49 protein-coding genes (2 of these 49 cut by a window edge) are annotated in these 57671 nt (G+C 66.8%); 19 read left to right on the top strand and 30 right to left on the bottom strand.

All coding sequences use genetic code 11. The features are described 5' to 3' along the window. Both WC815_16710 and WC815_16705 read left to right on the top strand, forming a co-directional pair. Positions 1 to 411: the 3' portion of a M20/M25/M40 family metallo-hydrolase gene (locus WC815_16710; GenBank protein MFA5910426.1), read on the top strand. The gene continues 966 nt to the left of window position 1, outside the view; the window shows 411 of its 1377 coding nt (coding positions 967-1377); its start codon lies beyond the left edge, outside the window; the stop codon is at positions 409 to 411. Positions 412 to 438: 27 nt separating this feature from the next. Beyond that, positions 439 to 825: a copper chaperone PCu(A)C gene (locus WC815_16705; GenBank protein ID MFA5910425.1), complete on the top strand. Its 387-nt coding sequence runs from the start codon at positions 439 to 441 to the stop codon at positions 823 to 825. 28 nt (positions 826 to 853) lie between these two features. On the opposite strand, the gene WC815_16700 is transcribed toward WC815_16705, so the two are convergent. Next, positions 854 to 1243: a hypothetical protein gene (locus WC815_16700; protein ID MFA5910424.1), complete on the bottom strand. Its 390-nt coding sequence runs from the start codon at positions 1241 to 1243 to the stop codon at positions 854 to 856. Between the two features lie 165 nt (positions 1244 to 1408). Here WC815_16700 and WC815_16695 point away from each other — a divergent pair, with 165 nt between their 5' ends. Continuing rightward, positions 1409 to 3478, top strand: a complete 2070-nt coding sequence (locus tag WC815_16695) for a S9 family peptidase (GenBank protein MFA5910423.1) — start codon at positions 1409 to 1411, stop codon at positions 3476 to 3478. Here WC815_16695 and WC815_16690 read toward each other — a convergent pair. Continuing rightward, entirely contained in the window at positions 3464 to 5788 is a 2325-nt protein-coding gene (locus WC815_16690; GenBank protein MFA5910422.1) for an HD domain-containing phosphohydrolase, read from the bottom strand. The genes WC815_16695 and WC815_16690 overlap by 15 nt on opposite strands. Before the next feature lie 347 nt (positions 5789 to 6135). Here WC815_16690 and WC815_16685 point away from each other — a divergent pair, with 347 nt between their 5' ends. Then, positions 6136 to 7782: a M14 family metallopeptidase gene (locus WC815_16685; GenBank protein ID MFA5910421.1), complete on the top strand. Its 1647-nt coding sequence runs from the start codon at positions 6136 to 6138 to the stop codon at positions 7780 to 7782. 7 nt (positions 7783 to 7789) lie between these two features. Here WC815_16685 and WC815_16680 read toward each other — a convergent pair whose 3' ends face one another. From WC815_16680 to WC815_16650, 7 genes are all read right to left on the bottom strand, one after another. Further along, a complete protein-coding gene (locus WC815_16680; GenBank protein MFA5910420.1) occupies positions 7790 to 9043 on the bottom strand; it encodes an epoxide hydrolase family protein in 1254 nt (417 codons plus the stop codon). A 47-nt stretch (positions 9044 to 9090) separates the two neighbouring features. Beyond that, on the bottom strand, positions 9091 to 9450 hold the full coding sequence (locus WC815_16675) for a DUF2934 domain-containing protein (GenBank protein MFA5910419.1): 360 nt from the start codon (positions 9448 to 9450) through the stop codon (positions 9091 to 9093). Positions 9451 to 9603: 153 nt separating this feature from the next. Beyond that, complete coding sequence (locus tag WC815_16670) at positions 9604 to 11373, bottom strand: putative ABC exporter domain-containing protein (GenBank protein ID MFA5910418.1); 1770 nt, start codon at positions 11371 to 11373, stop codon at positions 9604 to 9606. After that, positions 11370 to 12101 carry an ABC transporter ATP-binding protein gene (locus WC815_16665; protein MFA5910417.1) on the bottom strand — a complete coding sequence of 244 codons (732 nt, stop codon included), beginning with the start codon at positions 12099 to 12101 and terminating at the stop codon, positions 11370 to 11372. Before WC815_16665 ends, WC815_16670 begins: the two co-directional genes overlap by 4 nt. A 24-nt stretch (positions 12102 to 12125) precedes the next feature. Then, positions 12126 to 13160, bottom strand: a complete 1035-nt coding sequence (locus WC815_16660; protein MFA5910416.1) for an alpha/beta hydrolase — start codon at positions 13158 to 13160, stop codon at positions 12126 to 12128. 11 nt (positions 13161 to 13171) lie between these two features. Beyond that, entirely contained in the window at positions 13172 to 13939 is a 768-nt protein-coding gene (locus WC815_16655; GenBank protein ID MFA5910415.1) for a glutaminyl-peptide cyclotransferase, read from the bottom strand. A gap of 28 nt (positions 13940 to 13967) precedes the next feature. Continuing rightward, complete coding sequence (locus tag WC815_16650) at positions 13968 to 15272, bottom strand: metallophosphoesterase (GenBank protein MFA5910414.1); 1305 nt, start codon at positions 15270 to 15272, stop codon at positions 13968 to 13970. A gap of 127 nt (positions 15273 to 15399) precedes the next feature. On the opposite strand from WC815_16650, the gene WC815_16645 reads away from it, so the two are divergent. Next, the gene (locus WC815_16645) at positions 15400 to 18732 is read left to right on the top strand and encodes a TonB-dependent receptor (protein MFA5910413.1); all 3333 of its coding nucleotides are present in this window, start codon (positions 15400 to 15402) and stop codon (positions 18730 to 18732) included. Positions 18733 to 18742: 10 nt separating this feature from the next. After that, a complete protein-coding gene (locus tag WC815_16640) occupies positions 18743 to 19825 on the top strand; it encodes a hypothetical protein (protein ID MFA5910412.1) in 1083 nt (360 codons plus the stop codon). A gap of 66 nt (positions 19826 to 19891) precedes the next feature. On the opposite strand, the gene WC815_16635 is transcribed toward WC815_16640, so the two are convergent. Both WC815_16635 and WC815_16630 read right to left on the bottom strand, forming a co-directional pair. Next, the gene (locus WC815_16635; protein ID MFA5910411.1) at positions 19892 to 21217 is read right to left on the bottom strand and encodes a M24 family metallopeptidase; all 1326 of its coding nucleotides are present in this window, start codon (positions 21215 to 21217) and stop codon (positions 19892 to 19894) included. 35 nt (positions 21218 to 21252) lie between these two features. Further along, positions 21253 to 24294 carry a hypothetical protein gene (locus tag WC815_16630; protein ID MFA5910410.1) on the bottom strand — a complete coding sequence of 1014 codons (3042 nt, stop codon included), beginning with the start codon at positions 24292 to 24294 and terminating at the stop codon, positions 21253 to 21255. A gap of 173 nt (positions 24295 to 24467) precedes the next feature. On the opposite strand from WC815_16630, the gene WC815_16625 reads away from it, so the two are divergent. Both WC815_16625 and WC815_16620 read left to right on the top strand, forming a co-directional pair. After that, positions 24468 to 26531, top strand: a complete 2064-nt coding sequence (locus WC815_16625; protein ID MFA5910409.1) for a M13 family metallopeptidase — start codon at positions 24468 to 24470, stop codon at positions 26529 to 26531. 95 nt (positions 26532 to 26626) lie between these two features. Beyond that, positions 26627 to 27415 (top strand): trypsin-like serine protease, encoded by a 789-nt coding sequence (locus tag WC815_16620; GenBank protein ID MFA5910408.1) that lies wholly within the window; start codon positions 26627 to 26629, stop codon positions 27413 to 27415. Between the two features lie 57 nt (positions 27416 to 27472). On the opposite strand, the gene WC815_16615 is transcribed toward WC815_16620, so the two are convergent. Further along, positions 27473 to 28408: a cysteine synthase family protein gene (locus tag WC815_16615; GenBank protein ID MFA5910407.1), complete on the bottom strand. Its 936-nt coding sequence runs from the start codon at positions 28406 to 28408 to the stop codon at positions 27473 to 27475. Positions 28409 to 28449: 41 nt separating this feature from the next. Here WC815_16615 and WC815_16610 point away from each other — a divergent pair, with 41 nt between their 5' ends. Genes WC815_16610 through WC815_16585 form a run of 6 tightly spaced genes read left to right on the top strand, consistent with a single transcriptional unit; the run spans position 28450 to position 35954 of the window. Then, entirely contained in the window at positions 28450 to 29748 is a 1299-nt protein-coding gene (locus WC815_16610; GenBank protein ID MFA5910406.1) for a serine hydrolase domain-containing protein, read from the top strand. Position 29749: 1 nt separating this feature from the next. After that, complete coding sequence (locus tag WC815_16605) at positions 29750 to 31819, top strand: PQQ-binding-like beta-propeller repeat protein (protein ID MFA5910405.1); 2070 nt, start codon at positions 29750 to 29752, stop codon at positions 31817 to 31819. Further along, positions 31816 to 32940 (top strand): beta-propeller fold lactonase family protein, encoded by a 1125-nt coding sequence (locus WC815_16600; GenBank protein ID MFA5910404.1) that lies wholly within the window; start codon positions 31816 to 31818, stop codon positions 32938 to 32940. The genes WC815_16605 and WC815_16600 overlap by 4 nt, the downstream gene beginning before the upstream one ends. A 45-nt stretch (positions 32941 to 32985) precedes the next feature. Continuing rightward, positions 32986 to 33636, top strand: a complete 651-nt coding sequence (locus WC815_16595; GenBank protein MFA5910403.1) for a DUF2911 domain-containing protein — start codon at positions 32986 to 32988, stop codon at positions 33634 to 33636. 3 nt (positions 33637 to 33639) lie between these two features. Further along, entirely contained in the window at positions 33640 to 35400 is a 1761-nt protein-coding gene (locus WC815_16590) for a sodium:solute symporter family protein (GenBank protein MFA5910402.1), read from the top strand. Next, entirely contained in the window at positions 35388 to 35954 is a 567-nt protein-coding gene (locus WC815_16585) for a carboxymuconolactone decarboxylase family protein (protein ID MFA5910401.1), read from the top strand. The genes WC815_16590 and WC815_16585 overlap by 13 nt, the downstream gene beginning before the upstream one ends. Here WC815_16585 and WC815_16580 read toward each other — a convergent pair whose 3' ends face one another. Further along, the gene (locus WC815_16580; GenBank protein MFA5910400.1) at positions 35955 to 36341 is read right to left on the bottom strand and encodes a type II toxin-antitoxin system VapC family toxin; all 387 of its coding nucleotides are present in this window, start codon (positions 36339 to 36341) and stop codon (positions 35955 to 35957) included. It abuts the gene before it with no gap. Next, positions 36325 to 36567 carry a hypothetical protein gene (locus WC815_16575; GenBank protein ID MFA5910399.1) on the bottom strand — a complete coding sequence of 81 codons (243 nt, stop codon included), beginning with the start codon at positions 36565 to 36567 and terminating at the stop codon, positions 36325 to 36327. The genes WC815_16580 and WC815_16575 overlap by 17 nt, the downstream gene beginning before the upstream one ends. Positions 36568 to 36658: 91 nt before the next feature. Here WC815_16575 and WC815_16570 point away from each other — a divergent pair, with 91 nt between their 5' ends. Together WC815_16570 and WC815_16565 are read left to right on the top strand one after the other, a co-directional pair. After that, a complete protein-coding gene (locus tag WC815_16570) occupies positions 36659 to 37219 on the top strand; it encodes a hypothetical protein (protein MFA5910398.1) in 561 nt (186 codons plus the stop codon). Continuing rightward, entirely contained in the window at positions 37216 to 37860 is a 645-nt protein-coding gene (locus WC815_16565; protein MFA5910397.1) for a hypothetical protein, read from the top strand. Before WC815_16570 ends, WC815_16565 begins: the two co-directional genes overlap by 4 nt. An 8-nt stretch (positions 37861 to 37868) precedes the next feature. On the opposite strand, the gene WC815_16560 is transcribed toward WC815_16565, so the two are convergent. The 9 genes from WC815_16560 to WC815_16520 form a co-directional block, all read right to left on the bottom strand. Next, positions 37869 to 38507, bottom strand: coding sequence for a hypothetical protein (locus WC815_16560; protein ID MFA5910396.1), 639 nt, complete (start codon positions 38505 to 38507; stop codon positions 37869 to 37871). A gap of 9 nt (positions 38508 to 38516) precedes the next feature. Next, entirely contained in the window at positions 38517 to 39839 is a 1323-nt protein-coding gene (locus WC815_16555; GenBank protein ID MFA5910395.1) for a hypothetical protein, read from the bottom strand. A 15-nt stretch (positions 39840 to 39854) separates the two neighbouring features. Then, a complete protein-coding gene (locus WC815_16550; protein ID MFA5910394.1) occupies positions 39855 to 41474 on the bottom strand; it encodes a multiheme c-type cytochrome in 1620 nt (539 codons plus the stop codon). A gap of 13 nt (positions 41475 to 41487) precedes the next feature. After that, a complete protein-coding gene (locus tag WC815_16545) occupies positions 41488 to 43326 on the bottom strand; it encodes a cytochrome c3 family protein (GenBank protein ID MFA5910393.1) in 1839 nt (612 codons plus the stop codon). Then, positions 43326 to 44216, bottom strand: coding sequence for a hypothetical protein (locus WC815_16540; protein MFA5910392.1), 891 nt, complete (start codon positions 44214 to 44216; stop codon positions 43326 to 43328). Before WC815_16540 ends, WC815_16545 begins: the two co-directional genes overlap by 1 nt. Before the next feature lie 2 nt (positions 44217 to 44218). Next, complete coding sequence (locus WC815_16535; protein MFA5910391.1) at positions 44219 to 45523, bottom strand: 2Fe-2S iron-sulfur cluster-binding protein; 1305 nt, start codon at positions 45521 to 45523, stop codon at positions 44219 to 44221. 219 nt (positions 45524 to 45742) lie between these two features. Next, positions 45743 to 49111: a S8 family serine peptidase gene (locus tag WC815_16530; GenBank protein ID MFA5910390.1), complete on the bottom strand. Its 3369-nt coding sequence runs from the start codon at positions 49109 to 49111 to the stop codon at positions 45743 to 45745. Between the two features lie 33 nt (positions 49112 to 49144). Further along, entirely contained in the window at positions 49145 to 50269 is a 1125-nt protein-coding gene (locus tag WC815_16525) for an aminotransferase class V-fold PLP-dependent enzyme (GenBank protein MFA5910389.1), read from the bottom strand. Between the two features lie 212 nt (positions 50270 to 50481). Then, entirely contained in the window at positions 50482 to 51384 is a 903-nt protein-coding gene (locus WC815_16520; protein ID MFA5910388.1) for a hypothetical protein, read from the bottom strand. A 116-nt stretch (positions 51385 to 51500) separates the two neighbouring features. On the opposite strand from WC815_16520, the gene WC815_16515 reads away from it, so the two are divergent. Beyond that, positions 51501 to 51758: a hypothetical protein gene (locus WC815_16515; GenBank protein MFA5910387.1), complete on the top strand. Its 258-nt coding sequence runs from the start codon at positions 51501 to 51503 to the stop codon at positions 51756 to 51758. A 2-nt stretch (positions 51759 to 51760) separates the two neighbouring features. Then, complete coding sequence (locus tag WC815_16510; protein MFA5910386.1) at positions 51761 to 52204, top strand: hypothetical protein; 444 nt, start codon at positions 51761 to 51763, stop codon at positions 52202 to 52204. A 129-nt stretch (positions 52205 to 52333) separates the two neighbouring features. On the opposite strand, the gene WC815_16505 is transcribed toward WC815_16510, so the two are convergent. From WC815_16505 to WC815_16490, 4 genes are all read right to left on the bottom strand, one after another. After that, positions 52334 to 54646, bottom strand: coding sequence for a DUF5916 domain-containing protein (locus WC815_16505; protein ID MFA5910385.1), 2313 nt, complete (start codon positions 54644 to 54646; stop codon positions 52334 to 52336). A 106-nt stretch (positions 54647 to 54752) separates the two neighbouring features. Further along, entirely contained in the window at positions 54753 to 55088 is a 336-nt protein-coding gene (locus tag WC815_16500) for a hypothetical protein (GenBank protein ID MFA5910384.1), read from the bottom strand. 163 nt (positions 55089 to 55251) lie between these two features. Next, positions 55252 to 55560: a DUF2442 domain-containing protein gene (locus WC815_16495; GenBank protein MFA5910383.1), complete on the bottom strand. Its 309-nt coding sequence runs from the start codon at positions 55558 to 55560 to the stop codon at positions 55252 to 55254. An 8-nt stretch (positions 55561 to 55568) separates the two neighbouring features. After that, a complete protein-coding gene (locus WC815_16490) occupies positions 55569 to 55838 on the bottom strand; it encodes a DUF4160 domain-containing protein (GenBank protein MFA5910382.1) in 270 nt (89 codons plus the stop codon). A gap of 198 nt (positions 55839 to 56036) precedes the next feature. Here WC815_16490 and WC815_16485 point away from each other — a divergent pair, with 198 nt between their 5' ends. Continuing rightward, a complete protein-coding gene (locus tag WC815_16485) occupies positions 56037 to 56966 on the top strand; it encodes an HNH endonuclease (GenBank protein ID MFA5910381.1) in 930 nt (309 codons plus the stop codon). A gap of 10 nt (positions 56967 to 56976) precedes the next feature. Here the strand turns inward: WC815_16485 and WC815_16480 are convergent, their stop codons facing one another. The 3 genes in view from WC815_16480 to WC815_16470 are tightly spaced (at most 41 nt apart) and all read right to left on the bottom strand, a layout consistent with a single transcriptional unit that may run on beyond the window. Beyond that, positions 56977 to 57333 (bottom strand): DUF5615 family PIN-like protein, encoded by a 357-nt coding sequence (locus tag WC815_16480; protein MFA5910380.1) that lies wholly within the window; start codon positions 57331 to 57333, stop codon positions 56977 to 56979. Continuing rightward, positions 57330 to 57527: a DUF433 domain-containing protein gene (locus WC815_16475; protein MFA5910379.1), complete on the bottom strand. Its 198-nt coding sequence runs from the start codon at positions 57525 to 57527 to the stop codon at positions 57330 to 57332. The genes WC815_16480 and WC815_16475 overlap by 4 nt, the downstream gene beginning before the upstream one ends. A 41-nt stretch (positions 57528 to 57568) precedes the next feature. Then, on the bottom strand, positions 57569 to 57671 hold the 3' portion of the coding sequence (locus tag WC815_16470; protein ID MFA5910378.1) for a DEAD/DEAH box helicase family protein. 395 nt of this gene lie beyond the right edge of the window; 103 of the gene's 498 nt are visible here — the last part of the coding sequence; the start codon falls outside the window, past its right edge; it ends in the stop codon at positions 57569 to 57571.

The following is a 57671-nucleotide window of genomic DNA, read 5'->3' as shown; positions in this document are numbered from 1 at the left end:
GAAAACGGCACTCGCGGCGGCAACGGCTACCGCGATCAGCACGCGAAAGACGCGGCGAACCACGTCATGGCGTTCGAGTCCGACTCCGGCGTGTTCTCGCCGGCGCGTCTCGGCTTCACGGGATCCGACGCCGCGCGCAAGCTGGTCACCGACATTGCCACGCTGCTCGCGCCGCTCGGGCTCCAGGATGTGACGGAAGGCGGCGGCGGCGCCGACATCGGCCCGATCGCCACGCTCGGCAAGGTGCCGATGATGGCCTACTCCGGCGATTCGACGAAGTACTTCACCATCCACCACACGCCGGCCGACACCATCGATCGCATCGATCCGCAGGAAGTGTCGAAGGCGGCGGCCGCCGTCTCGGCGATGATCTACGTGGTCGCCGACATGCCGCAGCCGCTGCCGAAGTAGTGCCTGGCACCGTTACAGAGGTTTTTGATGACATTCCTGCCTACCGCTCTCGTCGTCGCGTTGCTGATTGCGACACCTCATGCACAGCCCGCCATTACCGCGTCTGACGCGTGGGCGCCGGCGGCGTCCGCCGCGCCGGCGTCGGTCTACATGGTGATCAACAACCCGACGATGTACGACATCTACGTGGTGTCGGCGAAGAGCGAGGCGGCTGGGAAGGTCGAGCTGATCGACGGCGGCAAGCCCGTGAAGGAGCTGACGGTCGCGTCCTATGGTTCGCTGGAACTCAAGGCCGGCGGGGCGTTCGTGCGGCTGTCGGATCTGAAGCAGGAGCTGACGGCGGGGGCGAGCGTGACCGTGACGATGATGACCGACGGCGGTGTCACGATTGTGGCCACCGCCGTGGTGAAGTAGGGCACCCCTTCAAGGGGTGCCCCACGCACTAGCCCTTCTTGATGATGAAGCCGTTCGCGTCTTTGTCGCGATACTTCGCGTGGCAGGCCTGGCAGGTGCCGCCCAGTTCCTTCATGTGGCCCATCGCTGCGCCCATGTCGGCCGCCTTGGCAACGGCGTCGGCGTGGCCCATCGCCGCGCCCGCCCATTCCGCGGCTTCCGCGTTGTTGCGAGCCGTCCAGAACGCCTGGGCGTCCTTGAACAGGGCCACCATCTTCGCGGCTTCCGCCGACACGCCGGCGGCGTTCTGCTCCTTGGCGGCGCCGCGCATGGCGCCGTTCGCCGCACCGACCGCCTTCATCAGCTTGTCGAAGTCTTCATCGGTCTTGGACTGGGCCAGTGGGCTCACCGACATGGTGATGGTCACTGCCAGGGCCATTCCGGCCGCCATAAGAAAACGTGAAACGCGCATGTATCCTCCCGGGACGCTGAGGTGTGACGGGATGCCCACCTCCGAAGCTGAACCTTGCCGGACCGCGGCTGCAGACCACGTTCCGGCTCAGCCGATTGCGCCGGAAGAATAGCATGAGGCTATAGTGTCGGCATGACGAAACGCGTCCTGGTCATCCTCCTCGCGCTGGCCGTGGCACCGCTGTCGCCGGCCGCCCAGTCGAAGCGTGCCCTCACCCTGGACGATCACTCGAAGATCCTCGGCGTCGGCGATCCGCAGCGGTCGCCAGACGGCCTGTGGGTGGCCTACACGGTCACGACCATCGACGCCGAGAAAGACAAGCGGAACACCGACCTCTGGATGGTCAAGTGGGACGGCAGCGACCAGCTGCAGCTGACCTCGTCGCCCGACAACGAGTCGTCGCCCCGCTGGAGCCCCGACAACAAATACCTCGCGTTCGTGGCGTCGCGCGGCAACGAAGACGAGAAGAAGAAGGGCGGCCAGATCTGGCTGCTCAACCGATCCGGCGGCGAGGCGCAACGCGTCAGCGACTTCAAGGGCGGGGTGTCCGACATCCAGTGGTCGCCCGACAGCACGCGGATTGCGTTTGTCGCCAGCGACGAGGACCCCGCGGACGAGCCGGAGAAAATGGACGGCTGGAAGCGCAAGACCGAGCCACCCATCGTGATCGATCGGTATCACTTCAAGGAAGACCGCCGCGGTTACCTCAAGCAGCTGTACAGCCACATCGCCGTGTTCGACGTCGCCACCAAGGCCGCCACGGTGATCACCAAGGGCAACACCGACGACGCCAACCCGTCGTGGTCGCCGGACGGCAAGCAGATCGCCTTCCTCAGTAAGCGCGGCGCCGCGGATCCGGATCGCACGTCCAACGAGGACCTGTGGACCGTGGACGCCACGCCCTTCGGCACGCCCAGGCAGATCACCAAGACGCCGGAAGGCGAGGGCGGGCGCCCGGCCTGGAGTCCCGACGGCAGCCGCATCGCCGTGCTCATCAGCGACACCGATTCGAACACCGCCTACGGCCTGAACAAACTGGTGGTGGTGCCGTCGAATCCGCCCGCGGCGGCCGGACCGGCCACCAAGCCGGCGATTTACATGCCGGCGCTCGATCGCGCCGTCTCCAACCTGGCCTGGTCCGCGGATGGGCAGCACATCTCGTTCCTCCTGCAGGACGATCGCACCAACCAGGTCGCGACGGTGCCGGCCGAGAATCCGAATGGCGCGATGCAGCGGAAGTCCAACGGCCGGCGCGTGATCAGCGGGCTCAGCCCGGGCAAGGACGGCAACTTCGCGGTGCTGGCGACCTCGCCGACGCAGTTCACCGAGGTCCATGCGCTCGAGGGCGCCAACCTCCGCCAGTTGACGAAGCACAACGACACGCTCGCCGCCGAGCTGCAGTTGGCGACGACCGAGGATTTCCAGTCGAAGAGCAAGGACGGCACCGAGGTGCACGGGCTGATCGTGAAGCCCGCGGGCTTCACCGCCGGCACGAAGTACCCGACGCTGCTGATCATCCACGGCGGCCCGAACGGCCAGGATCAGCACGCCTTCAGCTTCGATCGCGAGTTCCTCGCCGCCAACGGCTACGTCGTGCTGGCGATCAACTATCGCGGCAGCGCCGGGCGCGGCAGCGCGTGGCAGAAGGCGATCCACGGCGACTGGGGCAATCTCGAGGTCGTCGATCTGCTGGGCGCGGTCGATGAAGCGGTCAAGCAGGGGATTGCCGACCCGGCCCGCCTCGGCATCGGCGGCTGGAGCTACGGCGCCATCTCCACCAACTACACCATCGCCACCGACCCGCGCTTCAAGGCGGCGATCAGCGGCGCCGGCAGCTCGATGCAGTTCACGATGTACGGCCTGGACCAGTACACCATCCAGTACGACCAGGAGATGGGGCCGCCGTGGAAGGCGAAGGACAAGTGGATGAAGGTGTCCTATCCGTTCTTCAACGCCGACCGGATCAAGACGCCGACGCTCTTCATGGGCGGCGAGAAGGACTTCAACGTGCCGATTGCCGGCGGCGAGCAGATGTACCAGGCACTCAAGAGCCTGGGCGTCGACACGCAGCTCGTGATTTACCCGGGCCAGTTCCACGGCCTGACCGTTCCGAGCTACGAGCGCGATCGCCTGCAGCGTTACCTGAACTGGTTCAACAAGTACCTGCAGCCCGCGGCGGCGGCGACGTCACCGGGAAAGTAGCGGCCAGTCGCTGGCCTCTTCCGCCCGGCGTTGCCGGCCGGAGTTGCGTGAGCGGCGGCCCGCCTTGTCGCGGTACATCCGTTCGTCGGCCACCATCAGCAGCTCGTTGAACGTGCGCCCATCCTCCGGGAAGCGGGCGCAGCCGGCGCTGATCGACAGCCCGACCCTCACGCCCGGCCGCGGCTCAAAGGGATAGTCGCTGACCGCGCCCTGCACCTCGGCCACCCGTCGGGCCTCGTGCCCGGGGCTGCAGCCCCACAGCACGACCATGAACTCGTCGCCGGCGAAGCGCGCGCACAGGTCGCTCTCGCGGACCGTCGAACGCAGCACCGTGCCGATGGCGCGCAGCGCCCGGTCGCCTGCCTCGTGCCCGTAGGTGTCGTTGATCTCCTTGAGACGATCGAGGTCGAGCACGACGACGCTGGCGCTGGTCTCGGTGCCGGCCGCCCGGGCCAGCCCGATCTCGAACTGCTGATCGAACGAGCGTCGATTGGGAAGGGACGTCAGCGCGTCGGTCTGGGATTCGTGCTGGGTCTGCTCGTAGCGCGTCGAGTTGTAGATGACGGCCGCGGCCTGCTCACTGACCCGGCCGAGCACGCGCCGGTGCTCGTCGGTGAAGCAGCCGGCAGCGGTGTGATAGATCACGAGGCCGCCGATGCGCCGCCCGTCGAAATTCAACGGACAGGCCAGCAGCGCAGCGAGATCCTCACCACGTCCGGCGCGGCCGTCGGCGCAGGCGGGGAGCTGGAGCGAGAGGTCGTTCCACGATTTGGGCGTCCACGCGAACAGCGCCTCGGTGCCAGGGCCGTGCGCGTAGCGGCAGCCGTAGCCGTCGCTGTCGTTGCCCAGGAAGAGCGCGCACGTCACGAACGGCACCAGCCGGCTGACCTTGTCGTGAATCAGCACCATCGCGTCCTCGACGCCCAGGCTCGAGCCAAGGGCTTGCGCGATTTCGTAGAGCGTCTGCTCCTCGCGGTGGGTCCCGCTGATGTCCTGGAGCACGCCCCGGTCCGCCGGCGCCTCGACGGGCAGGGCCGCCGACAAGCGCAGCCGCGCGATCAACAGATCAACCAGCGCCGGGTCGAACGCCGTGCCCGCGTGTTCGAGCAGCACGGCGAGGGCCGCGACCGCGGTGCGCGCGGGACGGTACGGGCGGTCGGTCTGCAGCGTGCTGTAGCAGTCCGCAATCGAGAGGATGCGCGCGCCCAGTGGAATGGCCTCGCCGCGCAGCCCGGCCGGGTAGCCGAGGCCGTCCCACCGCTCGTGATGGCACAGCACCAGCTCGGCGACCGGCGCGCCGAACGGCACCTGGCGCAGGATCTCGGCGCCCGCGCGCGGGTGAATCTTGACGCGCTCGAACTCCTCGGGCGTCAGCGCATCGGGTTTGGCGAGGATGTGTTCGGGGACCGCCATGTTGCCGACGTCGTGCAGGAGGGCCGCCGTGCGGACCGCCTGCACCTCGTTGTCGGAGAGGCCCACGGCTTCAGCCAGTGTCGCCGCGTACAGCTGGATCGACCGGACATGCTCCGGCGTGCAGCCGGCCTTGGCCTCGATGGCGAGCGCCAACGCCTCGATGGTCGCCAGTTGCACGTCCATCGCGCGGCGGGTTTCGTCCTGCTCTTCGCGGAGTCGCGCGACCACGGTGTGATAGCTCCGAAAGACCAGATACAGGGGCGCGGCCAGCAGCGCCAGCCAGCCAAACCAGCCCCGGTGCCAGGCCATCGCCGCGCCGGCCGCCAGTGCCGCGCCGGCCAGGTAGCTCGGCGCGCTCCACAGGAAGTTGCGATGCCAGATGCGCACCACCGGCTGCCGCGTCGACAGCGCGATCGCGCCGGCGACCAGCGCGGTATTGACGAAGAAATACAGCGGCGCCACGACCGCGGCCGCGCGCACCAGCGCCGCGATGCTTGACGGGTCCGCGCCCATCACCACGCCCAACGGGAGGCCGGCCACCCACACCGTCGCCGTCAGCGAGGCAATGCTGAACACCACCTGGTGCCGCGGGTTTCGCTCGGTGGTTCGCAGGGTGCACTGGGCCCACGCGCTGATCGCCGCGATCACCACCGTCGGCAACGGCCCGAGCGAGAACAGCGCCCAGAAGTTCACCGCATGCGACAACGACAGGTTCGACCGGCTGCGGCCGAGCGGCAGCTCGATCTTCGCCGTCGATGTGGCAATGGCGAGTGCCAGCAGCATGAAGAACAGGCCGGGACTTTGCGGCGGCAGGCCCCGCGCGGAGTCAACCAGGCAGGCCGCACCCGCAACCACGACCGCGACGACGTAGGCGCGGGCCGGGACCGGTAGCGTCAAGAAGGTAGACCGGTCGGACTTCCGCCGGCCTGGCAGGCTCATGCTCATCTGGCGCTCACCCCTAGGCCAGGCAGCACGTCTGGTTGTAGCGACACCAAACGACATTAAACGACTTTAAGAACATACAAGCGACACTGCATCTTGCATGCCGTGCCGGGGACAAGGCTGGCGAATGTGTCGATTTATGCGCACAAAAATGGCAGTTATTCACGACTTCCGGCGGCGGAATCGATGTTCGATCCAGTGGCCAAGAGCTGTTTTAGTGTGCCCTTATAGGACAGTTCATTACGAGGCTGACTGCGGTGTCCGCCTGCCGGGCGCCGCGAATGGGCCATAATTCGCGCACCATGCGCCTTCCTACCGCATTCGCCATCATCATGACTGTCGTGACGGTTGCCTCTGCCCAGCAGCCTGATCTCCGCACGCGCGCGGAGATCACCAACTACGAAGAGACCAGCTCCTACGCCGACGTGCAGCGGGTGATCGACGGCCTCGTGGCGTCGAGTCCGCTGGTGCACACCGAGAGTTTCGGCAAGACCGAGGACGGGCGCGACCTGCCGCTGCTCGTGATCTCCGAACCGAGGGTCACGACGCCGGAGGCGGCCCATAAGCTCGGGCGCCCGCTGGTGTTCGTGCAGGCCAACATCCACGCCGGCGAAGTCGAAGGCAAGGAGGCGATCCTGGCGCTGGCCCGCCGGCTGGTGTCGGGCGATCTCAAGCCGCTCACCAGGCAACTCGTCATCCTGCTCGCGCCCAACTACAACGCCGACGGCAACGAGAAGGTGAACGTCCAGAATCGCACCGCGCAGAACGGCCCGGTGGCGGGCGTCGGCACGCGCGAGAACAGCAAGGGCCTCGACCTCAATCGCGACTACATGAAGCTCGACACCGCGGAGGCGCGGTCGCTGGTCGGCCTGATCAACAAGTGGGACCCGCACGTGCTGGTCGATCTCCACACCACCAACGGCTCGTACCACGCCAACCACCTGACCTATTCGCCCATCCTCAATCCCAACGCCGACGCGCGGCTGATCGATTTCACCCGCGACCGCATGCTCGCGCCGATTCGCGAGGCGATGCTGAAGAAGCACAACTGGCGCGTCTACTACTACGGCAACTTCGCGCCCGAAGACGGCGGCGGCCGCGAGAGCTCGCGCGTGGACCCCGCCAACCCGGGCAACGTCACCTGGCGCACCTTCGACCATCGCCCGCGGTTCGGCAACAACTACGCCGGCCTTCGCAACCGCATCGCCATCCTGTCCGAGGCCTACAGCTACCTGGACTTCAAGGGCCGCGTTGACGTGACCGAAGACTTCGTGGACGAGATCTGGAAGTCGGCGGCGGCCAACGCGAAGCAGATCATGACGCTGACGGCGCAGGCGGATCGCCAGTTCACCGCGCCGCCCACTGCCCGCCCCGTCGAACTCGGCGTGGACTTCGAGATCCGCGCCCTCCCTGAAAAAGTCGGCGTCTTCGTCGGCGACGTCAAGAAGGTGCTGAACCCGCGATCGGGCAAAGAGATGCTGGCGATGACCGACCTGGCGGTGCCGGTGGCGATGAAGGACTACGGCGTGTTCGCGGCGACGCGGTCGCTGGCCATGCCGAAGGGCTGGCTCATTCCCACCAACCCGCGGCTTGCCGCGGCGGTCGAGCGCCTTCGCTGGCACGGGTTGAAGGTGCAGGAGATCACCGAGCCGGCGCAGGTGTCGGTGGAACGGTTCACGATTGCCGGCTACACCCGCGCCGAGCGGGTGTTCCAGGGCCATCGCGAAGCGCGCTTGAAGGGCGCCTTCGAGCCGGCGCAGTTGACGGTGGCGCCGGGCGCGCTGTTCGTGCCCGCGGACCAGCCGCTTGCCAGGCTCGCGTTCTACCTGCTGGAGCCTGAGAGTGACGATGGCCTGGTGACGTGGAACATCATCGAGGAAGGGCTGGCGGCGGGCGAGTCCTACCCGATCTACCGCGTCACGAACACGACCGCGCTTCGTCTGAAGTAGAGGCGCGTTATCGCACGCTTCTGAAGAACGCGCGCACGTCGTCAACGAACAGTTGCGGCTGCTCGAACGCCGCGAAGTGACCGCCCTTGGGCATCTCGGTCCAACGCGTGATGTTGTAGCGCGGCTCCAGCCAGCGCCTGGGCGACCAGATGATTTCCTTGGGGAAGTCGGCACAGGCGGTCGGCACCTCGATCCGGCGGCCGGCGGTGGCCGCCGGTGGGGCGTGGCGGCTCTCGTAGTAGATCCGGGCGGACGAAGCGGCCGTTTGCGTCATCCAGTACAAGGTGATGTTCGTCAGCAGTTCGTCCTTGGAGAACACCGTCTCAGGATTCCCGTCGCAGTCGCACCAGGTGCGGAACTTCTCAACGATCCACGCCGCGAGGCCGGCCGGGGAATCGTTGAGCGCGATGCCCAGGGTCTGGGGCTTGGTGCCCTGGATCTGCTGATAGCCCGTTTCTTCCGCCTGAAAGACCTGCCGCGCCTTGAGCCGCTCGAGTTCGCGCGTCGTCAACCCCGCGTTGGGGTCGGTGCCCGCGGGTGCCGCGCCGAAGCACATGTTGAGGTGGAGGCCGGCCAGGTGCGGCGCGTCGAGCAGGGCGACCTGCGTGCTGATGATCGATCCCCAATCACCCCCCTGCACGCCGTACCGCGTGTAGCCGAGGCGGGCCATCAACTTGGCCTCAATGGCTGCGATGCGGGCCGGATCGAAGCCAGCCTCTCGAGGCGCCTCCGAAAACCCAAATCCGGGGATCGACGGAATGACGACGTGGAACGCGTCTTCGGCGCGGCCGCCGTGGGCCGCCGGATCGGTCAGCGGGCCGATGGCCTTGGTGAACTCGACGAATGAACCTGGCCATCCATGGGTGATCAGGAGGGGAAGGGCGTCGGCGCGCGCGGCGCGCCGGTGAAGGAAGTGGATGCGAAGTCCGTCGATGGTGGTCGTGAACTGCTCGAACTGGTTGAGACGCCTCTCCTGGTCACGCCAGTTGAAGCCGGTTTTCCAGTATGCGACCAGCTCGCGCAGATAACCGATGTCGGTGCCGTGCGTCCAGCCTGGGCCCTGCAGCGGCTCGGGAAGGCGCGTCAGGTCGAGCCGCTTCTTCAGGTCGGCCAACGAGGCGTCGGAGACCCGTATGGAGAACGGGCGAATAGCGTCGGGCGCTGGAGTCTGCGCGAGGCCGATCGGTGTCGTGGCGAGTACCGCCGCGCACACCAACAATGCGTTGCGCCACCCGGGCGCCTGGCTGGGTTCAGGTGTCACGGGCGGATTGTATCTGCCTGAGGGCGGCTCTTGCCAGCGACGGACGATCAGTCGTCGGATTTTTTTGCCGGCCGGAGTTCGCGTTCAGCAAGCAGCCAGAAATCCACGTCGTCCCGGTCGCTCCCGAGGTATTCGAGGGACAGGAAGTATGCGCGGATCCGGATCTCCTCGTCAGAGACCACGATCGTCGGCTGGCCCGCGTCCGGCACCGAGGGTGCCTCATTGGCGGGGCGCTTCCGGCGGGTGACGACGCGGCCTGCGGGCTTGGCCAGCGCGGGCTTCTTCGGTGCGCGAGTTGCCGCCGCCTTCGGTGCGCGCGCCGCACGTGACGGGGGCTTATTTGTCTCTTCGGGCGATTGAGCGGGCGCGGCCGACTTTGGCGATCGGGACGTCTTCTTCGAAACCACGGTTCGCCTTCCTTACATGCTGTTCGTTGCCGGCGCGATGGCGCCGCTACCTACCAATAGCATGTGCAGGTAACGACCGTCACTACGGCAGGCATTATCCGCAGCAGCGTTGGCTCTCACTTCCGGCACGCGGCTCGGTCCATACGAAATCGTCTAGGCGGCCAGTTCCGCTGACAGATCGAAGCGTTCGAAGCGCGCGCCCAGCCAGTGAATGCCCAACCACGCTTCCATACTCAAGACGGCGAGCGCCGCCACGACCGCCAAACCGGCCGCCGCCACATCGCCCGCGACCAATCGCCCGGCAAAGAACACCGCGACGGCGGCCACCGCGGCCGGCACGAGCGAGACGAGCACGACGATGAGGTTGCCGGCGAAGAACAGGAGGCGCTGTCCCATCACGTCGATGCCGCCGGAGGCCTGGCGAGCCGACTGCAGCCAGGCCGGAAACAGCACCGCGGCGGTGTTGAGCACGAGCAGCTGCAATGTGCACAGCAGCGGCGCGATCAGGGCGAGGCTGATCGCGACGCCCACGTGCCCCTGTGGCGGCAGCCATCTGATCAACTGTGGCGGCACGGTGATCGCAGCGGTCAGCAGTGTCAACCACACGAGCACGGTAATGATGGCCACCGGCGTGAGCAGTTCGCCAATGATGATCTGCCAGCCGTGGAGGGGATAGGTCTTGAGAAGGTCGGCGTTGGTCAGGTCGTTCCGCAAGTCTTGTCGCGCCAATTGGGGGCCGAGGACGAGCAGGTAGGCGCCGACGATGAAACAGAAGGTCGCAATCCCAGGGCGGATGGCTTCGTAGGTCGCATTGCCCGAGAACCAACGGCACACCGCCACAATGATGACGGCCACCGCGATGGCCGCGCGCGGACGCAAGTACGACGCGGTGGAAAGCAGGTTCTTCCACAGGAACGCGAGCTCCGGCCGCGCGTGCTCGCCGAGGTTGAACGGTGCCGGTCGCGCCGTAGGCGCGGATTGGCCCAGGCGAAACTTGCCCTCCAGGCGCGCGGAAGCCCGGGCGGCCCGCTTCTCGGCCCGCGCAATCGACGCCTCCTCGAACGACACCTCCGTGCTGACCACCCACGCGTAGTGCGCCACATACAGAAGGAGGGCGGGACCAAGCGCCGCCAGGAACGAGCCCAGGTCAACGGCGAGTAGCGGCTGGATGACCAGCCTGGCCGGCGCGAGCAGCCATGGCAGGGCGCCGGCGTCGAGCATGGCTGCCAGGTAACGGGCGAATGCCGGCGCGCCGGTGAGGTCGTTGGCACGCGGTGCATGCACGTCGCCCCAGGTCCATGCCAGGACCGCGCCGGCGATCAGGGCCAGCCCTCCAATCGTGATCACCTGGCGCCGCCAGGTCGTCACTCCGCGATCCAGCAGCCTCGTGACCACGAAGGACGAGCCCATGATGTGCAACGACAGCGTGGCGACGATGATCCACCAGCCGATGACGCGCATCGCCGGGTTGCCTGGGAGAAAACTCCAGCGGCTGGTGACCAGCGAAGCGATCAGCGCGGTGAACAGGATTCGCCCCTGCGCGCTGATCAGCTGGTAATGGATCAGGGTCCGGCGAAGCACCGGGGCGGGGAACAGGAACCCGATTTCCGCCTCACTGAATCGGAGAGCGGCGCGTTCTCGTGGCCACACCCAGCAGGTGAGGGCGACGAGCAACAGGAGCAGTGAGCCGACGGCGGCGGCCACCGGCAGCAGCTCCTGGCGAATGGCACCGGACAGGGCGACGCTGGCGCCCCGGCCCGCCAGCATTCGTCGAAAGAACACGAAGTACAGATAGACCGCGCCAATCACGCCGCCGGCGAGATACCGGGGCTGCTTGAGCCGCTTGAGGCGGCCGAGCAGCGCGTTCTGCAGCGACGTAATCCGCAGGTAGAGCAAGGCGCCCAGGATGTTGGGCGCGCTCAATGTTCCGATCCGCCCGTGGCGCGCACGAAGATCTCCTCGAGGCTGACATCGGCCTCGCCGTTGCTGAATTGCGCGGACACCTCGGCCAGGGTGCCGTTGGCGATCTTGGCGCCCTTCTTCAGGATCAGCACGTGCGAGCACACTTCCTCGAGCAGACTCAGCAAGTGCGAGCTGAGCACGACGGCGGCGCCGCCGCGGGCGCGCTGCATGATCGAGCTCTTCATGCGGCGGATACCCAGGGGGTCGAGGCCCGTGAGCGGCTCGTCAAAGAACAACACTTGCGGGGCGTGCAGCAAGCCACAGGCGATGGCGAGCTTCTGCTTCATGCCGCGCGACAGCGCGCCCGGCAGTTGATCGGCCTTGTCGGCAATCTCGAACTCGTCGAGCAGCGGCAGGGCGATGGCCTCGTGATTGGCGACGCCGTAAACGCGCGCGACAAACGCCAGGTGTTGTCGCACGGTGAGATAGTCGAAGAGTCGCGGCTCGTCGGGAAAAAACGCCAGCGAGCGCTTCGCGGAAATCGGGTCACTGAGCAGGTCGTGGCCGGCCAGCGAGACCTGGCCGCTGCTTGGCGGAATGATGCCGGTGATGCTGCGCAGCGTGGTGGTCTTGCCGGCGCCGTTGGGGCCGACAAGACCCAGCACCTCGCCCGGTCGAACCGTGAACGAGAGGTGGTCCACCGCGACGAAATCGCCGTACTGCTTGCGCAGCCCGGACACTTCGATCATGGCTCGAGGTCCCGCGACCCTCGCCTACTTCGCGGTCAGGCCCTCTTTGAGGAACGCGACCAGCGGCGGCAGCACCTGTTCCGGCGCCTCGAGGTGCGGCACGTGTCCGAGTCCCGGGAGCAGCAACACCCGGCCGTTGCCGTTGGGCACCGTCTTGGCGATGTAGTTCATGCGCTCCTGGAACGCCGCCGCGGTGCCCAGCAGCATGTCGTCGGCGCCGCCGAAGGCGAGCGTCGGCACCTGGATGTGCGCCCAATCGTAGACGACCGGGTCGGCGTACAGCATCTGACCGATGAGCGCCTGCACCATCGCCAGCCGAGGCCAGTCGGCGCTGAGCGTCCACGAGTAGCGGATGCGGGTGTAGGTCTCGAATTCCTGGTTCCAGGCCTTGGGGTTGTGCGCGACGTAGCGGCTCAGGCTGGCGCGCGTGCCCTGGTAGTCGGCCGTGAGCGCCTGTTTGTAGGCCTCGTCGATCGACTGCATCGGCCGGCCGTACCGTCCATCGGTGAGCCCGATCGGGTTATAGATCACGACCCGCTCAACCGCCTTCGGATACTGCGTCGCGAAGCGCGCTGCGAGCATGCCGCCCATCGAGTGGCCGATCACCATCGCCTTCTCGATCTTCAGGTGCTGCAGGATCAGCCAGGTGTTTCGCGCCTGTGAATTGAAGTTGAACGGAGCAATCGGCTTCGACGACCGGCCGTAGCCAATCTGGTCGGGGACAATGACGCGGAAGCCTTCCCTGGTCAGGCCGTCGATGATGGCCTTGAAGTAGAAGCCGCCGAAGTTGTTGCCGTGCAGCAGCATCGCGGTGTGGCCGTTGGGCGTGCCCTGCGGGGCCACGTCCATGTACGAGATGCGGACGTCCTGGCTGTAGACGCTGATGTCGAGATAACTACTCGGATAGGGATACGGACACTCGTCGCAGGTGATGCTGCCGGGCTTCACATCGGTGGGTGTGGGGACCGGTGGCAGGATGGCGCGGCCCTGGGCCGCAACAGAGGTCGCGGCGCCGAGCAGCAAGAGCGAGAACGTGAGCGGTCGCAGGGATTTGTGCATGGGAATGGTCCTCACTGTAACGCAATCTGGTAGACGCGCGGCCACTTCTTGCCGGTCACGAAGATCCGGCGCGTGGCCCTGTCGTAGGCGATGCCGTTGAGGACGTCGGCGGGCGGCGTGCGCTGGCCGCGCGGCCATAACGTGGAGAGGTCGATCCACGAGTTCACCTCGCCCGTGTTCGGCGAGATCCTCGCCACGCGATCGGTGGTCCACACGTTGGCCCAGATCTCCCCGTCCACCCATTCCAGCTCGTTCAATTGCGGCACCGGCCGTCCGGCGTCACGCACCCGGATGGTCTTCACCAGTGCCTGGGTCTTGGGATCGAGGAAGGTCAGCGTGTCGGAGCCGTCGCTCATCACGAGTCCGCCTTTGGCATCGTAGGCCATGCCCCAGCCTTCGCCCTTGAACGCAAACGTCCGCTTCTGCTTGAACGTCGCCCGGTCGTAGACGAAGCCCTGGTGATGCTGCCACGTGAGTTGCACCAGTTCATCGCCCACCAGCGCCAGCCCCTCGGCGAAGTATTCCGCGGGGACCTTGACCTCCTGGAGGACCTTGCCGGTGGCGATCTCAACCCGCCGGAGAGACGACTCGCCGTTCAGGCCGGTGCTCTCGTAGAACTGGCCATCGGCAAACACCAGCCCCTGCGTGAACGCCGCCGGGTCGTGCGGGAACGTGGCCACGACCTTGAAGCCATGCACAGGTGCGGGCTGCCGCTGGTCTCCGCTGGACGACGCGCACGCGAGAGCAGCCAGCATCATCATCAGTGAACCCGTCCTCATGGTGTCACTATAGCGGACGAGCGTGCGGCTATCGCGCGATCCGCCAACGGTCGAATGAGCGCCCGTCGCCGTCGATGGCCTCGACGGTCATCGCCCGGCGGGTCGCAGTCAGCTCTACGAAATGGTGCCGCAGGACGATGGTACCGGCGCCGTCCGGCTCGATGTCGAGGGGGGCTTCGAGCCCACCGCCGGCTCCGCCCGTGATCAGCACGTGCACGTCCCGCCCCGAGATGTTCCGCCTCAGCCGCTCGTAGGCGTGGCTGTGGCCGGCGATCACGAGGTCGAGCCGTTGCGCCGCCAGCACTGATACGAGTCCGCGAACGGCCTCATCGCCGTCGTAACCGGCCCACGATCGCGACCACGGCGGCTGGTGGACGAGCAAGACGCGCCAGCTGGCACCGGTCCAGGCCGCGGACCGCACTTCGTCCATCAGCCACCGATACTGGCCGCTCGAGGCGGAGACGCCAATCGGAAACTCCGCGTTCACATCGATCGCCACGAACCGCGCGTCGCCGCACGACCATGCAAACCAGGTGGTGCCGTCTGGTCGAAACAGGTCGAGATAGTGCTGCGGGCGAAGGTCGTTGTAGTAGCCGTCGTAGTCGTGGTTGCCGGCCACCGGCACGACCGGAACCTGCGCGGCCATCGGCGCCACCGCGTCCAGGAACCCTCGCCAGGCTTGCGGATCCGACCCATCGTTGACCAGGTCGCCGACGCCGACCGAGAAGTGAGGTTGGCGCGCGGCCATCAACGCCGCGAGCCGGCTGAACGTGGCCCACCCGCCCTGGCTGTCGGCCCACGCCGAGAACCGGCACGGCTGGCCGGCCGCCGGCATCCGCGATTGAAACGACCGGGTCTCGACCGGCGCGAGTCCTGGCGACAAGGCCCGCGCCTCCAGATCGCCTCGCGTCACACTGGCAGCCGGCACCACCCGGACGGCGCGAAGTCCCCCTTGCATGGCGTTGTTCATCACGCGTACCGCGACCTGCCGGGTTGGCGCCGATGACTCGGGCACAAAGAACCAGCGGCGGTGGTGATCGAGCCGCGCGCCGTCCACAAAGACCTGCGCGCCATCGTCCGCATCCACGAGCAGCGCGCTGCCCGGCGGGATCGGCATCACCCGCCAGTACCACAGCGGCGTGTTGGGAGCCAGCACGCGATGGGGCAATGAGACGGCCACGGCCCGGTCTGGCATGGCCCTCGCCGCCGGGCGCAGGCCTTCCCGGGGATCGCCTTCGACATGCCGCCAGTCCATCGCTGCATCGAATGTGTGCGGCGGAGTCAACGATCCAGACAGCAGTGACACGAGCAGGACGATTGCGGCGCGGACCATGGTTCAGCCTACGACCGCCGTGTATCGATGTTGTGTCTTCGCAACTTCGTAGTGCATTCGTGTTCGAAGTGTCACAGTGGCCGCATAGTCTGCACGCGATTCGGTTTCATTCCTGGAGGACAGCGTGGTGACTCGTGCAATCGCCTGGGCCGTGATGGCCTGCTTCGTATTTTTCGCCGGGCCGGTGTCGGCGCAGTCAACCTATGGCGCGGTGGTGGGTGCGGTCACCGACAACACCGGCGCGGTGGTGCCGGGCGCCACGGTGACCCTGACCGAAGTGCAAACGGCGGTGGCCCGCGTCACCGTGTCCAAAGACATCGGCATCTACGAATTCCTCAACCTCACGCAGGGGCTCTACCGCGTGGAGGTGGAGCTGGCGGGGTTCCGCAAGTTCGCCTCCGCGCCGTTTCGCGTGGAAGCCCGTGACACCAAGCGTATCAACGCGACACTCGCCATCGGCGGCCTGACCGAGGAGGTGCTGGTGCAGAGCGTGGCGCCGATCATCAACACCGAAACGCCCACGGTGTCGTCGGCGACGTCGAACCGCGAACTGCAGGAGCTGCCGTTCACCTTCCGCACGCAGAACACCTCGCCGATCCTGGCGATCCAGGTGATTCCAGAAGTGCAGCGGGCCAACCAGCAGTTTTCGTTGTCGGGGAGCTTGCCGTATCAGAACGAAGTGTCGGTTGATGGCATCCTGACCACCAGCGTGCGGCGCAACGGCATTGGCGCCGAGGGCTTCAATATCTTCCCGTCGATCGAGTCGATCGAGCAGATCAAGGTGAGCTCGGTGAACAACACCGCCGAGTACGCGCAGATTGGCGACATCACCACGATCTCGCGGCCGGGCACCAACAGTTACCACGGCACTGCGTTCTGGAACTACAACACCGACAGCCTGAACGCCAATCCCAACTACTTCAATCCGGCGCTCAAGCCCAACGCCAGCGACAACCACAACTTCGGCGGCAGCCTCGGTGGCCGGCTGATTCGCAACAAGACCTTCTTCTTCGGCACCTTCGAGCGGCTCGACATCAAGCTGTTCCAGTCAGCGGTGGCCACGGTGCCGCAGTCGGCGTTCCGGTCGGGCGACTTCTCATCGGTGGCGACGCCGCTGATCGACCCGGCAACCGGCACCAGGTTCCCCGGCAACATCATCCCGGCCAGCCGCATCAATCCCGTGGCGAGCACCCTGCTGCAGTCGTACATTCCCGCACCCAACGAAGGCGCCGCGACCCATCGCTACTCGGCCGATGCCACCGAAGTGTCGAACCAGTTCGACCTCCGCATCGACCAGAATTTCCGCTCGGGCCATACCTTGTTCAGCCGGCTGAGCCAGAAGAAGCTGAATCGCGTGTCGCCCACGACCTACCAGAGCCTCGGCCCTCGCAGCTTCGAGAACCCGGTCTCCACGTTCGTGGTCTCCGACAACTTCGCCGTGTCGTCCAACTTCTTGAACGAAGCCCGCGTGGGCTTCACCAAGGCGGACCAGGGAGCGGTGACCGGCAAGGTCGGCAAGGACCTGGCGGGCGAGCTCGGCCTTCGCCTGCTCGCCAATCCGGTGCCCGGCGGCACCGGCACGACCTACGTCGACATCGCCGGCTACACCCGGTTCGGCGAGGCGCAGGAAGAGCCCCTCACCCAGGACACGTTCCAGATCGCCGATAGCCTGACCTGGATCCGCGCCAACCACACCGTGAAGGCGGGCTTCGACATTCAACGGTTCAACTGGACGAGCCCGGTGAACTTCACCGGCGCCGACGACTTCGGCGTGTTTCGCTTCAACAACAACATCGCCGGCGGCGGAACGGGAAACCCGGTGGCCAACTTCCTGCTCGGCCTGCCGACCGACGTCGATCAGACGGCGTCTGGTCCCAACGTCGATGGCATTGCCACCCACTACAGCGGCTTCGTGCAGGACGAGTGGCGGCTGAATGCCAACCTGACGCTGAGTCTCGGCGTCCGTTATGACCTGCGGCCCGGCTTCGAAGACCGCGAGGGCAACATCAGCAACTTCCTTCGCGACACCGCCAACGGCGACGTGGTGGTGCCCGATGACGCCTCGATGCGGCTGACCTCGCCCGGGTTTGCCGGGTCGCTTGGGACCACGCGAATCGTGACGGCCAGCCAGGCCGGCCTGCCGCTGTCGCTGCGGAACACCGACGCCAACAACGTCGCGCCACGGCTGGGCATCGCCTGGCGGCCGGGCGGCGACACCCGAACGGTGATCCGCGCCGGCTATGGCATCTATTACACGCGGGTGCTGGGCGCCGTGTTCAATTCGCTCACCGGCATCCACACCTCGGACAACGTGACGTTCCCCAATTCGTTCAACGCCGGCACTCGCGCCTACGGCATCGTCTGGCCGAACACGTTTGCCGGTGACCCGTCGCGCGGCGTGACGCGCGTCGGCACGCAGAACTTCTCGACGGCGAACGACCCGAACTACAAGGACCCGCGCACCCAGCAGTGGAGCCTGACCTTCGAGCGCGAGCTCAATCGCACCAACTCGGTTCGCGTCACCTACTCCGGCTTTCGCAGTGACGACCTGACGATGGCGCCGGACCTGAACCAGATTCAGCCCAACACGGTAGGCTTCGCGAACTTGCCAGTGGAGGCCCGTCCCTATCCCAACTGGTTTCGCGTGAACACCCGCGACAACGGCGGCTACCACAACTATCATGACGTGCTGGCGCAGTTGAACGGCACCGTGTCGCGGTTCGGCCTCACGCACCGCAGCAGCTACAAGTGGGCGCGGTCGATTGACAACATCGAAGACCGTGGCGCGGGACAGGGCGACTTCCAGGGCGAGACCAACGGACGTACCGACAACCGGTTCGATCCCGACTACATGCGCGGACCGACGACCAACATTCCGACCCACCGCGTCGTGAGCAGCCTGATCTGGGAGCTGCCCGTCGGCCGTGATCGCGCGTTCGGATCGACCATGCCGTCGGCGCTGGATGCGATCGTCGGTGGCTGGACAGTGTCGGCCGTGATGCAGGCGCAGTCGGGCGCGCACCTGACGGCCTTCTACACCTCGCACTGCGGGTCCGGCACCAACTGCTACGGCAGCGAGAAAGCGGATGGCGTGAGCGGGCAGGATCCCAACAGCGGGCCGAAGACGCTGACGCAGTGGTTCAATACCGGCGCCTATTCGGTGGCCGCATTCCGCGACGCCAATGGCCGGTCCATCTTCGTCGGTCGCTTCGGCAACGCCGAGAAGGGTGCGATCGTCGGCCCCGGCGTGTGGAACGTCGACTTCGCGGCGATGAAGGACTTTCGTCTCGGCTCGCAGATGCAGGCCAGCGTGAACGTATTCGTGACCAATCTCTTCAACCACGCCAACTGGGGACGGCCCGACACCAACGTGACCAGCGCCAACTACGGCCGGATCACCACGCTCAATTCTGACTTCCCGCTCCGCCGCATCGTCCTGGGCGGACGGCTGACGTTCTGAGGACACCTTGGTGAAGCGAATTCGAGTTGTCACGATTCTCATCGTCGGGCTTGCGGCGGCTGTCTTCGCCCAGTCGCCGCAAGCCATCGTCCTGGTGACCCTCGACGGGGCGCGGACCGAAGAGATGTTTGGCGGCTTCGATGCCGAAATCGTCAAGGCCGGCCTCAAGCCCAACCAGCGCCTCGAAGATCAGCCGCTTTACAAACGCTTCTGGGCGGCGACCGCCGAGGAACGGCGCGCGAGGCTGATGCCGTTCTTCTGGGGCACGCTGATGCGCGATCACGGATCGGTGGCCGGCAATCCCGCCAAGGGAAGCCGCGTCCACCTGACCAACGGCCACTGGTTCTCCTATCCGGGCTACTCCGAGATTCTGGTCGGGCGTGCGCACGACGACACGATCAAGAGCAACGAGCCGCTCCGGAATCCATACCCGACGGTGCTCGAGTTCCTGAAGCAGAACGCCGGCCTGACGAAAGACCAGGTGGCGGCGTTCGCGTCCTGGGATGTCTTCAATGCGATTGCCGAGCACACCGACGGCGCGCTGACGGTCAACGCCGGGTTCGAGGCCTTTGACTCGCCGAACGAGGAGGTTCGCCGACAAAGCCGCCTGCAATTCGAAACACCGACGCCCTGGGACTCGGTGCGCCATGACGCCTACACGTTCCGATTTGCCATGGACCACATGGCCCGCCACAAGCCGCGCGTCCTCTACCTCGCGCTGGGTGAAACCGACGACTGGGCGCACGACGGCCGCTACGACCGTGTGCTGGAGACCTATACCAAGACGGACGACTACCTGAGACAGTTGTGGACGTGGCTGCAGTCACAGCCGGAGTATCGCGGCCGCACGCATATCTTGATCACGACCGACCACGGTCGCGGACGGACGCCGAAGGACTGGAAAGACCACGGCAAGGACGTGGTCGGCGCCGGCGAAACGTGGATGGCGTTCGTATCGCCGTCGATGCCGCGCCGAGGGGAGTGGAGTGGTCACGCCCCGCTGACTGCGGCGCAGGCCGCGGCGACGCTGATCAAGTGGTCGGGCGGCGACTGGACGAAGTTCGACGCGGCCGCCGCACCACCAGTTCACTAAATCTCGAGAGCACCAAATCCGAATTCCAAATCACCAGACCACCAAATCAACAACTCACGAGATCATCTATCGGATCAGGTAGAACGCCTCCTGCCTTCCATCGATCCAGTCCCACTTGCCGCCGGGCATGACCGCCGCATCCTCTTCGAGCGCGAAGCGCACCGGCTGGTTGCCCCACTCGGGCACGTTGTGGGTCACGTTCAGCTCGATCGAGTGCCAGGTGTTGGCGCGGAACACGTAGTCGCCTCGCACCGGCACGCCCTGCTGGTAGTCGGTCATGCCAATCGGCGGTCCCGCCGCATGACCGTGATAGCCAATCGGGTGGCAGTAGATAGACGGCACGAGGCCCTCTTTCTTCGCCTGCGCCAGCGCCTCCGCGAGCGCCTGGTTGCCGGTCCGCTCAAGCCGTGCGTACTGCATGGTCAGATCCTGCAGGCGGTTGCCCGCCTTGAGACCGGCCTTGAGGCCCGCCGGCGCGTCGGTTTCGCCCGGCTTCAAGACGTAAGCGTTGTGCTGCGTGTCGGTGGAGAAGCCCATGTAGACAATCCCGAAGTCGGTGTGGAGCATGTCGCCGGGCAGGATGACGCCGCGCGGGTTGGTCTTCTCGCCCTGCCGCCAGATGGTCACCGACGGCTGGAACCACTTGCCGAGGCCGAGCTCGACGACGCGCTGCCGCATCCACCACACCACGTCTTCGTTGGTGGTCTTGCCGGGAGTGATCACCTTGTTCGAGAACGCCTCGCGGATCACCATGTGCGCGGTCTTCATGGCGTGGCGATAGGCCTCGAGTTCCTCCGGCAGCTTCACTTCGAGCCAGCTCACCGCCAGCATCTCCGCGGATTTGATCCTGGCCGCGTGCGCGGGGCCGAGGGCCTCCACCAGGCGCCGCTTCTCGTTGGCGGTGATGCCGTCGGCGTGGTTCCACGCGTCGGACTCGTTGATGCCGATCACCTTCGGGTTCTTCTGGTCCACGAGTTTGCGCAGGCCTTCGTGCTGCCCGTCGTTGGTGGTCGGCACCATCGGAAACAGGCCGTCGTAGTCGAAGCGGCCGATCGAATACCGCTCCGCCGGCTTGCCGCCGCCCGGGTTGTAGAACACGAGGATGGTCCGCCGCCGCGACGCGAAGTAGGTGAGCGGCGACATCGACGCGAACACCGGGTCTTCGTTGTACTCGCGCGACGGGATGATCCACATGTCGATGCCCGCGCGGGTCATCAGGCCGGCGAGCAGCGTGTCGAAGCGCTTCCTGATCCACGGCGTGACCAGCGCGTTCTGCTCGCGGTGCGTGAGCACGCGCTGCGTGGGATCGGGATAGCTGATCGACTGCGCATCGCCGGACAGCGCTGCGATGGAGACGAGGAGGCAGACGGCGGCAACGAGGCGGCGAGTCATGCCGCCTAGTGTAGACCACGATGGTTGGCCCATTCTTACGGGGCTTTTGCAGCCAACTGTTTCGCCATTGACTGGTAGTAGGCCAGCCGCGTCATTTGGTCTTTCGTCGGCGCGCCCGTCCACCGGCCGATCGACCCGTACAGCCCACTGATGCGCGACACCAGTTCGCGGGATTGGCGCTTCAACTCCACCGCGTCACCGGTGTTCGGCAGCTTCTGGATGCGATCGTTCACCGGCCCATACATCCGCGCCAGCGCCGCCGCCTGCGACTGCGCGTCGGTCCACAGCTTGCGGTCCGCCGGCGTCACGTCGATGCGCGGATCCTCGCGGACCTCGACCTTCTGCTCCAGCGTGCGGCCGCCGGCGGCCAGGCGGACAATGTAGACGCCAGGTGCGACGAGCGGCCCGGGCATGCCGCCACCCGCCCGCGGACCGTCGTCATCGCCGAAGCCGCCGCCGCGAATCGGCAGGTCGCTCTCGCGCAGGTTCCACACCACGCGGTTCACGCCCTTCGTTGAGGTGCCGCGCAGCGTGTTGATCAACTGCCCGCCGGACGAGTGCACGGTGATCGAGGGCGCCGTGCCGGCGGCGCCGAGCCAGTAATCCACGAGCGCGCCGTTGGCGGGGTTGTCGCCGCGGAACCACATGTCGCCGGTGTGCGCCTTCAGGTTGGCCTGGCGGATCTGATACGCGGGCGCCACCGTGAACAAGTGCGCCGGCGAGGCGATCACCTGCGGCGTCAGCTCCTGCAGCGCGTTGATCTTGTCGAGGATCCAGATGCCGCGGCCGTGCGTGGCCAGCACGAGATCGTTGTCGCGCGGATGAATGATCAGGTCGTTGTGCGGCAGCGTCGGCAGGTTGTTCCGGAGCTCAATCCAGTTGGTGCCGCCGTTGGGCGAGAAGAACAGCCCGATCTCGGTGCCCGCGAACAGCAGGTTCGGGTTCTTGACGTCTTCGCGGATGGTGCGCACCACTCGGCCGGGCGGCATGTCGCCGGCAATCGCCGCGAACGTCTTGCCGCCATCCGACGACTTGTAGATGTAGTTGGTGAGGTCGTTGCTGCGATGGTTGTCGATGGCCACGTAGACCGTGCCGGCGTTGTGGCGCGACGCCTCGATCCCGCCAAACCAGGACGACTTCGGCAGGCCCGGCAGTCGATCCTGCAGGTCGGTCCACGTCTTTCCGTCGTCTGTCGACATCCGCAGCCGTCCGTCGTCGGTGCCGGCGTAGAGCAGGCCCTTGGTCAGGGGTGATGGTGCGATCGAGACGAGGCCCGGGTAGTAGGGCACGCCGTCGTCGATCGACAGGATCGTCTCATCCGGCATGCGCCCCATCAGCGGCAGCGTGGCGCGGTCCACGCCCGTGGTCATGTCGCCAAGGTCCTCCCAGGTGATGCCGCGGTCGCGCGAGCGGAACAGGTGCTGGCCACCGGCGTAGATGGTGGCCGGATCGAACGGCGACAGCGCGATGGGCGCGTCCCAGTTCGCCGGATGCATGGCGTTGCCGAGCACCTGTTCCGGCACGTGCTTGCCCCACGTGTTCCAGTTGCGGCGATCGCCGATGGCGCCCTGCGGGTCACCGGGGCGGATGTCCTGGTTCTGCCACGTGCGCGTGTCGTTGCGCCCGAGCCCGAGGAACTGGCTGGCCGAGAACACGACGCGCGCGTTGGCGGGATCGACCGTCGCGAAGAAGCCGTCGCCGCCGCACAGGCGCGACCAGTGCTCGTTGAGGATGCCGTTGGTCGTCCAGCTCGCGCTGGGGCCCCTCCAGCAGCCGTTGTCCTGCAGGCCGCCGTAGATGTTGTAGGGCCGCTCGTTGTCCACCGCGACGCGGTAGTACTGCGACACCGGCAGGTTCTGGACGTAGAGGAACTTCAGCCCGCGATCGAACGAGATGCCGATGCCGCCGTCATCGAGCTTGATCACGTGCCGCGAGTCTTTCGGGTTGATCCAGACGAAGCGGTCGTCGCCATGCGTCGTGGTGTTGGGCGCGGTGAACGATTCGCCGCCGTTGTCCGAGAACGAGTAGGCGTTCAGCATGTAGACGCGGCGATCGTCCTGCGGATCGATGGTCGGCTGGCTCGCATACATCGGCCGCGGATTCCAGTTCGACATCAACCGCCAGGTCTTGCCGGCGTCGTTGCTGCGGTAGAGCCCCGCCTTGCGCTCGATGTAGGCGGTGGACGCGTTGTAGCGCGAGCCCTGCTCGATGCTCACCATCACGACGCGCGGATCCTTGCGATACACCGAGATGCCGATGCGGCCGTATTCGCCTTCCGGCAAGCCGTTGCCAGTCAGCCTGGTCCACGTCGCGCCCGCGTCCGTGCTCTTCCACAGCGCGCTGCCGGGACCGCCGCCGTTGAAGCCGAACGCGCTGCGCCGGCGCTGGTACGACGCGGCGTAGAGGACATTCGGATCGAGCGAGTCCATCGCCACGTCCGTCACGCCGGTGTCGTCATCCACATGCAGCGTGCGCTGCCAGGTCTTGCCGCCGTCCATCGTGCGATAGAGCCCGCGCTCGCCACCCGGCCCCCACACCGACCCTTGCGCGGCGACATAGACGATGGCCGGGTTCGACGGGTGGGTGACGATGCGGCCGATGTGCATCGAGGCCTTGAGCCCCATGTTCGTCCACGTCTTCGCGCCGTCGGTAGTCTTGTAGATGCCGTCGCCCCAGCTCACGCTCTGGCGGTTCGCGCGCTCTCCGGTGCCGACCCAGATGATGTTCGGATCCGGCTGGTAGATGGCGACGTCGCCGATCGAATGCACCGCTTCGCGCTCGAACACCGGTGCCCAGGTCACGCCGTTGTCGGTGGTGCGGAACATCCCACCCGTCGCCGACGCGACATACATCGTGAAGGGATTGGATTCGACGACGTCCATGTCGACGAAGCGGCCCGACATGGTGGCGGGCCCGATGCCGCGGAGTCTCAGGCCCGCGAGGTCGCTCGACTGTAGCGCCGGCGCCGCCTGCGTGTAGACGCGGGTCGTCAGACCCGCCCGTTCCAGGCCAGCCTGCGGAATGGGCGCGATCGAGATCGCGATGACAACGAGGGACAACAATGTGCGTCGGACCATGCGCCAATCCTACTACCACGCGTGAGATGCCCGACAATGGCCACGGAGACAGCGAGACACAGAGCTGCGGCGCTTAGCGCCGCCAGCGAACTCGCCCAGGGTCTCTGTGCCTCCGTGTCTCTGTGGCAATCCCAACGACCCGGGTATCCTGTAGTGAAGAGGACATGTTCTCCATGCACCCATCCATCCGGATCGCCTTCGGCCTTCTGCTCCTGGGCACCACCCTGACCGCCCAGGGCTCCACGCGCACAACGGCGCAGGCGGCTCCGCAGTTGCCGTACACGCCGTCGCTCGATCCCATGGCGATGGACCGCACCGCCGACCCGTGCGTGGACTTCTACCAGTTCGCCTGCGGCGGCTGGATGAAGGACAACCCGATCCCGCCGGATCAATCGAGCTGGAGCACCTACGGCAAGATGCAGGACGAGAACCGCGCGCTGTTGCGAGCGCTGCTCGAGCAGTTCGCGCCTGGCACGCCGGGACGCACACCCAACCAGCAGAAGATCGGCGACTACTACGGCGCCTGCATGGCCGAACCCGAGATCGACCGCCGCGCCGCCTCCGGGTTGGCGCCGCAGATGGATGCCATCGCGAAGATCGCCTCCATCAACGACCTGGCCGCGGTTGTCGCCGACAGCCATCGCACCATGGTGGTGCTCGGCCCGATGCTGTTCGGCCTGCGCGCCGAACAGGACGCGAAAGACGCCACCGAAACCATCGCCGGCATCGATCAGGGCGGCCTCGGCCTGCCCGATCGTGACTACTACCTGAAAGACGATGAGCGGTCGGTGACGCTGCGGACGAAGTACGCGGAGCACGTGGCTCGCGTGTTCCAACTGCTCGGCGACACGCCGGCGGCAGCCTCGGCCAATGCCCAGACCGTGCTGCGCATCGAGACCGGCCTGGCCACTGGCCAGATGACCCGCGTCGAGCGCCGCAATCCCGACAACACCTACCACCGGCTGCCGCGCGCCAGGCTGGCCGAGATCGCGCCGTCGTGGCCGTGGGACGCCTACTTCAAGCAGATGGGCATCCCGCAGATTGCCGACCTGGACGTGGCCGCGCCCGGCTACTTCCTGGCGCTGGATCGGCAGCTCACCAGCGTGCCGTTGAATGACTGGAAGGCCTACCTGCGCTGGCACACGGCGCGGCTGGCGTCCCCGTACCTCAGCTCGGCGTTCGTGGACGCCGACTTCGCGTTCTTCAGTCAAACGCTCGCCGGCGCCCTGCAATTGCAGCCGCGATGGAAGCGCTGCGTCGGCCGCGTCGATCGCCACCTGGGCGAGGCGCTCGGTCAGGTCTACGTCGAGAAGTACTTCACCGCCGACACCCGCGCCCGCACGCTCCGCATGGTGCAGCAGATCGAAGCGGCGATGGAAGACGATATCAAGGGGCTCGGCTGGATGTCGGCCGCGACCAAGGCGCAGGCGATCGAGAAGCTGCACGGCGTGACCAACAAGATTGGCCATCCTGAGCGGTGGCGCGACTACTCAACCGTGAGGATCACGGCCGACGACTTCTTCGGCGATGCCAGGAACGCGATGGCTTTCGAGGTGAACCGGCAGCTCGTGAAGATCGGCAAGCCGCTGGTCCGCGGCGAGTGGTACTTGAGCCCGCCCACGGTGAACGCCAACTACGACGCGCAGATGAACGAGATCAACTTTCCGGCCGGCCAGCTGCAGCCGCCGGCGTTCGATCCGAAAATGGACGACGCCCCCAACTACGGCAACACCGGCGGCACCATCGGTCACGAGCTGACGCACGGCTTCGACGATTCGGGGCGGCTGTTCGACGCCAAGGGCAACCGCCGCGACTGGTGGACGCCCGCGGACGGCGCCGAGTTCGAGCGCCGCGCGAACTGCCTGGCCGATCAGTACTCGTCGTATGTCGTGGCGGGTGACGTGAAGGTCAACGGCCAGCTGACGCTCGGTGAGAACGTCGCCGACCTCGGCGGGCTGATCCTCGCCTATCGCGCGTGGCTGACCGAGACATCCGGCAAGAGTCTCTCGCCAAGGGACGGGCTGTCGCCGATGCAGCGGTTCTTCGTGGGCTACGCGCAGAGCTGGTGCGCGAACACGCGTCCCGAAGCGGCGCGGATGCGCGCGGTCACCAACGCGCATGCTCCGGAGAAGTATCGCGCCAACGGCGTGGTCAGCAACATGCCCGAGTTCGCGCAGGCGTTTTCGTGCAAGGCCGGCCAGCCGATGGTCCGGGAGTCGGCGTGTAAGGTCTGGTAAGCGTCGCGACGCTCGTTCCGTGCAACTCCTCGCGCCGGCGCGTGGCAGACTGGTTCTTGCTCCGGTTCTTGCCCCAGCCATCCCAGGAGGTGCTTATGTACCGCAAGCTGTCGATAGCTCTCGCCGCGGTCTTCGCGATTGGCCTGTCCGTTACCCTCGTTGCCGTCAAGTACGGCGTGCCTGATGACGGCGAACATCCCTATGTTGGGCTTGTCGTCTTTTACGACGCCGGCTTGAACCCGCAGTGGCGATGCACGGGCACGCTGATCAGCCCAACCGTCATCCTGACGGCGGGTCACTGCACGGAACTGAACGGCCCCGCCCAGGTCTGGTTCGCTGAAACGGTGACTATAGCGTCGGGCTACCCGACGTCGGGCGGATACACCGGCACCGCCTACACGTATCCCGGCTGGCAGGGCGGCTTGTACCTGCCGGATACCGGCGATACCGGTGTCGTCGTGCTGGATGAACCGGTTGCGGGAATCGCCACGTTCCCGACGCTGGCGGACGTGGGCTACCTCGACGAGCTCGCCACCGCCCGCGGCACCAAGAACGTCAGCTTCGAGGTCGTTGGCTACGGCCTGCAGTCCGTCAAGCCGGTGCTCTCGCAGTTCAGGACGCGCCTGAAGGCGTGGGTGCAGCTCGTAAACCTGCGCAGCGCGCTCACCGACGGCTACAACATCCAGACCACGAATAGTCCTGGCAAGGGCACCGGCCCGGGCGGCACCTGCTTCGGCGATTCGGGCGGCGCCATCTTCGGCGAGGCCGGGCAGATCGTGGCAGTGAACTCGTTCGTGATGAACGGCAACTGCGCCGGCGCGTCATTCGGCTATCGCGTGGACACCGCTGACGTCCAGCAGTGGATCCTGTCGTACCTGAACTAACCGGGATTGGCGCCGGGCCGGGTGCCCGTCAGTACACCTGATGGGCACCCACGCGCCTCACTTGTAGAGATCGCCGGCGAGGTATTTCAGCCCGGTGTCGCACGCCACGGTCGCAACCACCTTGCCCGGTCCCAGCTCGCGCGCCAGGTCGAGTGCCGCCACCAGGTTCATGCCCGTCGATGTGCCGGCAAACAATCCCTCTTCCTTCGCCGCGCGCTTGGCCATCGCGCGTCCCGCGTTCTCGTCAATGACGCGCACTTCGTCGTAGCTGCCCTTGGTCAGGTGCGGCGGCCAGAAGCCCGCCGCCGTGCCCTCGACGCGGTGCGCTCCGCCCTTGCCGGTCGTGAGAAACGGCGAGGTCGACGGCTCGAGGGCGATAATGCGCGTGGCCTGGCCGGACTGCTTCAGCGCCTGCGACACGCCCACCAGCATGCCGGCCGTGCCCACCATGCCGGCGAACGCGTCCACCGTGCCAACCTGCTCAACCAGTTCGCGGCCGATGTTGGCGTAGCCGTCGATGGCGTCCGCGTTGTTGAACTGATCCGTCCAGAACGTGTTCGGGTCCTGCATCAACTCCTTGATGCGCGCCTTGAAGCGGTCGAACAGCGCCGGCGTCACCTTGCCGCCGTCGCTCGGCACCAGCTCGAGGTCGGCGCCGAACGCGCGCATGGTATCGAGCTTCTCGGCGGCGAACGCATCCGACGAGAGCGGATGGAAGTCATAGCCCTTCATCGCGCACACCAGCGCCAGCGACGAGCCGGTGCTGCCGCCGGTGTATTCGACGACGCGCATGCCCTTGCGCAGGGTGCCGCGCTGTTCGGCGCCTTCAATCATCGCCAGCGCCATCCGGTCCTTGTAGGAGCCGGTCGGATTGAAGTACTCCAGCTTGACCACCACGGTGGCCGAGCCGGGCGCCACCAGCCGATGGAGACGAACGACCGGTGTGGAACCGATGGCGCGGAGGACGGAATCGACGGGTGCCGGCAAAGACATGTTGTGGATTATGATGCCGCGTCCCCGAGGAGGGATACCCGATGATTGCGATCAAATCCGCGTTCCGCGCGCTCGCCCTGACGGCCCTGGCGGGTTACGCCGTCTCGGCCCAGGCGCCCGCCGTTCGCCCCGTCGCCGCCCCGGCCGCCACCGTTGGCGTCTCGGCCGAGCGGCTCGGCCGTCTGCATGCCGGCATGCAGGGCTTCGTGGACCGCCACGAGGCCGGCGGCATCGTCACGCTGATCGCGCGCGACGGCAAGACCGTGGACGTGCACGCCTCGGGCTTCCAGGACGTCGAGAGCCGCACGCCGATGCGGACCGACTCGCTGTTCCGCATTGCCTCGATGACCAAGCCCGTCACCAGCGTCGCGTTGATGATGCTGTACGAAGAGGGCAAGCTGCTGCTCACCGATCCGGTGTCGAAGTTCATTCCGGCCTTCAAGAGCTCGCGCGTGCTCGAGGCCGGCGCCGAGGTGCCGGTGGCGGCCCGCCGCGGCATCAACCTGCGCGACCTGCTGTCGCACCGCTCGGGACTGACGTACGGGTTCATCAATGGCGGCCCGGTGGGGAACGGCTACCGGAAGGGCGGTGTCATCGACGGATTGACCACGACGACGATGACGCTGGCGGAGGCCATCGACAAGCTGGCCGCGGAGCCGCTCGTCAGCCAGCCGGGCGCGGCGTGGAACTACAGCCTCTCCACCGACGTCCTCGGGCGCGTTGTCGAAGTGGCATCGGGACAGCCCTTCCAGGTGTTCCTGCGCGAGCGCATCTTCAAGCCGCTGCGCATGACCGACACCGATTTCGTCGTGCCCGAAGCCAAGCGGCCGCGGCTGACCACGGTCTATTCCCCCGACGGCAGCGGCGGCATCAGGCCGATGAAGGATCCCGAATCGTTCGGGAACACCGTGATGTCGCCGGTTGCCTCGTACAAAGAGTCCAAGACCTACTTCTCAGGCGGCGCGGGGTTGATCTCGACCGCGCGCGATTACGCGCGCTTCGCGCAGATGCTGTTGAACGGCGGCTCGCTCGACGGGACGCGGTTGCTCAGCCCGAAGACCATCGAGCTGATGACGGTGAGCCACACCACCGATCTGCCGTCGGGCGGGCTCATTGGCAACGGCGCCGGCTTCGGCCTCGGCTTCCGCGTGGTGACCGAGGTGGGCGGCACGCAAACGCTCGGCTCGCCCGGCCTCTACGGCTGGAGCGGCATCTACGGCACCGTCTTCTGGGTGGATCCGAAAGAGCGGCTGGTCGCGATCATGATGGTGCAGCGGTATCCCGGGTCGGCGGTTGCCACGGCGTTTCAGCCGCTGGTCTACCAGGCGCTGGTGAAATAGCGTGCGCACGTATCGCGTTGGGTTTGCAGGGCTGGCGTGCGCGCTGGCGCTCGCCATGGCTGCGCTCGTCGTCGCGCAGGCGCCCGATCGCGGCTGGCCGATGCACGGCGGCGTGGATAACATCCGATACTCGCCGCTCACGCAGATCAACAAGTCCAACGTCGCGCAGTTGAAGGTCGCCTGGACCTACGACTCCAAGGATGCCTTTCCCGCATCCGAGATGCAGAGCCATCCCGTGGTCGTGGACGGCACGCTCTACGTCACCACTCCCAGCATGAAAGTGGCCGCGGTCGACGCAGCGTCCGGGCAGGAGCGCTGGAGCTTCAGCCTGGCGCCGGCCGGGGCGCCGCGGACGCGGTTCCGCCACCGCGGCGTCACGGTTCACCAGGATCGCGTGTTCGCGACCTACCGCAACTTCCTCTTCGCGCTCGACCGCGCGACCGGAAAGCCGATCGCGTCGTTCGGCACCGACGGACGGATCGATCTGCGTGAGGGCCTCGGTCTGCCAGTGGAACGGGCCACCGTGAGCGCCAGCACGCCGGGCGCGATCTTCGAGGACCTGATCATCTTCGGCAGCAGCGTTCCCGAGACGCTGCCGGGCACGCCCGGTCACATCCGCGCCTTCGACGTGCGCACGGGGAAGATGCGCTGGATCTTCCACACCATCCCGCAGGCGGGCGAGTTCGGCGCCGAGACGTGGCCGAAAGGGCCGACGCTCTCGGGCGGCGCCAACGCGTGGGCCGGTGTCACCGTGGATCAGGGCAACGCCATGGTCTTTGCCGCCACCGGCTCGGCCTCGTTCGATTGGTACGGCGTCAATCGGCATGGCGACAACCTGTTCGCCGACTCGGTGCTCGCGCTCGACGCCCGCACCGGCAAGCGCGTCTGGCACTACCAGGTCATCAAGCACGATCTCTGGGACTGGGACCTGCCGACGGCGCCGAGCCTGGTAACGGTAGTGCGCAACGGCAAGCCGGTGCCAGCGGTCGCGCAACTGACCAAGCACGGCTACGTCTTCGTGCTGGACCGCAAGACCGGCGCGCCGCTGTTCCCGGTGGAGGAGCGCCGCGCGCCGGAATCCACCATCGACGGCGAGCAGGCGGCCGCCCGGCAGCGCCACCCGTTGTCGCCACCGCCATTCACGCGGCAGCAGATGACGGAGTCGATGGTCACCACGCGCACGCCCGAGGCGCACGCCGCGGTGCTGGCGCAGTTCCGGCAGTTAACCAGCGGTCCGCTGTTCACGCCGCCGACCAACGGCCTGATCGTCTTTCCGGGCGTGGACGGCGGCGCCGAATGGGGCGGCGGTGCGTTCGATCCCGACACCGGGCTGCTCTACGTGAACGCCAACGAGATGCCGTGGATCATGCGGCTGATCCCCAACACCGACACCGCGCTCTACGGCAGCAAGTGTGCGTCGTGCCATCGCTCGGATCGCACCGGCGGGCCGCAGGCGCCGTCGCTGGTGGACGTGGCGAAACGCCTGTCGCGCGACGAGATGGCGGCCATCATCCGCCAGGGCACCGGCCGCATGCCGGGTTTCCCCGACATGGGCGCGAAGAACATCGGCGACGTGGTCGAGTTTCTCGTCACTGGGAAGGACCAGGCGGGCGATCCGGCGATCGCCAGCGACCCCAATCGCCTGAAGTACCGCAACGACGGCGAGGTGCTGTGGCGCGACCCGGACGGGTATCCACCGATCACGCCGCCATGGGGCACCTTGAGCGCCATCGACCTCAACGCCGGCACCATGCGCTGGCACAAGCCGCTCGGTGAGTATCCAGAGCTGGTCGCCAAGGGCATGACAGACACCGGCAGCGACAACTACGGCGGCCCCGTCGTCACCGCCGGCGGCCTGCTGTTCATCGCCGCCACCAACTTCGATCGCAAGCTGAGAGCGTTCGACAAGCTGACCGGAGAGTTGTTGTGGGAGACCGTGCTGCCGTTTGCGGGCAACGCCACGCCGTCCACCTACATGCTGAACGGCAAGCAGTACCTGGTGATCGCCTGTGGCGGCGGCAAGAACGGCGCGCCGTCGGGCAGCACGATTGTCGCCTTCACCCTGCCATGAGAAAACACAAACGCCCGTTGTTGCTAGCTGTGGTCGCGATGGCGGTTCTCTCGGTCGCCGCCCGCGCGCTTGAATCGCAGGCGGCCCGCGACTCGGCGCCCGCGTTCCAGGTGGATCCGGCGTGGCCGAAACTGCCGAAGCAGTGGATCCTCGGCCAGGTGTCTGGTGTCGCCACCGATGCGCGGGATCACGTCTGGGTTCTCCAGCGGCCCTGGTCTCTCAATAGCGACGAGATGGCGAAGAATCCCGAGGCGGAATGCTGCCATGCCGCGCCGCCGGTGATGGAGTTCGACTCTTCGGGCAACTACGTCCAGGGCTGGGGCGGTAAGCCGGCCGACGGCAGCTACGAATGGCCCGAAGACGAGCACGGTATCCACGTCGACTACAAGGGCAACGTCTGGGTGTCGTCCGCCGGCGGGCCGCGCATGCGCGAGGGCAAGGAGAACTTCCTCCTGAAGTTCACCAGCACCGGGAAGTTCCTGCTGCAGATCGGTCGCCGCGGGATGAGCAAGGGCAGCCTCGATACCGGCAACGTCAACAACGCCGCCGACATCTGGGTGCACCCGGCGACCAACGAACTGTTCGTCGCCGACGGCTACCTCAATCGCAGGGTGCTCGTGCTCGATGCCGACACCGGCGCCTTCAAGCGGATGTGGGGCGCTTACGGCAACGTCCCGGACGACCAGGCGCCCAAAGCGTTTGTCGGCGAGGGTCCGGGCCCGCAGCAATTCAACACCGTGCACGGGATCAAGGTGTCAACCGACGGCCTGGTCTACGTCAACGATCGGCTGAACAATCGCATCCAGGTGTTCACCGTCGACGGCAAGTTCCAGCGGGAAGTCTTCATCGAGCGAAAGACGCAGTTGCTGGGCACGTCGTTCAACACCGCGTTCTCGCCCGACCGGGACCAGCGCTGGCTCTACGTCGCCGACGCCGGCAACGGCCGCATCCACATCCTCGATCGCCGGAGCATGACGGAGGCGGGCGCCTTCGGCCGCATCGGGCACTACGCCGGCCAGTTTGTCTTCATGCACAACCTTGCCACCGACTCACGAGGGAACCTGTATGTGAGCGAAGTCGGCAACGGCCGCCGCGTGCAGAAGTTCGTGTTGCAGAGATAGCGCTCAGTGATAATGGTGCGGCTGTCGTTTTCCAGGAGAGTTGTGATGAATGTCCGGTTCGTGCTGTCGATGTCCGCGTTGTGCGTGGCTCTGAGTGCCGCGTCGTTGGCCCAGGCCATTCCCGACGTGAAGCTGCCGCCGTCGCCCGCGGGGCAGGCCTCGATCCAGCTTGGCGGACGATGGGAAAAGACCGCCGAGGGCGGCCAGGCCTATCGCGATGGCAAGTGGGTGGTCGTCGACTACGGCCGTCCGCTGCTGCGCGGGCGCAAGGACATCTTCGGCGCGGGCGCCGATTACGGCAAGACCGTCAACGCCGGCGCCCCGGTCTGGCGCGCCGGTGCCAACGACACGACCCGGCTGACCACGCAGGCGCCGCTCGCGATCGGCGGCAAGACCATCGCGCCGGGCGTCTACAACGTGTTCGTCGATCTGAAGCCGGGCGCCTGGACGTTGGTGCTGAGCACCCAGCCGGTGCAGGAGAAGTTCGATCCGAACGACAAGGTCAGGCTGTCTGGCGCCACCAACTACGACCCGAAGTTCGATGTCCTCCGCGTGCCGATGACGGTGCGCGCCGGCGAGCAGTCGGTCGAGCAGCTCACGATCGGCTTCGTCAACGTGACCGAGGCCGGCGCCACGCTTACCATCGCGTGGGACCGGACACTGGCGTCCGTGGACCTGAAGCTCGGCGCAAAATAGGCCATGCAGCTGACCACCCTCGACTGGGTGATCGTCCTCGTCTCCATCGCCCTGTCGTTCGCGCCCGCCATCTACCTGATGCGCCGGGCGGGGTCCAGCACCACCGAATTCTTCACCTCCGGCCGCGCCGCGCCGTGGTGGCTGATCGGCGGCTCGATGGTGGCCACCACCTTCAGCACCGACACGCCCAATCTGGTCACCAACCTGGTTCGCGAGCACGGCGTCGCCAACAACTGGGTGTGGTGGGCGTTCCTGCTCACCGGCATGAGCACGGTGTTCTTCTACGCCCGCATGTGGCGCCGGTCGGGCGTGCTCACCGATCTCGAGTTCTACGAGATCCGCTATTCGGGCAGGGCCGCCGCCACGGTGCGCGGCTTCCGCGCCGTCTACCTCGGCCTGTTCTTCAACATCGTGATCATGGCGACCGTCAACCTGGCGGCGGCGAAAATCGCCAACGTGCTCCTCGGCTGGCCGATGTGGGAGACGCTCGCCATCTGCGCGGTGATCAACGTGGCCTTCGCGTCGATCGCGGGGTTGTGGGGCGTGCTCATTACCGACGTGTTCCAGTTCGTCATCGCCATGGTGGCGTCGGTGTCGGCCGCCTACTTCGCGCTGCAGCAGCCGCAGGTCGGCGGCTTGTCCGGCCTGATGGCGCAGATCCCGCCGTCGACGTTGCAGCTGCTTCCAGACTTCAATGACTGGACGCTGACGCTATCGGTCCTGGTCTTGCCGCTCACCATCTCGTGGTGGTCGGTGTGGTACCCGGGCTCGGAGCCTGGTGGCGGCAGCTACATCGCGCAACGCATCCTGGCGGCGAAGAGCGAGCGGGATGCCCTCGGCGGCACCCTCTTCTTCAATCTCGCCCACTACGCGCTGCGCCCGTGGCCGTGGATCATCGTCGCCCTGTCGTCGATGCTCGTGTTCCCGCAGCTCTCCGACATCGCCAGGGCGTTCCCGTACCTCGAGCCGACCATGATCGGCCACGACATGGCGTATCCCGCCATGCTCACATTTCTGCCCGCGGGCTTCCTGGGCTTGATGGTCGCGGGCCTGCTCGCCGCCTACGTGTCCACCATCTCCACGCATCTCAACTGGGGCACGTCGTACCTCGTCCACGATCTCTATCGACGCTTCTTCCGGAACGACGCCAGCGAGCGTCACTACGTCTGGATGGGCCGCCTCGTCACGGCGCTGTTGATGCTGCTGGCCGCGGGGATGACGTTCCTCCTCGAATCCGCGCGATCGAGCTTCGAGTTGCTGCTCTCGATCGGCGCCGGCTCCGGGTTGCTCTATCTGCTGCGCTGGTACTGGTGGCGCATCAACGCCTGGAGCGAGATCGCCGCCATGGCGGTGTCGTTCGTCGTCGCCGTCGGATTCTTCGTCGCCGGGAAGATGGGCTACGCCGTGGGCGCCAACATCGTGCTGCTCGTGACGGTTGGTGTCACCACGGTGGCGTGGGTGGGGGCGACGTTGCTGACACGGCCCGAGAGCGAGGAAACACTCGTGGCGTTCTATCGCCTCGTGCGCCCGGCGGGTCCCGGCTGGCGAGACATCTCACGGAAGGCCGGCGTCGGCCCGTCGCCCGACAGCCTGCCGCAGCAGCTTCTCGGCTGGATCCTCGGCTGCACCTTCGTTTACGCGACGCTGTTCGGCGCCGGCAGCGCGCTCTACGGCCTGACCTCGCAAGCCACGGTATGGGCTGTCGTCTGGGCGGTCAGCGGCATCGCGCTGCTTCGCATGCTGAGGGCCCTATGGCGCGCCTGACATTTCCAATCGTTGAGCAGATGGATGCCGACCAGCGCCGCGTCTACGACGCCACGGTGGCCGGCCGCCGCGGCACCGCGCCGGCGAATGTGATGGCGTGGCTCCGCAGCCCGGAACTGGCGGGCCGCGCCCAGCACCTGGGCGAGTTCGTGCGCTATTCCACGACGCTGCCGCCGCGGTTGTCGGAGCTGGCCATCCTCGTGGTCGCCCGCCACTGGACGTCGCAGTACGAATGGGCCGTGCACCGGGCCGAAGCGCTCGAGGCCGGGCTCGACGAAGGCGTCATCGACGACATCGCCGCGCGCCGACAGCCGCACTTCTCCGAAGCGGATGAGCACGCCGTCTACGAGTTCTCGGCGGCGCTGATGACGCGCTGCCAGGTGCCGGCAGACCAATATGCGCGCGCGGTCGCCGCCATCGGCGAGAAAGGCGTGGTCGAACTGGTCGGCCTGCTCGGTTACTACACGCTGGTGGCGATGACGCTCAACACGTTCGAGATCGAGCCGCCGCCCGGGAGCGAGCCATTGCCGGCGGCGCCGCCAACGGGTCCGTAGTCAGACGAAGCGCTCCCGCATCGCTTGATTGACGCGCGCCAACTGATTGTCCAGCGTTACCAGTTCGAGATCTCTCGAGAGTGCCAGCCACAGGTAACTCGCGTCATAAGCCGTGAGTCCCGTTCGCACTGCCAAGGCAGCCACCTCGGTCGCCGGCACAGCCACCCGGTTTATGTTCACGTGGACGAGGCCGGTGAGCATGGTCAGCAGGGCCGCGCCATCCTTCGGCTCGCGGCGAATGCGCTTCCAGCAGATATTGGCCAGCTCAAAGTCGATCAGATGGGGAGCGATCAGCGTTTCGCCCTCGGTGTGCGCGCTAACCGTTGCCCCATCCGCTTCGTTGAAGAGCACGGCCCCCACCGCCGAGGCGTCAACGACGAGGGTCATCCCGATCTTCCCGAATCATCCGGACAGACTCGCCGTCGACACCTTTGAGGCCCAGCCTCTTGGCCAGCGCCGCCAGATCGCCCAGCGTCGTGACGTGCCCTGCCTCTTCAAGGATTGACTGGAGCTCGCCCTGTAGCGACCGGTTGTTGCGCGCGGCCCGCACCTTGAGCCGCTTGGCGACAGCGATGGGCACGTTCTTCACTGACAAGGTCACGGTCTTTCCCATGGCTCCATTATGGAGCCATTATGGAGCCATGGCAACTGCTGTCGGACCTCGTCCGTAGTAATCTGTCCCGGAGGCCTCCTTGAATCGACTAGTGACGACTACTCTCGCGGCCATGATGTGCCTGGCCGTTGCCGCTCCCGCGCTCGCGCAGACCCGCAGCTACAAGATCCTCGCGACCAGCAAGACGTCAACGATGCAGAAAGAGATGCAGGAGGCGGGGGAGGCCGGCTACCGCTTCGTCGCGGTGATGGGCGGCGAGACCGCCGTCGGCGGCAAGGAAGTGGTCGTGCTCGTGGAGAAGGCCGCCGACGACAAGAACACCTACAGCTATCGCCTGCTCGCGACCAGCAAGACCTCCACGCTGCAGAAGGAACTGCAGGAGGCGGGCGACGCCGGCTTCCACGCCGTGGGCCAGACCGTGTTCGAAAGCCTCTTCGGCGGCAAGGAAACCGTCGCCATCGTCCAGAAGGGCTCCGCCGCCGCGACGCCGCGTTACGAGTACAAGCTCGTCGCCACCAGCAAGACGTCAACGCTGGAGAAGGAGCTGAAGGAGCTCACCGACGCCGGCTACCAGGCCGTCGACCTGACGGTTGGCAAGACCGCGCTGGGCGGCAGCGAGATCGTGGTGATCACGCGCCGACTCGCCAAGTGAAGGCAGCCGCCATCGCCGCCGTGCTGACCGGCGTCCTGGGCTTCGCCCAGGGCGCCGACCAGCCGTGGCTGTCGTGGGATGCGCCGCGCGCGCAGGCCATCGGCAAGGCCGCCTATGTACAGGGGCGCGTCGGCGGCATCTTCGACACGCGGCTGCTCAAGACCGAACGTTCCTACAACTACAAGCTGGCGGCGACGTGGATGACGGGCGACGTCATCCGCGCCACCGCGCGCGTGCTGCAGATCAGCCAGCGCTTGCCGAACGAGGAGGCCCGGGCGATGGTGGCCGAGGCCGAGGCGGTGGGCGACACCGTCGTGATGGTGGAGATCGATCCACGAGAGGGCTCGGGCGTCATCCCAAGTGACTGGTCGGCGTTCCTGCAACCGGCCACGGCTCGCGGCACCGAGGCCCGCGCAGTACGCGGCGAGGGTCGTCCGCAGTTGCGGGACGTAAAGGCTCTGACCGGCGTGCTCCGGCGCAATTACGACTACGACCGCTTCTGGGTGGTGTTCCCGCTTCGTCACCCGGATGGCGCGCCGCTCTTCGACGCGAGCGCCACCGAGGCCGAGCTCGTGGTGAGAATCGCCGACCGCGAGGGCCGCGTCAAGTGGCCGATTCCCGCCTCGCTCAGGGCACGCTGAACCCGGCGTCAGGCACCGACTTGCGTCACGTCGCCGCTGGTCCTGCTGCGGCGTCGCCGGCGCCACCACTGCGCGAACACCGCCGCGAATGCCAGTGCCGTCATCGCGATCACGGCGCGTCTCACCATCACGACCCCCTGCTGGTCGGCAGCCGGAGCAGCCGGGCTCACTGCGGCCGGAGCGGGCGTGGCCTCGACCGCGGGATGACCGGGCGGAAGCGCCGCCGCCGGTGCGGCGCTCGCGCCGGCCGTGCCGGCGCCCGCGATCAGCAGGATGCGCACGCCCGATTCCGCGGGCATGCGGAACGCATCCGACTGCAACCGCTCGCCGTTGACGATCGCTGACGCGCGTACCTCCGCGCCGATCGGCAGGTGCGCGAACTCGGCCCGGCCCTGCGCCTTGGCCGGCGCGTGAAGCGGCGCCTGGCCGGTCACGTCGAGATCCACCATCGTGCCGGTGAGGTCACCGGTGAACGCGCCTTGCACCACTCGCACGGTCAGCGTGCCCGGCGGCAGCGCGCCGTCGTTCAACGCCATGCCCGCCGCCCGCACCATGGCAGGCTCCCCCGCGGGTGGCGCGACGGCCTGGCCGGCGGCGCTGGCGCCGGTGCCAAGGGCGATTCCGATGACGATGCACACGCGTCTCATTGGTGGGTCCTATCGCATCCGGTAGGTGATCCCGGTCATCACCCGAAGCTCGTGCAGGCCTTCATCCATCGTGTAGTCCACGTTGCCCATCACCGAGAACTGGCGGTTGATGGTGGCCGAAACGTTGGCCGACAGCCGCCGCGTCCACGGACGCGATTCGATGACCAGTCCATCGCTGCGCAGGAAGCGCACGACCGCCAGCGACGTCGAGTAGTCGCCGGCAACATACACCGAACGGCCGATGGTGTGGCCAATGGAGAGGTAGCGCGAGTGATAGGGCCCGGTGGGGCGGTCGATGCGAGCGTCGGACCCCGAGAGGTCGAAGCCCGTTCCGAACAGGTTGCTGGCGTAGCCGCCCACCGTCAGCCGCCCCGTCGTGGCATCGTCACGGTTGTTCTTGTCGCGGGCGTAGCCGCCGTAGATTTCCACCCGGGGCGCCACCTTCACGCTGATGCGGCCCCCGGCACTCTCATACCGCAGGCCGTCCACCGCCGTGGCGCTCAGCGCGCGCCCGTTGATCACGTCGTCCGCGAGCTGCCGCGCGTCGAGGGCGCGCCCGCGGTTGTAGGTGCCCTGTAGTTCAACCTTCGGGCCCGCGGAGGCCCGCGCGTTCATGAGGAAGTACGACAGGCCGCCCTTGGCGGCGCCGTCAGCCGGCCCGGTGAGGTCGTATTCGAGCGCCTGGTAAGCGAAGAACGACGTGCCGACGGGAATGTAGTTGGTGACGCTCAGCATCGAGCGTTCGGTGAGCGACCCATGGCGGATGTTCGTGAACCCGACGACGTGGCGCCGCAGGAAGCCGCTTTCGAGGCCGACATAGCCGCCGAACTTGGTGACGCCGTCGGCGTAGCCGGTTTGGTAGCCAAGGGGTTCGGTGCCGGCAAAGCCCCCCGCGATCAGGCGGCGCTCGGCGCCGGCCGCGGCGCTGCGGTACTCGGCGAGGCCGCCCGCCAGCGAGCCGGCGGTGCCCAGGTCTGGCAGCCACATGTGCCCGGCGCGGATGCGGAACTGGCCGCGGTCGCCAAGGCGCGCGCCGACGTATCCGTCGTAGAGCGACACGCGGTCGGGGCGCTCGGATGCGCTGTAGCCGGTGTGCCGCACGTCCACGCCGGCCTCGAGGCCGCTGCCCTCGACATCCGGCGTCCTGAACGTGAACGCGGTGGCGAAGTCAAAGGCGTTGCTGCTGTCGCCGCCGTCCGGACTCCGTCGCGTCGTCGTCACGTAGAACGACACCCGGGCGTCCGGTTTAGGCGGTGGCGACTGCGCCCACCCGGGCGTGGCCGCCACCAGCATCACGACACCGGCCCTCAATGCATGCGTGCGGAAGGTCATGTTCACCTCGTCACCTCAACTCCGCCCGTTCGGGTGGCAGCTGTAGCAGGCGCGCGATTCGTAGCGATAGCCGGCGCGGCCGCGATGTTCCTTGTCCATTTCAGATTGCGAGTGTTCGTGGCAGGTCAGGCACGTGAAGTTCTGCGACGGCTGGCCGGCCTGGTGGCAGCTCGAGCAGGGGGTGTTGTGCCGTCCCGTGATGGGGAAGCGGTGCGCGAACGTACCCTGCCGCCAGGTCGTGTCGGAGGCGCGGTGACACGTCTCGCAGGTCAGGCCGAAGCCGGTCGCCGCATGGGCGGGCGAGGTCGTGCGGTCGTAGTTGGATCGATGGCAAGCGACGCACTCACGGCCGGTGCCGCGGTAGACGTTATTGCGATGGCACGAGGTGCATGCCTGCTGCGCGTGGACGCCGACCAGCGGGAAGATCGCGGCGTGATTGAAGCCAGCGCCGCGGAAGCTGCTGTCGGTGGCGCGATGACACGTCTCGCACGTGGTCGGGAACCCGGCGGCGGCGTGCGGGGGCGAGGTGGTGCGATCGTAGGCCGCCCGGTGGCAGCCGACGCAGTCGCGGGCCGTACCGCGATAGACGTTGTTCACGTGACAGGCGCTGCACGCTTGCTGCGCGTGCTGGCCGACCAGCGGGAAGATCGCCGCATGATTGAAGGCGACGCCCCGGAAGCTGCTGTCGGTGGCGCGATGACACGTCTCGCACGTGGTCGGGAACCCGGCGGCGGCGTGCGGGGGCGAGGTGGTGCGATCGTAGGCCGCCCGGTGGCAGCCGACGCAGTCGCGGGCGGTGCCGCGATAGACGTTGTTGATGTGGCAACTCGTGCACGCCTGCTGCGCGTGCTGGCCGACCAGCGGGAAGATCGCCGCGTGATTGAAGGCGACGCCCCGGAAGCTGGGGTCGGTGGCGCGATGACACGTCTCGCACGTGGTCGGGAACCCGGCGGCAGCATGCGGCGGCGACGTGGTGCGGTCGTAGGCGGCGCGATGACACCCGACACAATCCCGCGCCGTGCCGCGATACACGTTGCCCTTGTGGCACGACGCACAGGCCTGCGTGGCGTGCTGGCCGACCAGGGGAAACGACGCCTGATGATTGAACGTCGCCTGGTTGAACGACGTGTCGCTCGCGCGATGGCACGCCTCGCACGTGGTCGGGAACCCCGCCGCGACGTGGTTCGGCTCGCGCGCCGACTGGAAGTCCTGCAGGTGGCACGTCACGCACGCGCTGTCTGACTGGCGGAAGTTGTTGGTGTGATGGCACGAGACGCAGCCGAGCTGCTGGTGCGCGCCGCTGAGCGGCATGCCCGTGAAGGCGCCGTGGTCGAAGCGCACCGCGGTCCAGCCAACCGGACGATGACACTGCTCGCACTGCGAGCCGAGCTGCAGGCGGAAGCGATCGTCCTGCCGGCGCGTCCAGTGGCAGTCGAAACACTTGTTGGGCGTGCCCTTGTAGACGCCCTTGAGGTGGCACGACTCACAGGCCACGCCAAGATGGCGGCCTTCGAGACGGAACGTGCTCTGGTCGTGGAACTGCCGGTTCGGCGTTTCGAACTGCGCGGCGGCAGGCCAGGCCGGCAACAGCAGGACACCGAACAGGAGCAGGACAAGGCGAAAAGCGTGAATCATGATCTGCTCCTCCTCAAGGCTTGTGGCAGGTGGCGCACGCGGACCCCAGCGCGCCGCGATGCACGTCGGTGTGGCAGGTCGTGCACGTGGTCGCCACCTTGTACGCAGCCACCGGTTTTGATCCGGCCGGCGTGCCGGGCAGCGGCTTGTGACACGCCGCGCAGGTCGCTGAGGCATGCCGTCCCGTGAAGAACTCGCGCAGTTCCCGCGCCCGCTTGTGGGTGTAGCGCGGCAGCGCGAAGGTGTCGCTGGTGTGGCACGACTGGCAGGCCTGGTCCAACTGCCCGCCATGCGGATCCTTGTGGCAGGCCACGCACGTGGTGCCGACCCCGGTGAAGCGGCGTGCCGTCCCCGGTCCCGACGGGAACGCGCCCGTTTCCACCTTGTGGCAGGCCTCGCACGCCAGCGGCGCGTGTTTCCCGGTCAGCGGGAAGGCCGTGGTGGCATGGGCGAAGCCCTGGACCGCGAACTTCGGCGTGTCCACCGTGTGGCATGTCTCGCACGTGCTCTTCAACTGGCCCAGGTGCGGGTCCTTGTGGCACGACACGCATGCCGTGCCCGTCGTCGTGTAGCCGACACGCAACGCCGGAATGGCAGCGGCCGTGCGAGTGGGCTGCATCGTGCTGACATGGCATTGCGCGCAGGTGAGCGGCGCATGCTGGCCGCTGAAGAGGGCCCGCTGGTTCGCATGCGCGAACGTCTTCACCTCGAAGGTCCTGGCCGTGTGGCACTTCTCGCACGACAGCCCCAGCTCGCCGCGGTGCACGTCGGTGTGGCACGAATCGCAGTTCGCCCTCAGCCCGCGGAAGTCGTTGGCGGCCGGACGCGCCGTCTTGTGGCACGCCACGCACTGCAGGCCGGTGTGCTTGTCGGCGAGCGGGAACCGCGTGGCCGCGTGATCGAAGGTGCCCTTCTGAAAGGTGGACTCGGTGTGGCACGACGCGCAGTCCTGCTTGAAGGCGCCGCGATGCGGATCGGTGTGGCAGGCCGCGCAGGTGTCGGCGCGGGGCTTCACCGTGGCGGCCGCTTTGACGTGGCACTTCGCGCACTCGACCGTGGCGTGCTTGCCGCGCAGCGGGAACGCCGTGCGCGCGTGATCGACCTTGCTGGTGCGCCACGATGCCTCGGTGTGGCACGTCGCGCACGCGGTCCCCAGCGTCGAGCGGTGCGGGTCGGTGTGGCAGCTGCTGCACGACGCGAAGGCGATGCCCTTGTAGCGCTTCTCCTTGTGGCACGACGCGCAGGCGACCTTGCCGTGCGCGCCCGTCAGCGGGAACGCGGTCTTGCCGTGGTCGAACGAGGTGGTCGCGGCGGTGAACTTCACCGCCGTGCCGTGGCACGTCGAGCACTGCGGGCCGAGCGTCCCTTTGTGCGGGTCCGCATGGCACGATGCGCAAGCGGTCTGGAGGGACAGGTACGACCGCGTCTTGTGGCAGGCCGCGCAATTGGCGGCCAGCGGCGCGTGCAGGCCGTCCAGCGGGTATGCGGCGTCTCGCGCGTGGTCGAATTTCTGCTGGTCGAACGGCCGCAGCTCCGCATCCACCCCGGCGTGCTCGACGTGGCACGTCACGCAGTCGGTGGTCACGTTGCGGTGGATGCCTTTCTTCGCGGCGATGCGTTCCGCAATCGGCTTGTGGCAGGCCAGGCACTTCTCGGGCGCCACCTGCCGCCCGCGCGAGTGGCACTGCAGGCAGTTGCTTACGCCCTCGAGGGCGGCGTGGGTCTTGTGCAGGTGGCCAGGCGACACCAGCGCCCCCAACTGCGCCGACGCCTCGGTCGGCGCCGCCAGGTGCAACACAACTGCCGTCGCCAGGACGATCCACCACTGCTTCGGTCGCCATCGCCCGCCCATCACCAGTCCAGGAGCACCTGCGCGTACCCGAGGTACACCGCAATCGCCACGTGAAGGCCCACGATCAGGAACATGACGTCCACGAGCGGGCGGTGGAAGACGTGCCACAGCTCGAACAGCCGGCGCGTGCGCTGCAGGTGGGCGATGCGGCGCCCGAGGGTGGCGTGCTCGGCGGCGCGCGACACCAGCGTGTGAATGGCATGCACGTCGACGCCGGCCTCGCGCAGCTGGCGCCGGATCGCGAACAGGCGCGTGCGCACGCGCAGCTCGCCGAAAAACAGATCGGCCAGGCCCGGCGGCTCCGGCGTCGGCTCAACCGATTGGTCGAACTCGTCGAGCGCCGCCCGTGCCGCCGGCGGCAGTGACACGCCCGCCACCGTGGACCTGGTCGCGGCCAGGGCCTCCGCAATGTCGTCGCGCGACAGTTCGGCGCCACGAATCGTCTGCGGGATGCGGACGTAGAGGTAGCGCCCCACGAACCCCGAGGACCACACCGCGACCATCAGCCAGTAGCCCGCCGAGATGACGCCGTTGAACTTGAACGCGGTATGCAGCGTCACCAGCACCGGCCCGACGATGCCGAAGAAGATGTGGACCTCGAGCCACTTGGGCGTCGTGCTGAGGCGCGCGAGCGGCCGCCAGCGCTTCCGCACCGCATACGGCAGCGTTGACAGCATGGCCACGGCGCCGGCCACGCCGAGCGGCAGGCCCAGCGTGCCCGACGGTCGCAGCAGCCGGTGCATCGGCAGGTAGCCGCGGCCCGCGAGCGGAGTCCGGTAGTAGGTCCAGCCGTCGAAGTACCAGAGGACGGTGCCCACCACCACCGTGCAGAACACCCCGGCCAGCACCAGCACCGTGGACAATGCGCGCTTGGGCGCGGGGGCGGGCATGATCAAGCCTCGAGCACGCAGTCAGCCGTCGGCCACGTCACGCACGGCAGGATGTAGCCCGCCGCGCGGTCGTCGGCGTCGAGAATGTCGGAGCGGCAGTCGGCATCGCCGGACTTGAGCCGCGTGCGGCACGACTGGCAGACGCCGGACCGGCACGACGAGACCATGGCCACGCCCTCAGCCTCCGCGGTTTCGAGCAGCGTGCGCGAGCACGGCGCCGACACCGTCCGGCCGCTGTCGGCGAACGTCACCTGCACCGCATCCGCGGCCGACGCCGCGGGTGCGGCGATGGTCGCGTTCAGTTGTGACGCCGCGATCGCGGTTTCGAACTGCTCGAATCGCACCTGGCCGGCCGGCACGCCCATGGCCCCGAGCGCGAGACGAACGTCCTCGATCATCGGGCCCGGGCCACAGAGACAGAAGATCGAGTGCAGCGGCGACGCCACGTGCTGTCGCAGCATGTCGGCATCGAGGCGGCCCGTGCGCAGCCGCGTCGGTTCGGTGGGTTGCGTGAGCGTGATTGCCACCCGCACATGCGGATGGCGTTCGGCCAGGACGCGGAGCTCGCCGTGGAACGCGACGTCGTGCTCGCCGCGCGCCGAATACAAAAGCGTCACCGGCCGGGCCGGGTCCGCGGCCACGGCGTGCCGGAGCATCGACAGCAACGGCGTGATGCCGATGCCGCCGGCGATCAACACCAGAGGACGATCGTCACCTTGCGGGTACAGGAACTGACCTGCGGGACGGTTGATGGTGAGGGTGGATCCGGCGCGGATCGTTGCGTGCAGCGTGCCCGACACCAGGCCTTGCCGGCGCACCGAGATCTCCAGGTAGCCCTGGGCATGAGGCGCCGAGCTGATCGAGTAGCAGCGCACGTGCGGCTTGCCGTCGATCAGCACGCGCACGGCCAGGAACTGACCCGGCGAAAACGTGAAGCCTTCCGGCCGGGCGAGGCGGAAAGTCTTGATGTCCGTTGCTTCGTCCAGCACGGCGAGCACCGGCGTGGTCGCGAAGGCGGGCGTGGCGGGTCGCGAGGCGCGGGCGGCCGGCCGAGGGCCCGGCGCACGCGCCCGAGCCGGCGTGACCGGCGGCGCCAGCCGTTCGCAGACGACCAGCCAGACGAGATGCGCGCCGAGCGCGGCCGCCAGGCCGAGGGGCGTCGGCCACAGCCACGGCGCCACCGCGAACAGGAACGAAGGCAGGACGAACGGGCTCAAGACGGACCGGCCGGAGGCACGGTGACGCCGGAAGATCGCCATGGCGAGATGAATGGCCGTGAGTGATGCGGGCGCCGCGCTCTCGAACACGAATAGCCTTCCTGAAATTCGGACCACGAAAATTCCGTGCAATCGGCGTTCCAGTCACATTGCGCCTAACGACCAGATTTATCGGTCGATTTTCGTCATTTTAGCGACAAGTACGTAATGTCTGCACTCCGGGGAGCGGAATCCTACGCACTCTGTGTGATTGCTTACGCCACGAAGGGAAGCTCTGGAAAAAACTACACCGCTTACGGTGCGCTCTAACTAGGGCCGGTCTTTGCGAAGCGCCACGGCGAAGCCATCCAGCGATTTCACCCGCGCGCACACCTGCGGCGACGTTGACTCGGCCGCCGACGGGCTCTTGCCAATCGTGCGATCGACATACCGTCCACTCTCGAGGTGGAGGAGGCGGACGTCCGCACGCGCGCCGGTGGTCGCCGCCCACGGCACCGCCAGGCACACCGTGATGTGGCCGCTGACCGTGGCGGAGGTGCTGACCTGGTACGAGAGTCCACTCACCAGCGTGAACCGTTTCGGCAGCTGGGCCGGGGCCGCGTTCCGGCGCGCGACCACGGTGGTGGCGCCAGGCGCCTTGACCCGGCTGAACGTGACCCGCGACAACTGGGCCGGCGCGACCTGCACGCTGGAGCCCGCCGGCGTGCTGAACAACGTGGCCACCGCGCGGACCACTTCCGCGTTGACCGTCGTGTATTCACCGCCCGCCACGCCGCCGGTGACGGTGAACGGAAATCCGTTTGACGGCAGCTGGTTGGCGATGAAGTACGCGACCGCCGACTGGATGGCGGTGCCGGCGCCGCCCACGGCGCCGAGTCCCATCACCACGTAGGACGTGATCTGCAGGTTGCCCGCGTCCCACGACCCCTCCGCGTCCTGCTGGGCCAGCAGGTGCGCGCGGTAATCGGAAATCTGCGCGTCGAACCCCGGCAGGTCGTGCATCGCCCACAGCAGCGAGCCCATGCCGATCAGCGTGTAGTCGAACGCCCGCGGGTTGTCGGCGGGGCCGCATCCCGCGGCGAGCTCGCACTGGTCCCATCGATGCGCGGGATCCACGTCTTTCCAATCCGCTTCGCGATCGCGAATCCGCACGGCGGCCGCCAGCGCGTAGTCGGCCTGGCCCACCGCCTTGGCCGTCCTGATCAGCGACGCCAGGTCCCACACCGCCAGCGATCGGATGCGCTGCCCGTCCCGCCGCGTGAAGCTCCAGTCCACGCGGTCGGCGGCGTTGGGGAACGCGGCCGGGATGTTCTGGAACCACGTCGCCGCGAGCGCGGCGTATTGCGGATCCGCGGTCGCTTCAGAGAGGGCGACCAGGAACTCCAGGTCCTGGCTATAGGGCGGCAGCGCCGGCGCCGAGTTGAACTCGGCGATCAGCCGATTGCCCGCGGCGACCGCGGCGGTCAGCGTCGCCGCATCGCCGTTCCGCTCGTACGTGCTCAACAGGCTGAGCGCGGTGACGCCGATGATGTTGCCGCACGAGACGCCGGGGCCAAGCCCGCAGTGCGTGTCGGTGACCTCGAAGTACCAGCCGCCGTCGGCGTTTTGCAGCGCCTGCTGGCGGGCGCCGCCGCTGGCGATGGTCTGCGATACCGTGGGTTCATCCACGACGAACGCCGTCCCGCTCAAGCCAATCGCGTGCGGGGCTCCCGCGGCGTTGGTGCCGATCGACAAGGTGGCCGCGCGCGGGCCGGCCGCCGTGGGTGAAAACCGGAACGTGAAGGTGCAGAACGCGCCGGGTGCGAGGCCCGCGGGCGTGAGCGAGCAGTCGGTCTGCACCTGGAAGTCGCCGCCGCCCACGCTGAAGCTGCTCGACGGCGGCGCGCCGTTGAAGCTGCCGAACACCAGCGGGCCGGGCCCGTTGTTGGTGATGCTTACCGACTGCGACACGGCGCTCGTCGTCCCCACCAGCTGCTTCACGAACGTCAGGCTCGAGCCCGACAGGATGATCGACGGCGTGGAAGTTGGGTAGACGGTGATCGGCACGGCGGCCGAAGTCGAGACCGCGCCAAGATCGTCGGTGGCTTTCGCTGTAAGGGCGTAGCTGCCGGCGGGCATCCCCGAGGAGATGATGCTGAACGGGCTGGTCGTATCGATCCCCAGCGGCGTGGCCCCGGCGAAGAACTCGACCTTCGCGACGGTGCCCGTCGCATCGGTGGCGTTCGCCGTGATGGTGATCGAGGCCGGAGCCATGAACGTGGCGCCGGGCGCCGGACTGGTGATGGTGACGCTGGGAGGCGTGTTCGCCGCCACGAGGTTCGCCGCCGCGAATACGTCCAGGCGCCCACCCGTGGCCACAATGCCGCTCCACGCGGGAACCGGCGCCGCGCCGCTCAACAGCACCGACTTCACGCCGCTCACCGGCAGCGCCGGCTGTTGCGCGATCAACAGCGCCGCCGCGCCGGCCACGTGCGGCGCCGCCATGCTGGTGCCGTTCGAGTATTGGTAGCCGCAGGGGTTCCCGTAGCAGGTGTAGTTGCCACCGTTCCACGTGCTCAGGATCCCGACACCCGGAGCCGCCAGGTCTACCGAGGTCGCGCCGTAGTTGCTGAAGCCGGCGCGGTTGTCGTTGGCGTCTGACGCCGCCACCGAGACGATGCTCGGCGAGGTGAAGCTGGCCGGGTCGAACGGCACCGTGTCGATGTTATCGCCCACGCCGTCGGCGCCGCCGTTGCCGGCCGCGAACACGTTGATGATGCCGGCGGTTCCCGCCGCGTCGATGGCGTCCTTCATCACCTGCGGGAACGGCGCCAGCAGGTCGCGCTCGCCGCCCCAGCTATTGCTGCTCACGCGGATGTTGACGCCGCGATTCCTCAGCGCGGTGATGTAGTTGAAGCACTCGATGGCGCCGGCGTCGGTGCCGTTGCCCGCCGCGTTCAGGAACTTGCACGCCAGGATCTTCACGGTCCAGTTCACGCCGACGAGGCCCGTGCCGGTGGCGAACCCCGGGCCGTTGTTGCCGACGGCACCGAACGTGCCCGCGGTGTGCGTGCCGTGCCCGTGGTCGTCCATCGGGTTGCTGTCGTGGTTGAACGTGTCGATGCCGTAGACGTCATCGATGTAGCCATTGGCGTCGTCATCGACGCCGTTACCGGCAATCTCGCCCGGGTTGGTCCACATGTTGGCGGCCAGGTCCGGATGCGTGTACTTCACGCCGGTGTCGATGCCGGCGATCACGACGGCGCTGCTGCCCGTAGTGTAGGCGGCCCACACCTGGTCGGCGCGGATCTTTTTCAGGCCGTAGAAACCGTAGGCCGTGTCGTTGACCCAGAAGAAGTCGTTGGGCGGCGGCGCGGCGGTGATGTGGCGAACGAAGTTGGGCTGCGCCGACACCACGTCGCCGCTGGCGCGCAACGCGCTGATCGCCTCGTCCACGCCGCGTCCGCCCGGGATGCGCACGTGGTCGAGGTCAATCGCCTCGAAGCGCCGAATGCGCCGTCCGCCGACGGCCGTCAGCCGCGAATCACGCCGGGCCGCCGGCGTGTCGCTCCTGAACCTGACGAGTATCTCGCCGTCAACACTGGAAGGGCCGGGGGATGCCGGCTGCTGGCCGCTGGGAGCGGCGGCGAACAGGAGCAGGCCGAACATGGCGCCGAGAATGAGACCGCGGCCGCGCATCCCCTGAGTCTAGCGCCAATAGGCGCCGTTCAGCTACATCGACGAACTCTTGCCGCCCAACACGGCAACCGTGCGGTCGATGTCTTCGTGCGTGTTGAACACCGACACCGCCAGCCGGAGGCGGTTCTCGTTGGCGATCACCGTCCCGGCCACCTTGCCCGCCTGCAGCGCCTTCGCGGTCGCCGCCGCGTCCTTCAGCTCGAAGGCGACGATCGGCGTCTCCGTGCCCATCGGCGTCAGCGCCTTGTAGCCGAGCGGCGGCAGCTCTTTCTGCAGGCGATCGGTCAGCTGCTTCGCGTGCGCGCGGATGTTCGGGATGCCGCACTTGTTCACGTAGTCGATGCCGGCATTCACGCACGCCGCCATCATCACCGGAATGCCGCCGGTCTCGTAGCGCGCGGCGCCGGGCAGCGGCTCCCACGACAACTGCGCGCGGTTGAAGTTGGTCACCTGCCGGTGCCCATACCTCGTCGTCGGGAGCACGGTGCCCTGCAGGTCTTCGCGGACGTAGAGGAAGCCGATGCCGCGCTCACCCATCAGCCACTTGTAGGTGCCGGCGGCGGCGAAGTCGATGCCGAGCGCCTTGACGTCGAGCGGCATCGCGCCCACCGCCTGGATGATGTCGGCGAACACGTGCGCCCCGCGCGCGTGCGCGATCGCGCTTACTTTCTTCGCATCGTGCATGAAGCCGTTGACGTTTGACACCAGTGCCAGCGACACCAGGCGCGTGTTCTTGTCGATGGCCTTCGCCATGTCTTCCGGATCGATCGCCCAGTTCTTGTGCTTCACAATGCGGAGCTCGACGCCTTTCTTTGCGAGCTCCTTGTACATGTACAGCGAGCTCGTGAAGTGGAGCTCGTCGATGACGATGTTCCCTCCGCGCCTGGGAAGATCCAATCCCATGACGACGATGTTCTCGCCGTCGGAGGTGTTGGCGGTGTAGGCGATCTCTGAGGCGGAGGCGTTGATCAGCGCGCCGAACTTCTTCTTGAGCTCGTCCTGCTTCGCGGCCCCGAAGTCACTGCGCCCCTCGCCGGGGCCGTAAAGGCGGAAGTCCACCACCTGCTTGATGGCATCCGCGGCAAACGTGCCCACCGGATGCATGGCGGCGGAGTTCAGGTAGGTCTCGCGCAGCACCGACGGGAAGTCGGCGCGCACAGACGCCGGGAATATCCCGGTCCGAGCAGCCTGATATGTAGCCTCCGGCCCATGAGATGTAGCCTCCGGCTTTAGCCGGAGCGGGCCTGCAAAGGTTGTAGTGGGAAGTGCCGCGGCGAGCGTGCCGGCACCAGCGAGAAACTGACGGCGACCAAGAGTGGTCATGGAGCCTCCGGCGCCATTATAGGGGCCGGAAGCTCCAAACAATCAGCCTAGGTGAGGTCGCGGGTGACCCACATGAACGCCTGGACGTCGAACATGTCCTTGGCGCCCATCTTCTCCAGCCGCTGCAGCAGGAACTGGCTCATGCGCTGCATGGCGTCGAACGTCGGCCAGTTGGGCGTCGCCGTGTAGCGCAGGTCGAAGTTCATGCGCGCCGCCATCAGCTCGGTGTTGGTCGGCTTGAGCGCCATGAACTTCTTCGGATCCGCCAGGAACGGCAGCAGCGTGATGTTGGGCCAGGTGAGCACCTTGCCGCCGTCAGACGGCAGCTGCGCCACGGCTTCGAACAGCGCCGCGAACTTGACCGAATCCGGCTTGGCGATGAACGCCAGCGCCGTCTCGAGAATCTGCGTGCCGGCGTGCTCGCCCTTCTTCAGGCCCTTGTGCACGGCCTTCACTTCGAACGTGGACGGGATGTTGGTGGCCTTGAACAGCGCGTCCAGCACATCCGCGATCTCGGCGTGCTTGCCCTGGTCGATCAGCTTCTGGCCGCGGCTGCCGCCGAAGTTGGCGACGAACACGTCGTGCGCCGCGCGCTTGTTGCGCAGGTCGGCATCCACGAACTTCTCGTCTTCGAACTTGTCGGGGTAGGTCTTCTCGAACCAGGCGATGGCTTCGTCGAGGTGATGGACCAGGCCCTTGGCCTTGGCCTTGCTCTTCGACTTCTTGGGCTTGCCGCCGGTGCCAATCAGGTCGAACTCGGGGTCGCTCTGGACCTTCGAACGCGAAATCTGCGGAGTGTCTTCACGAAGCTTGCGTTCGGGGCCCTGCGGCGTGCCGGCGAGTGAGGTGAAGTGAATGATGGCGTAGGGCGGGGTGACGTCGAGTACCTTGCCTCGCTGCCAAACCGTGTGTTCTACGAGGGCGCCAATGTCTTTCGGGGTCAGCAGCATCCCCCTATTGTAGTCCTTCTGGACGGTTGGCCCCGATTTTGATTGCAGACGCCCCCCGTCGCGCCAAAGCCGAGGCGGGGGAACAATTCGCCGCCGGGAATGCTCGAGTTGGGTGCATGGCTGGGTTCTTGGCCCCCTCATTCTTCCATTGGAGCCACATCACGCAGGCTGATGGCATCCGCCACACGAGTCCGGTGGCGCAAGACTTCCGCGTCGCGTTCGGGCTGGGCGTCAGCGAGAGGATGATCGATGTGGTGGACGCCGCCGGCGTCAACCTCGTGGCGGTGCAGCAGCTCTGGGTGTGCCAAACCGCACATCCAGGGCCCGGCTCCCTTCGGCACAATGGCTGCATGGGATTACCCCAGGGAGGCTGATCATGGCGGTATCAAAAGCGGCATCGAAGGCAGCGGGCAAGCCGGCGCCCGATGTCGTTGAGCAGAAAGTCGTTGCGCTCGCGGAGCAACTGGGATGGTTCCTGGGAACGGTCCGCGCCAAGGCGGATGGCTGGCTCGATCGCGAAAACCTCCGCAAGGAGGTGGGACGAATCCGCGACGTGGCCACCGACCTGCTGCAGCACGTGGACGCCGCAAGCCGGTCGGCGCGGCTGGCCGGCGCCAAGCCGAAAGCGACCGCGAAGGCCGCAGCCGCGGTGAACCCGCGCCAGAGCCGCGGACCCGTGGATGCGCCCGGCAAGAAGCATCGCAAGCCGCCACCCCAGGAGAAGATCCTCAACAAGATGATGGGCGAGCCCGAGGGCAAGAAGCTGGGGCAGAAGAACTTCAAGGCGGGCAGCGGCCGCCGGCTGATGAGCAGCGGCTAACCCGCCCTGCGTTATTGCCTGTCGTCCAGATTCGGCGAAACAGGAGATTAGAAGTTCAAGAGAAGACAGATCTGGTTTCTCCTGACCTTCTGATCTCCTGTCTGTATTTCTCCTGATCTCCTGTGGAAATCAGAACCGGAAAAGTCTCGTCGCTTTCACCACGAACGTCCGGTTCTGCAACCCGGGAAATCTGTCCCCAATCCTGGTATCCCGGCCGTCACTGTAGACGACGAAGAAGTCGCTGCTCGGCGCGTATTCCCACCGGAAGCGGACGCTCGAGCCGAGGGACTTCGCGGTCGAGTTGTACTGCACCAGCGCGCTCAGTGCCATGTACGGCGAGAACATGTACGTCGTCCTCGCACTCGCCACCTTCGTGGTGAACGTACCTGCGGGGATGTCGATCCAGTTCACGGTGATCCCCGGTTCCACGTTGAAGCGCTTCGAGATCTCGGCGATGCCGCGGTAGCCGATCTCGGTGTTATGCCCGCCGTAGAAGGTGCCGGTGCCGCCGGAGATGCTGCCCGAGATGCGCCGCTGCGGCCCGAGCACGTAGGTGGTGCGGAAGTCGCCGAAACGGTACGCGCCGGCGGGGATCAGCTTGCCCGGCACCACGTTGAATCCGGACCGCAGGAACTCGTAGTTGCGCGAGTAGTCGACGCCCCACTGATCGTTGCCGCGCAGCTCGGCACGGTACGAGACCTTCGCTTCCCGGGTTTCGAGCACGCCGTCGGTGCCGGTGATGTGGTCGAACTCGGTTTCGAACACGTGCCGCCGCACGGCATGGTCAGCCCCGGGGCGAGGGCTGAACCGCGCGCTGCCGTAGTTGCGACGGAACGCCGACCGCCGCAGAAAGCCCACTTCCGGCTGAAAGTCCCTCCCGACGACGAGGTGCTCGTATTTGACGCCGTACATGTCGGGCGCGTACTCGAACTCGCCGCGGTAGCTGCTCCGGTCGCCGGCCGGAATGTGGCGTCCGCCTTTAGGCGGACCATTCTGCGACTGGGAATAAAACCCCGTCATCACCACATTCTGAAAAAACCAGAAATTCGCATCCACCCCCAGCACGGTATTGGCCGCCTGGTCGATCGGCGTCTTCCGCGTTGCGATCAAGCCGATGTTGCTCCGCCGCAGCACATCGCGCCGCAGGCGGATCACCGAGAAGTTGGTGGACGGCAGTCCCTGGCCCGCCGACGCACCTTGTGCGGAGGCGGCTTCGGTCTGGATGCTCAGCAACCCGATGCTGAACTTCCCCGCGCGCCCGGCCACGCGTCCGCCGGCAAGAATCGGCACTTCGCCGCCGGCTCCCAGTCCAATCCGCCGGCTGTAGAACACCACCGGTGTCAGGCTCGGCGTTGACGTGCGCGCCGAGGTCTGTCCGCCGCCGCCGCCGGATGTCTGGCTGCCGCCAAAGCTGAACAGCCCCTGTCCTTCGAGGAAGAAGTCGCGCTTCTCCGGGAAGAACAGGCTGAAGCGCGTGAGGTTCACCTGTTGCTGGTCTTCTTCCACCTGCGCGAAGTCGGTGCGCACGGTGAGGTCGGCCACCAGGCTGTTGGTCAGGCTGTATTTCACGTCGAAGCCGGCGTCGGCCGACAGGTCGTTGCGGAACGCCGGCGTCGCCGCCAGGTTGGTGGTGCTCGCGGCAATCGCGTAAGGCTTGACGTCGATGGGCTTGCGCACCGTCGGCGTCTCCACGCCCACCACCGTGGCCATGATGTCGAACTTGTACATCGCGCGCGTGGTGGCCGAGGCCGGGATTGGCGCGATCGAGACGTGTTCGTTCTTCCAGCGGATCACGCGCCGCAGGTTGAAGCCCCACACCTGCGGTCCCGCTTCGCGAAAGCGCAGCGAGGAATACGGGATGGCAAACTCCATCGACCAGCCGTCGTCCAGGATGCGCGACCGCGTCCGCCAGATCGTGTTCCAGTCGTTGTTGTTGCTGCGCTCGTCCTGGATCTCCTGGTCGCGCTGCGCGCCCAGCGCGTTGGTCTGGAAGAACACGCCGCTGCGGCGGGTGTAGAGCGGGTCGATGCTGATCGAGATGTTGTCGTTCTGGTAGATGTTGAAGTTGTCGCGCCGCAGCTCGTTGGCCACCAGCCGCTCGGGCGCGGAGTCGAACGACTTCACGCTGACGTAGAAGTTGTCATCGTCGAAGAACAGCCACACCAGCGTCCGCTCGGTGGCGGGCGTGCCTTCGTTGGGTTCCTGCTGGATGAAGTGATCGATCGGCGTCACCTCGCGGTAGACGGCCTCGTCGAGGTTGCCGTCGAGCGAGAGCGGCGCGGTCAGCCGCGTGGCGCGAAGCGTGATGCGGTTGTGGTCGTCCTTGGCGAACACGGCTGGCGCGATGGGCGCGGGCGGGCCGAGGATCTCGACGGTCTGCGCCGCCGCCACCGACGACAGGAGGACGATGACGACGGGGGTGAGGATGAAGCGGACGGCCACTTAGAACCGAACCTGCCCGAAGTGCGACATACGAGATCGATCTTAGCCCGGCCACAGGATTAGCCACCGATTAAACAGATGCGGTCTTCATCTGCGGCCGGCGGCGCTATGAGCCGGCGCGTCGCCGGGTCGCGCGCTTGACGTCACGGCTGAGGCCGACAAAGGCCGCTTCGAGCAAGGACTTGTGGTCCGCGTGCGCGCGATCGGTCTCGTTGAAGCGACGGTCAACCTTCTCGTCCAGCATCTGGACGTTCTCGAACCCGAGGTTGACCACGCGCCGGGTCTCCTCGAACTCGATCGTCATCTTGTGGTCGAGCGAGTCGACCTTGCCGTCGACCGCCTTGACGTCCGAGCGGGCCCCCTTGAGTTCCTCTCGAATTCCCTCAAGCTGCTTCGCGATGCCTTCCAGCGTCATCTCATCGCCGATCCTACCATCGTCCATACGAGCCTCCGAGACGAAGTAGGAGCAGGACGCATGCCCGAGCGTGATCGCGTGTTTTGTCGAGCGATTCGCGTTGCGGTCGTTCAGCCAACGCGCAGAATCTGCGTACGTCGCAAGCTGAAGGTACGGCAGTCAATACGTTGTCAGCGTTCCTGGTCGCCGTCTAATCTGTGTTCAATCTGTGGCTGGCCCACGACTGGGCCATCTGGATGAATTCGGCTTCGACCTCCGGCCAGTCGTGCAAGGTGGCCGGGTCGAAGTCCGCGCCGTTCGGCCAGACCAGCGTGTAGCCCTCTTCGCTCAACGACACCGCGTTGAAAATGCTCAGGTCCTTCAGCGGTCCGAAGAGTGCGCCTTCAAGCACCGGCAGGAAGTTGATGCGGCGGACGACGCCGTCTTCGAAGGTGATGTCGAGTTCGTGAGGGCCGACGATGGCGAACGACACGACGCGGTGCATTGGGTGCGTCATCATGGGCTGAGTCAGGTCAATGGGTCGATCTTGACCGGGGGTTGACCCGAATGCAAGAGGGTCCAGTCCGTCAGCAGCTCAGCCCGGTGAAGCTCCGCCCAGGCCTCGACCAGGCGGCGTTGCGGGACGGGTAGGTCGCCGCCAAGCAACTCGAGAGTGTCGATCGCAAACGCGGCCGCGTGATCCTGGTAGATGGCGTGGAAGTGCGGACGATGGTGGCGTGCGCCGGCCTCGGCGAACATGCGAATGACGATTCCGTAGAAGCGGGAGATCTCGGGCATGCCAGGTGGCAATGCCAATCGAGTGCCGCCTGAATTCGAGCGATTTCACGAGCGTTCTCTGGCCTAGGTCATCCGACTGGTCGCAAGTTCTGCTACGCGAGCTGGCGCGACCCGATGCCGTTTCTACGCACTCGCCACTTTTGCTGCCCTGAAGAAGTCCGCCAGCACGGGAACTGGTTAGAATGCTCCAGCCTCGGAATGGACGATCACAACGCGCTTGTTCGTTTAGCTGCCTTCAAGTTCCTTGGAGAGCAGACACGGCTGGCCAGCGACGAACGGGCCCTGCCAAGAGCCGTTCTCGTAGCTGGATTCACCTTCGACGGCCAGCGCGTTCCGCTCATGGGCCCCCAAGGCATCTTCAAGCCCCGCGTCATCACCGACGTGCCGCTAAGTATCACGACCGTTCCCGTGATCGAAGGCGAGGACCGGCCCTACGATGATGCCTTCGGCGACGATGGCTTGCTGCGGTATCGATATCGCGGGACCGACCCCGGCCATCACGAGAATGTCGGCCTGCGCCTGGCCATGCAGCGCCACATCCCGTTGATCTACTTCCATGGTGTTGTCCCGGGTCTGTACGTTCCCGAATGGCCTGTCTACATCGTTGGCGACAACCCTGCTGGTCTGGTGTTCACAGTCAGTGTCGAGGAACGGCGGTTCGCGAGCCTTGGTTCGCCGCCACCCGAGTCGGAGGAAATGGAGATTCGGCGTCGTTATGCGACCCGCACATTCCAACAGCGCCTCCATCAGCGCGAGTTCAGGGAACGTGTCGTACTGGCCTACCAGAACCACTGCGCCGTCTGCCGATTGCGTCGACAAGAGCTCCTGGAGGCGGCGCACATAGTGGGGGATGCTGATCCTCTTGGCGTGCCGTCGGTGAGGAATGGTCTCGCTCTCTGCAAGCTCCATCACGCGGCGTTCGACACGAACCTGATTGGGATTCGCCCCGACTACACAGTGGACGTTCGAAGAGATGTCCTGGAGGAGACGGACGGTCCCATGCTTGTCCACGGACTCCAAGGGTTCAATGGGAAATCTCTTTGGGTGCCACGCCGCGATGCATCGAAGCCGGATCCGGCGCTGCTCAAGCAGCGTTACGATCAGTTTCTGGAGGCGTCTCCCCGCTGACACCCCCTGCCTACGCCTGGGCAGACGGCGGTTGCTCTCCGAGTTCGACCAGCTGTTCGCCGCGTTCAAGCATGGGGAGAATCGTGGGCCACGCTGTTTCGATCAGCTGACGGAGGCGCACATTCGAGGTATTGCCGCAAGTGACAAGGATGACCTGGGGTGGCGAACCAAGTTGGTCAACCAGTGACGCGAAGTCGGCATCTTTGGTCATCACGGTGACCTTTGATTCCCGGGCGGCCGTGAAGATAGCCGCGTCTGACGCGCGTTGCAGGTTCAAGTCGCGGATAGGCACGCAGTCGATAGCCAGCGTCACCCGCATCCACGCCGCGAGGGCGGGCGGCAGTTGATTGTCGAGCCAGATGGTCACGCCGCTACGATGGGATGATCAAGGCGCCGGCTGGCGAATCGCAGGCATGCGGAGATGTCCTCGATCTCCAGATCCGGCAGCTCTTCGAGCACCTGCGCCGGCGACAGGCCGGCAGCGAGCAGGTCCAACACGTCGGTGACACGGATGCGTAACCCGCGCACGCAGGGACGGCCCCCGCATTGGCCAGGATCCACGGAAATTCGGTCAGCGAGTGCGGCCACGGTCTGCTCCTCGGTCACAGGATACACCTGTGCCGCACGTCGAGGTAGTCGAGCCTCCGGCCGGCGACCTGCCTTGCCCTCCCGGCAAGAAGTGCCTTCCCGGGAGGTGCCCCAAAG

Source organism: Vicinamibacterales bacterium, assembly GCA_041659285.1.
Taxonomy (GTDB): domain Bacteria; phylum Acidobacteriota; class Vicinamibacteria; order Vicinamibacterales; family UBA2999; genus 12-FULL-67-14b.
The sequence above is the reverse complement of the archived record's forward strand: the minus strand, read 5'-3'. Positions and strand labels throughout refer to the sequence as shown.

Coding starts and splice junctions, on each gene's coding strand:
- WC815_16635 (MFA5910411.1), bottom strand. CDS start 21,217: ATGACTCGCCGCCTCGTTGCCGCCGTCTGCCTCCTCGTCTCCATCGCA.
- WC815_16625 (MFA5910409.1), top strand. CDS start 24,468: ATGCACCCATCCATCCGGATCGCCTTCGGCCTTCTGCTCCTGGGCACC.
- WC815_16685 (MFA5910421.1), top strand. CDS start 6,136: ATGCGCCTTCCTACCGCATTCGCCATCATCATGACTGTCGTGACGGTT.
- WC815_16495 (MFA5910383.1), bottom strand. CDS start 55,560: ATGATGACGCACCCAATGCACCGCGTCGTGTCGTTCGCCATCGTCGGC.
- WC815_16630 (MFA5910410.1), bottom strand. CDS start 24,294: ATGGTCCGACGCACATTGTTGTCCCTCGTTGTCATCGCGATCTCGATC.
- WC815_16500 (MFA5910384.1), bottom strand. CDS start 55,088: ATGGACGATGGTAGGATCGGCGATGAGATGACGCTGGAAGGCATCGCG.
- WC815_16655 (MFA5910415.1), bottom strand. CDS start 13,939: ATGAGGACGGGTTCACTGATGATGATGCTGGCTGCTCTCGCGTGCGCG.
- WC815_16610 (MFA5910406.1), top strand. CDS start 28,450: ATGATTGCGATCAAATCCGCGTTCCGCGCGCTCGCCCTGACGGCCCTG.
- WC815_16665 (MFA5910417.1), bottom strand. CDS start 12,101: ATGATCGAAGTGTCCGGGCTGCGCAAGCAGTACGGCGATTTCGTCGCG.
- WC815_16705 (MFA5910425.1), top strand. CDS start 439: ATGACATTCCTGCCTACCGCTCTCGTCGTCGCGTTGCTGATTGCGACA.
- WC815_16580 (MFA5910400.1), bottom strand. CDS start 36,341: ATGACCCTCGTCGTTGACGCCTCGGCGGTGGGGGCCGTGCTCTTCAAC.
- WC815_16650 (MFA5910414.1), bottom strand. CDS start 15,272: ATGGTCCGCGCCGCAATCGTCCTGCTCGTGTCACTGCTGTCTGGATCG.
- WC815_16560 (MFA5910396.1), bottom strand. CDS start 38,507: ATGAGACGCGTGTGCATCGTCATCGGAATCGCCCTTGGCACCGGCGCC.
- WC815_16700 (MFA5910424.1), bottom strand. CDS start 1,243: ATGGCCCTGGCAGTGACCATCACCATGTCGGTGAGCCCACTGGCCCAG.
- WC815_16530 (MFA5910390.1), bottom strand. CDS start 49,111: ATGCGCGGCCGCGGTCTCATTCTCGGCGCCATGTTCGGCCTGCTCCTG.
- WC815_16540 (MFA5910392.1), bottom strand. CDS start 44,216: ATGCCCGCCCCCGCGCCCAAGCGCGCATTGTCCACGGTGCTGGTGCTG.
- WC815_16600 (MFA5910404.1), top strand. CDS start 31,816: ATGAGAAAACACAAACGCCCGTTGTTGCTAGCTGTGGTCGCGATGGCG.
- WC815_16555 (MFA5910395.1), bottom strand. CDS start 39,839: ATGACCTTCCGCACGCATGCATTGAGGGCCGGTGTCGTGATGCTGGTG.
- WC815_16545 (MFA5910393.1), bottom strand. CDS start 43,326: ATGGGCGGGCGATGGCGACCGAAGCAGTGGTGGATCGTCCTGGCGACG.
- WC815_16590 (MFA5910402.1), top strand. CDS start 33,640: ATGCAGCTGACCACCCTCGACTGGGTGATCGTCCTCGTCTCCATCGCC.
- WC815_16520 (MFA5910388.1), bottom strand. CDS start 51,384: ATGCTGCTGACCCCGAAAGACATTGGCGCCCTCGTAGAACACACGGTT.
- WC815_16550 (MFA5910394.1), bottom strand. CDS start 41,474: ATGATTCACGCTTTTCGCCTTGTCCTGCTCCTGTTCGGTGTCCTGCTG.
- WC815_16490 (MFA5910382.1), bottom strand. CDS start 55,838: ATGCCCGAGATCTCCCGCTTCTACGGAATCGTCATTCGCATGTTCGCC.
- WC815_16595 (MFA5910403.1), top strand. CDS start 32,986: ATGAATGTCCGGTTCGTGCTGTCGATGTCCGCGTTGTGCGTGGCTCTG.
- WC815_16620 (MFA5910408.1), top strand. CDS start 26,627: ATGTACCGCAAGCTGTCGATAGCTCTCGCCGCGGTCTTCGCGATTGGC.
- WC815_16485 (MFA5910381.1), top strand. CDS start 56,037: ATGGACGATCACAACGCGCTTGTTCGTTTAGCTGCCTTCAAGTTCCTT.
- WC815_16695 (MFA5910423.1), top strand. CDS start 1,409: ATGACGAAACGCGTCCTGGTCATCCTCCTCGCGCTGGCCGTGGCACCG.
- WC815_16615 (MFA5910407.1), bottom strand. CDS start 28,408: ATGTCTTTGCCGGCACCCGTCGATTCCGTCCTCCGCGCCATCGGTTCC.
- WC815_16515 (MFA5910387.1), top strand. CDS start 51,501: ATGGCTGGGTTCTTGGCCCCCTCATTCTTCCATTGGAGCCACATCACG.
- WC815_16510 (MFA5910386.1), top strand. CDS start 51,761: ATGGCGGTATCAAAAGCGGCATCGAAGGCAGCGGGCAAGCCGGCGCCC.
- WC815_16575 (MFA5910399.1), bottom strand. CDS start 36,567: ATGGGAAAGACCGTGACCTTGTCAGTGAAGAACGTGCCCATCGCTGTC.
- WC815_16660 (MFA5910416.1), bottom strand. CDS start 13,160: ATGCACAAATCCCTGCGACCGCTCACGTTCTCGCTCTTGCTGCTCGGC.
- WC815_16585 (MFA5910401.1), top strand. CDS start 35,388: ATGGCGCGCCTGACATTTCCAATCGTTGAGCAGATGGATGCCGACCAG.